The organism is Bacillus sp. P4_D3, from assembly GCF_056401855.1.
On record NZ_JBFUIN010000004.1, the window covers coordinates 1 to 57671 of the forward strand.

Consider the following 57671-nt stretch of genomic DNA (forward strand, 5'->3'; position numbering starts at 1 on the left):
ATCGCGTACAGTGCAGGCGCTTGGTTTATTCGGAACGGCGCTTCCATTTGGAATTGCTATCGTCCTTGCTTGTACATACGCTTCAGGAAAGAGTTTATCGATATTTGATGAAAAAGTGAAATGGATTAAATTTGGGGATTTCACAGCAGTGGACAAAAGGTGGTTTTCAATTTATTACGAGCTTGGTATTGATGGTTTATCGCTTGTAATGATGGTGCTCACAGCCCTTCTAGCGATGCTTGCAGCTATTGCGGCATTTTCTATTAAAAGAAATTTGAAAGCATTCTACATGCTGTTACTCATGTTAGAAATAGGGATGCTCGGTGTCTTCGCTGCTCAAAATTTAATGCTGTTCTTCATCTTCTTTGAAATTACGTTGCCGCCAATGTTTTTATTAATTGGCAAGTGGGGGAAATTGTCGAGTGAAAAGGCTGCATATAGTTATTTAATATATAACGGTATTGGATCAGCTATTTTACTTATCGTTTTCTCGGTTTTATTTGCGAAAACAGGTACGACAAATATTGCGGAGCTTAAAGAAATATTAACGAGTGTAGGTGCTGGGGGAGGAATGGCTGTCTCAAGTAGCTTACAGTTCGGCTTGTTTCTTGCCATAATGATTGCTTTTGCGATTAAACTCCCTGTTTTCCCTTTGCATCGCTGGATGGTCAATGTACATATAGAAGCGCATCCTGCTGTAGTTATGCTTCATGCGGGGGTTTTGCTGAAGATTGGCGCGTACGGTATTGTTCGCTTCGGGAAAGGATTATTCCCAGAATATTTTCGTGATTTTGCAACGCTAATCGCGATTTTAGGGGTAATTAATTTATTGTATGGGGCCTTTCTAGCACTCATCCAAACGGACTTTAGAAAGGTACTTGCTTACTCTAGTATTTCGCATATGGGCATTGTATTAATGGGTCTTGCGGCGTTAAATGCACCAGGTACACAAGGGGCGCTGTTCCAAGTTGTGTCTCACGGCTTAATTGCGGCCTTGCTCTTCTTCTTGCTTGGCATTATTGAAGAGCGTTTCGGGACTTCGGATATTACAGCACTTGGTGGACTTGCAAAAAGTGTTCCAGTACTTAGCGGTTTCTTCCTAGCGGGCGGTATGGCATCGCTTGGAATGCCAGGGATGTCTGGATTTATTAGCGAATTCCTTGCCTTTCTCGGTTTATTCCAAGGAAAACCGGTTATCGCTGCCGCAGGTGTACTTGGAATTATTTTGACCGCTGTATACGTATTAAGAGCGACACTTCAAGTGACATTTGGTAAGAAAGAATGGGAAGTGAAATCTGATATACACGGATGGGAGTATGTTCCTGTTATAGTGCTTATCGTTTGTATTATTGCAATTGGGGTAATGCCAGAACTACTAGGGGATCCACTTCAAACTACATTGAAAACATTGGGGGTGAAGTAGGATGGATATGAACACATTACTTAGCTTATCATGGCATCTCATGGTACCAGAATTCATTATTCTCGGGGCGGCCATCCTTCTTTCCATATGTGATTTGTTTTTTAAGCTGAACCATAGGTACGTAGCGATTAGTGCAATTGCCGCTGTCTTGTTAGCGATAGTGTCATTAATTTCGCTATACAGCGAACCGGCAGGAGATATTTTAAACGGATCGTTTGTGCTAGATGGATTTTCAAAAGGGTTTAAAACGTTGTTGTTAGGCGGAGCAGCTCTCGTTTTATGTATGGCAATGAGCGATGACAAGAAGGAGCCTATTCAAGATAAAGGAGAATATTATTACTTGTTTTTAATGGCGCTCCTAGGAGCGATGTTCATGGCTTCTAGCGTTGATTTCATCACATTGTTCGTTGGTTTAGAACTGCTCTCGCTTTCTTCGTATATTCTAGTAGGAATCCGAAAGAGAAACCGCGCATCAAATGAGGCAGCGATGAAATACGTCATTAACGGAGGAATTGGAACAGCAATTACGCTCTTTGGAATGAGCTACTTATACGGTATTACAGGGTCGACCAACATAGTGGAAATGCAAAAGGTATTTACGCAAGAGCTGGCTGGTGGCATTCAATTATTGTTAGCTCTTGCATTTCTACTACTGCTCGTTGGACTCTCGTTCAAAATTGCAACAGTGCCATTTCATATGTGGGCACCAGATGTGTATGAGGGAGCGGCTACACCTGTCACTGCTTTCCTCGGAACGATTTCTAAAATTGCTGGATTTCTACTCATTACGCGTTTGTTTCTTATGGTGTTTGCAGGCGTGGCAGTCCAAGGAGACGCACAATCTTTGTACGGGCGTATGAGCATATACATTGCGGTGCTAGCGAGTATTACGATGATTGTTGGGAATGTAGTAGCATTAAAGCAATACAACGTAAAACGTCTATTTGCCTATTCAGGTATCGCGCATGCTGGGTATTTGCTAGTTCCCCTTGTAGCGCTATCACAGTTTACGATGGATAGTATGTGGTTTTATATGCTTGCATATATGCTTATGAATATAGGAGCATTTGCAATCATCCACGGATTAATCTTACAAAATGATAAGGAAAATATGACGATTTTTACAGGGTTATATAAGCGATCTCCCTTTACAGCTATAGTGATGACGATCTTTATTTTATCGTTAGCTGGAATACCGGGGACAGCAGGTTTCATCGGGAAAATTAACATCTTTTTAGGGGCACTTCATGTTGAACCTGCTCATTACGTATTAGTTTCTATTATGATGGGGACAACAGTTATTTCATTCGTATATTACTTCCGGATATTACAGMAAATGTTTTTCCGCACGGGAGAGACAGAAGAAAAGCTTCGGTTACCGTTAAATATAAAGATTGTCATGAGTCTTTGYGCAATTTCRATTGTAATACTGGGGATTATGCCGATGATTGGTTACAATTTCTTCTATGAATATTTTCCATTAATGAAAGATTTCTTCTTCTTAGGGAACGTGGTACAATAGTAAAAATAAAAGGTGTAGAGTCCGTACTCTACGCTTTTTATTGTGGAGTAACAGCAAATGAAAACACCTATAGGTATATGTTTTTTAACAGAAAATTACGATGTAAAATGTAAGATGCTTATTTGCGTGTGAAAAAGTGTGGTTCCTACTTATTTATGGTATCGTTTTTTACATTTTGCGTAAGTAGTAGCCAAGCAAAAAAAGGGGTCGATTTTTTGGCACATCTTTTAGGGCAACAAGCACTGATTGCCATTGTTTCACATTTATTATTTATTACCATTACGTGGTGGGCCTTACAAGGTATTCACATTGAGCGCTTAATGAAATCTGGGAAAGTGATGCAGACGAGAGTATTACTCATCCTAATTACAATTACAATTGGGACATCTGTAAGTAACTTTTTCCTTGATTATTTAGGCTATTCAAAGAGTTTAACGTATTTAGTAAAGTAAGTGTATAGAACCTCATATCTCCGTTAACAATGGGGATAGGAGGGGATGAAATTGAAGTTTAAAGCCATTCTTATCGTTATCGTAAGTGTTGTTTTATTTTTGGTTGGATATAAAGAGATGAAACCTATAAGCGATGAACAGAAAATGGAGAGCATGATTGCAGCTTTAGAGAAGAACGATGCAAAAGTAGAGCGGTGGTCATGGTTAGCGCGAGAAACGAAAACAATTTCTAATATACATACGTTTCAAAAACTGTTAAACGATGTGAAGGAAGAGGCAAACATCGAAAGTTGGGAATTAGAACAATCTCCAGATGGATATAAGGCTACATCCTATAAAAAATATTCTTCACATGAAGAACGAATAGTAGTAACTTGGAGTAAGGAAAATACTAAAGAAAACACTTTTATTATTTTTGAAGTGAGCGGGGCGAAATGGGACCCAAAGTATGTTCAGAGAATGAATGGGATTTTTAGCGAAAAACCTATAATTTACACTTGTGTTCAAGGTGTATTGAATGATAAGATTGAAGGTGTTTTGCAAAATAAAACCAATCAGGTTTTGAAAGATCTTTCAGCAAGAGCGATCGAGCAGATAGAAGAAAGAGCATTTGTATCAGTCTCCGCATATAATAAAAAGTGGAATGACGCTCTTTCAACAAATAGAGAGAAAATAAATGTGCAAATAGCAATACGTTCTACAAACAACAAAGATACAATTGTGGTTGGCACACCGATCATAACTTCTGAGTATTGAGTGAATAGATACTGAAAAAAGGACACGGAGGGGAATAATTTGGAAAAGATCATCGTCCGTGGCGGAAAGCGGTTAAGCGGCACAGTGCGTGTTGAGGGCGCAAAAAATGCTGTATTACCTATAATCGCTGCAGCCCTATTAGCGAGTGACGGAAAGAATGTACTATCTGAAGTACCAGTATTATCTGATGTATACACAATTAACGAGGTATTACGTCATTTAAATGCTGAAGTCGTATTTGAAAATAACCAAGTAACAATCGATTCTTCTAAAGAATTAAACATTGAAGCACCATTTGAGTATGTACGTAAGATGCGTGCATCTGTTCAAGTAATGGGACCATTATTAGCACGTAACGGTCGTGCTCGTATTGCACTTCCTGGTGGATGTGCAATTGGTTCACGTCCAATTGACCAACATTTAAAAGGCTTCGAAGCAATGGGAGCGAAAGTAAAAGTTGGTAACGGATTTGTTGAAGCACACGTAGAGGGAGAACTAAAAGGAGCTAAAATTTATTTAGACTTCCCAAGCGTAGGCGCAACAGAAAACATTATGTCTGCAGCTACATTAGCAAAAGGGACAACAGTCCTTGAAAACGCAGCGAAAGAGCCAGAAATCGTTGACTTAGCTAACTTCTTAAATGCAATGGGAGCGAAAGTACGCGGTGCTGGAACTGGAACGATTCGTATTGAAGGCGTTGAGAAATTATATGGTGCAAACCACCCTATTATTCCTGACCGTATTGAAGCAGGAACATTCATGGTTGCAGCGGCAATTACAGGTGGAGACATCTTAATTGAAAATGCTGTGCCTGAACATTTACGCTCAATTACAGCGAAAATGGAAGAAATGGGTGTTAAAATTATTGAGGAAAATGAAGGTGTGCGTGTTATCGGCCCAGATAAGTTAAAAGCGGTTGATATTAAAACTATGCCTCATCCAGGTTTCCCAACAGACATGCAATCACAAATGATGGCATTATTACTACATGCTGATGGAACAAGTATGATTACAGAAACGGTATTCGAAAACCGCTTTATGCACGTTGAAGAATTCCGTCGTATGAATGCTGATATTAAAATCGAAGGTCGTTCTGTAATTATGAACGGTCCAAGTAGCTTACAAGGTGCTGAAGTAGGCGCAACTGATTTACGTGCTGCAGCAGCATTAATCTTAGCTGGTTTAGTATCAGAAGGTTATACTCGTGTAACAGAGTTAAAACATCTTGACCGTGGTTATGTAGATTTCCATAAGAAATTAGCTGCATTAGGTGCAACTATTGAACGTGTAAACGAAAAAGTAGAAGAAGTGAAAGAACAAGAAGTTTCTGATCTTCACGCTTAATTGAAGTAGTCTCTATGTCTTTTGACGTAGAGGCTATTTTTTTTGGGTTATTACTGTTATAGTCAATAAATTCTATACTTATGCACGTCTCAGTGAAAATATTTAGAAAATTTTCTTTTTATCCCGCTATTTGTGTTCATTAAGACTCCCACCTCAAAACTCCACCTTATTAAAGTTTCACTTTATATCGATAGCCCCAAGTATGTTCTAAAAAATCCCGGAGTTCCATAAGAATGAAAGGAATCCAACTTTATATTGGGGGAATAGGATGAAATTTTCAAAGCCACTTTTCATTACAGTAGCGCTCCTAATAGCGCTCGTTATCATTGTACCTGCTGCTCTTGTTATTCCGTTTGCGAAAGCAAAAGTAGGGGAAGAAGCAGCTTCTAAAACTCCTCCAGCGATAGAAAGTATACCAGCTCCAGGGAAAGTGGATACAGCGGTTCAAGTTGCTGTATACCGTGATCAGCAAAAGAAGGTAGAAACATTACCTATGGAGGAGTATGTGGCCGGTGTAGTAGCTTCTGAGATGAATGCCAGCTTTGAAATAGAGGCGCTAAAGGCGCAGGCATTAGCAGCAAGAACATTTGTAGTGCAGCGTATGCTAAGCGGTGGTAAGAAAAACAATGCGGACGTGACAGATACGGTGAAAGATCAAGTGTACAAAAGTAAAGAGGAATTGAAGAAACAATGGGGTAATAACTACGAAAGTAATTTAAAGAAAATTGAGGAAGCCGTTTCGAAAACCGCAGGACAAGTTTTAACGTATGAGGGAAAACCAATTTCAGCATCTTTCTTCTCAACGAGTAACGGCCGAACAGAAAATGCAGCTGATTATTGGGGGAATGATTATCCGTATTTGAAAAGCGTAGATAGTCCGTGGGATCAAGCCTCTCCGAAATTTACGAGTGAACAAACATTCACAGTAGCTGACTTTCAAAAACGCCTCGGTGTGAAGGTGCTGGCAGACGGAAAGGTTGGAAACATTAAGGACCTTACGGAAGGAAAGCGTGTAAAGGATGTAGCATTTCAAGGGAAAACATTAACGGGAAAGCAAGTTCGTGAAAAGTTAGATTTACGCTCCTCAGACTTTACGTGGAAACAAGAAGGAGATAACATCATCGTTAAGACGAAAGGTTTCGGTCACGGCGTTGGTATGAGCCAGTATGGTGCGAATGGTATGGCACAAGAAGGTAAGAAATATACAGATATCGTCGCTCATTATTATAAAGGAATCGAAATTAAAACGATGAACGATTATGAAGGGAAATTGATGGTGAAAAAATAGAGATGATGGTGCACATACACCTTTATTATATAGGTTGCTACTATTGTAAAACTTTGTCGGTAAATCGATATTCCTCGTCGAATCGTTGATATATTGTGAGTAACGATAGATATATTTAAAAAATCGTTGATATATTGTAAGTTATGATAGATATATTCGAAAAATCGTTAATATAATTTCAGTTGCTATGGTATTGTTCAGCAAGGAGAAAATATAAAGGGTTGTCGCCTAGTCGGAAAGTTCGACTTATGGGGCACCCCTTTTGTCATTATTTGTAGAAAAAAATGGAAGGTACTCTTTATGTCAGATGATATTTTATTCGTAAATGAAATTCCGAAAACATCTGTAGGGAAATTCTTAAAAAGAGCACTTCGTGATCAGTTGAAAACTTATATGGTGGAGCAGAAATAGAGAAGAAGGCTATCCTTTAACATGGATGGCCTTCTTTGTTGACGTATTTTAAGTGGCGTTGTATAAAATATCATAATTTTCCATTAACTGTTTGGTATAATAAGATAAAAAACATTTGGGGGAGACAGAATGGCGTTATTGGAGTTGAAACAGTTAGGGAAGACGAGCCAGTTACCAGCAATTGAACTGGAGGTTGAAAAAGGACAATGTGTTGTTTTGCAATGCAATAATCATACAGCTAAAGTGTTGCACCGTATTATTATCGGGGAAGAAGAGGCTTCTTCGGGCAGTGTGTTGTTCGAAGGGGAGCCAATTGGGAAGAAAGTATATTCACGCATCGGTTTTTGTTTTTTGAAAGATGAAGCATACGACCGTTTGAAGGTGAAGGAGTACTTCAAGTTTTTGTTAGGTCTGTATGAATTCAATATGAGTATGGAAGAGGTAGTACAATATGTCGGTCTCCTAGATAAGTTAAACGTTAAAATAGAAAAATTGTCATTTTCAGAGAAAAGGCGCCTTCATATTGGGCGAGTTATGATTCATAATCCGGATTTAGTTATTTTGGAAGAGCCAGAGCAAAATGTAGATACAGAGAGTACGATTATTATTCGAAAAGCGATTATGAAAATGAAAGAGCAAGGAAAGGCAATCTTTATTACGTCCTCCTTTTTATCGGATGCCCTTTCGTTGACAGAAGATGTATACATATTAAACAATGATGGTGTGAAAAAGATAGAAATAGAGCAAGAAGAAGCTGAAGAGATCGATCGAGAAAAAGTAGTTCAAATGATTCCGCAAATGAAGTTAGAAAGAATTCCAGCGAAAGTGAATGATAAAATCATTTTACTTGATCCGATGGAGATTCATTTCATTGAAACGCAAAATGGAGTGACACATATTCATGTTCGGGAAGGCGATTTCGTATGCGCATTAACATTAAGTGAATTAGAAGCGAGATTAACAGGATTCGGATTCTTCAGATGTCATCGCTCGTACCTCGTTAATTTACAAAGAGTACGAGAAGTTATTACTTGGACACGAAATAGTTTTAGTTTAATTTTGGATGATGAACGGAAAAGCTCCATTCCGCTTTCGAAAGGACGAATGGATGAATTAAAAGGTGTAATTGGGCTATGAAAAACGCTTCAATAAGCTCAAAATAGGATTCATTCACCGGTAAAAATACTCCTTTTACCGGTATTTTACTGCGTAACCCCTTTGTTTTTCATATGATTGAGTCAAGAAAAGCGAAACAAACAAACGAAAAGAGCTAAAGCGACTTTCATCTATAAAAAGAAAAACAAAGGGGATGACGAAATGACATTGGCAATTGAAATGAAAGATGTAATGAAAAGTTTCGATGGAAAAACAGCACTTCGAAATGTAAATATTGAGGTGAAGCAAGGAGAAATTTTCGGATTCCTCGGACCGAGTGGATCTGGGAAAACGACAACAGTAAAAATATTAACTTCTCAATTGCTTCATAGCGTTGGAACTGTAAGAGTATTAGGTAAAGACATTAAAGGACCAAGTAGCATTGATTACAAACGAATCGGTATTTTAACAGACAATAGCGGCTTATATGAAAGACTTAGCATTTATGATAACTTACTATTATTTTGTGACTTATACGATTGCAAAAAAGAACGAATTGATGAAGTGCTAGCACAAGTGAACTTATTGGATGATAAAAAAACACAAGTGAAAAAATTATCAAAAGGAATGAAGCAGCGCGTCACATTAGCAAGAGCAATTCTTCATAAACCAGATATCCTCTTCTTAGATGAACCAACATCTGCACTTGATCCGGTAAACGTACAAAACATTCATAAAATCTTAAAAGACTTAAATAAAGAAGGAACAACGATTTTCTTAACAACGCACAACATGGACGAAGCAGAGACGCTTTGTAACCGCATTGCCTTCCTTTGTGGGGGCGAAATAGTAGCGCTTGATACACCTGAAAACCTTCGCTTGCAATACGCGAAAGATCAAATACAGGTTGTGTTAAAAGATAAACAAAAAGAAACGGTACAAAAAGATGAATTAGGGGCAAAACGCATTTCAGAATGGATGAAAAAAGGCGAATTACTATCTATTCATTCACACGAACCAACGCTAGGCGATATCTTTATTGAAGTTACTGGGAGGGGATTATAATGACATTTTCAATGAGACGATTTTCAGCGATTTTTCGGAAAGAGGTACAGGATTTTAAAACGAACTCACAAACTTTAATTATGTTGGTAATGCCACTTGTCTTTTCGGTATTATTTAGTCGCTCAGATAATATGAGAGAAGTTGGAGCAAGTACGTTAACTGCGATGGCGTTAGTTATGGTCGGAGGCTTTGTACAGGCAATGCTCATCGCTGAAGAAAAGGAAAAAAATACGCTTCGTGTTCTTATGTTATCACCAGCATCATCTATTGAAGTATTAATTGGTAAAAGTTCATTAACAGGTATGATTACAGTTGCAATCTGTTTTATTAATCTACTTATTTTAGGTAAATTAGAAGGTAATTTTGCATTATTATTACTCATCTTTGTTCTTGGAATGCTAATATTTAACCTCATTGGTACTTGTATTGGATTATTAGCTCAAAATGTGCCGCAAACATCAACAATTGGATTACCAATATTAATGACATTTCTTTTCGGTGATTTAATTGGAATGTTTGTAAAGAATGAAGTCGTTACAAAAATAATCGATTATTTACCAACTCGTCATATCGGTCTTGCAGTTAGTAGTGTAATAAAAGGAGAAGGTTTTAGTGCAATTACTAGTAATTTATTGAACATAACTATTTGGTTAGTTGCAGTACTTGTTATTACGCTCTTCGTGTATAAAAAGAAACAAATGGACTAAAAACTGAGCTCAAACGCTCAGTTTTTTCTTTTTTCATCATTTCCTCGGAAATTCTGCAATTCTTATACATATTTTTACAGATTTTGTCGAAAAGTAATTAGTTATAGGTTGTATAGGATGAGTGAATATTGTTCAAAATGATTGCTGAGGTGATGATGGAATGCGAGGAAGAAATAGTAAAAAGTCACAAAAGGTAGTACATTTATTTCAAAAAAGATGGGTGTTTCCGGCACTATACATTGCTTGTGCGGCGGTAATCTTAATGGTTGCGCTATGGTTCCAGGGGGCTAATCCAAAGAAAGCTCCGAACCAAGATCAAGCAACACCGTATACACAATCGGAAGATCCAGCAATACCGGTAACAAAATCTTCAGAAGTAGTGAAAATGCCAGCTGCAGTAAATGCAGAAGTAGTAGTACAGAAGAAATTCTATGAAGATGCAGCATCAGAGGCGGAACAAGAAAAAGCACTTGTCTTTTATAACAACACATATTCCCCGAATAAAGGAATTGACATTGCTGCGAAAAACGGAAAAGAATTTGATGTTACAGCTGCTTTAAGTGGTACAGTAACGAAGGCTGAAAAAGATTCACTTCTTGGTTATGTTGTAACAGTAGATAGTGGAAATGGTATAGCAGCATCTTATCAAAGCTTAGGCAATGTGAAAGTAGAAAAAGGTGCAAGAGTTGCGCAAGGTGAAGTGTTAGGAAAATCAGGTCTAAATGCAATGAATAAAGAGGCTGGTTCTTACGTTCACTTTGAAGTACGTAAAGACAATGTGGCTGTGAACCCTGAGCGTTATTTAAATAAATCAGTAGCAGAAATTAAAGCTGATGCAGGTGCTGCAAAGGCGACAAATGCTTCTGGTAAAAAAGCTGATGACAAATCTCAAAAAGAAGAAAAGTCAACAAGCACGAAACCAGAAAATAAAACAGAAGATAAGTCTCAAAAAGAAGAGAAATCAACAAGCGGTTCGACTAGTGATAAAGAGACGAACGGCAAACAAGATGAGAAATCTCAAAAAGAAGAAAAATCAACGAATGGTTCTACAGAATCATCTAACGGTTCTTCTTCACAAGAATAATAAAGTGAAAAAATCAGTTCTCATTAGGAGAGCTGATTTTTTTATTTTCACCCCGCATTAACGGGCAGTAAGACCCCCACCTCAAAATTCAGCGAAAGCAAAGAAGTTAGGTGGRGATCAACTGTCCGTAAAAGCCCGATTGGTTCAACTAATAATCAGTGGGGGTGAAGAGAACCCCCACTGATTAAAGTTTCACTTTATATAAAAATAATCAATTTCGAGAAAAAAGTTGCAATAACAAGGAAAAATGACGAGATTCTCGAATATATATTACAAAAGGGAGGGGATACTGTGTCATTTTTATCTGTTCTGTCGATTGCTATCATTTTATTGTTTGTTTTATTCGCTTTATATTATTATATTGCCGGTAAGAAAGAAGTCCCCCACCATCAGTTGTTAGAAGAAGAGTATGAAAGAGAAGAGTGACACCTTTTATAAAGAGGTGTCACTTTTTTTCGCCATAATTGTCATTGTTAACGTATTTCTCACAAAAAAACGTAATTTTTCTTAACTTAGTCCGCAAAAATAGTGAACATGTAGCATATATCAGTAGTGCGGGCAATACAATGGTATAAACCAATGCAAAGAGAGTGTTTGAGGTGAGAAATCGTGAATCATTTCATTATAAATCCAAGAATGTTTAACGCTTACAAACAGCACTCACATTTACTTCATAGTCGTATGCAGCGAGTCTCATTTCACACTTCTCACATCCAATTTAGGGAGGCGAGTGGTGTGCACGATTACATCAAAGAGAGAACTATCAAGATTGGCAAGTATATCGTGGAGACAAGAAAGACAGTGCGCGTAATCGCAAAGGAGTTTGGGGTATCAAAGAGTACAGTCCATAAAGACTTAACAGAACGTTTGCCAGAAATTAATCCAGAGCTCGCAAATGAAGTGAAGGAAATTCTTGATTATCATAAGTCTATTCGTCATTTAAGAGGAGGAGAAGCAACAAAGCAGAAGTATCGAAAAGAAGATACAGAAAACCCTGTGCGCCAATAAATCTAAAATAGCAAACATTCCTTGCGAATTCGGTAATAATTTTCAGAAGAATTCTTTTTGCGAATATTACGTTTCTGTTAAATTTATGATAAAATCAGAAATTAGGTGTAAAAGAATTCGGGTGTAACCTGATTTTGAATATCGAGGAGGAAATGACGGGAATGTTTGCACGAGATATCGGAATTGACCTAGGTACGGCTAACGTATTAATTCATGTTAAAGGTAAGGGTATTGTATTAAATGAGCCATCTGTTGTGGCAATTGATCGTAATAGTGGAAAAGTATTAGCAGTAGGTGAAGAAGCAAGAAGTATGGTGGGACGTACACCTGGTAATATTGTGGCAATTCGTCCACTTAAAGATGGTGTAATCGCAGATTTCGACATTACAGAAGCAATGCTAAAGTATTTCATTAACAAATTGGACGTGAAGAGCTTCTTTTCAAAACCTCGTATTTTAATTTGCTGTCCAACAAATATCACATCTGTAGAGCAAAAAGCAATTCGTGAGGCTGCAGAACGTTCAGGTGGTAAAACAGTATTTTTAGAAGAAGAACCAAAAGTAGCCGCAGTTGGTGCTGGTATGGAAATCTTCCAACCAAGCGGAAACATGGTTGTTGATATTGGTGGAGGTACAACAGATATTGCCGTACTTTCTATGGGTGATATTGTTACCTCTTCCTCTATCAAAATGGCTGGCGATAAGTTTGATATGGAAATCTTAAACTACGTTAAACGTAAGTATAAGTTATTAATTGGAGAACGTACTTCAGAAAATATTAAAATTAAAGTTGGTACAGTATTCCCAGGTGCACGTAGTGAAGAGCTTGAAATTCGCGGACGTGACATGGTAACAGGTTTACCACGTACAATTACAGTATGCTCTGAAGAAATTACAGAAGCACTAAAAGAAGACGCAGCTATCATTGTACAAGCTGCAAAAGGCGTACTAGAGCGTACACCACCAGAACTATCTGCGGACATTATCGATCGCGGTGTTATTCTAACAGGCGGTGGAGCTTTATTACACGGTATCGACATGCTTCTAGCAGAAGAATTAAAGGTACCAGTATTAATCGCTGAAAACCCAATGCAATGTGTTGCTATTGGTACAGGTATTATGTTAGAGAATATCGATAAATTACCACGTCGTGCATTGAAATAAAGTGAAACTTTAATCAGTGGGAGGTTCATCCCCCGCTGATTATTAGCCTTCACCAATCGGGATAAAGTGAGAAGGACTAAGGTATCAAACCTTGGTCCTTTTTATTTTTTTATATCTTTATATTTTTTTAATTTATTAAGAAAATAGAAGAAAAATAGAGAAAAATAGAGAAAACAGGTAAAATATTCATATATATGGTTAAATTTAATATTTCCATATTTGAAAACGTTTGTAATATAATGAGTCGAATACGACATTAAGGCAAAAAATGTTCGAATACATATTGCCTTTCCCTAATTTGGGCATACACTCTTTTCTACCTCCGTGTCAGTTGCTGGGAAGTGCAACTATTTTAATGGAATAGAGTGTGTGCATTTTTTTATAATAGGAAGTAAAGTAGTACTTTATAATGACAAATAATAAACAAAATGGGATAATAACAATATGTCCAAGTGGTAAGACCAATATTGCAAAAGGGGCGATTGTTATATGCTAAATATAGAACAAATTAAAGAAATCATTCCTCACCGCTATCCATTTTTACTTGTTGATAAAATATTAGAAGTGGATGAGGGGAAAAGAGCAGTTGGAATTAAAAATGTATCTGCAAACGAGGAGTTCTTTAATGGACACTTCCCAGATTATGCGGTTATGCCTGGTGTACTTATTGTAGAAGCATTAGCGCAAGTTGGTGCAGTTGCTGTATTAAAGAAAGAAGAAAACCGCGGCAGACTTGCTTTCTTCGCAGGCATCGACAACTGTCGTTTCAAAAAACAAGTGCGCCCAGGTGATCAACTTCGTTTAGAAGTAGAAATGACGCGCGTACGTGGCCCAATTGGAAAAGGAAAAGCAATCGCAACGGTGGATGGTGAAGTTGCCTGCGAGGCTGAAATTACATTTGCGATTGGCGACAAAAAAGAATAGATAGAATAAAAAAATCTTCTTGTAAAAATACAGGAGGATTTTTTATTTACTGTATATATCGATATAAATATAAAAATACAAACTAGTCAGAAAATTAGTTTGCAACTAATTTGAATTACCATATAATTACTTTATCATTTATCTCGCTTTTGAGATAAATGATAAAGGTATAAAAGAAATGAAGCTATTGTCATATTGTTACGATCTTTATATAGGACAAAATAGAATGGCATGGAGTATGGTGGGATATGGGAGAGAATGGACGGATTTACCAGTGGAAATAAGTAGATAAAAAGCGTAATATATCGATCATGAATGAAATGGGCGTGTGCATCGAGCATATAAAGGGTCGCATTTAAAAAAGGAGACTAGGACATGTTCGGGAGAAAAAAAAGAAAGCCATTAAAACAATTAATTACACATAAAGAGCCTAAATCGCGTATTGCAGAACAATACCGTAACATTCGTACAAATATTGAATTTACATCTGTAGATCATAATATGCGTTCTCTTATTGTCACTTCAGCAAATCCAGGTGACGGAAAAACGACGACAGTTGCAAACTTAGCAGTTGTTTTCGGTCAACAAGGAAAAAAAGTTTTAGTAATCGGAGCTGACTTACGTAAGCCGACGATACAAAACTTATTTGCAAGTCATCATTCAAATGGATTAACGAACGTATTATTAGGACAAGCAAAATTAATGCAATGCATTCAAAAGACAGATATAGAGAATGTATACTTAATGGCGTCAGGTCCAATACCACCAAACCCAGCGGAACTGTTAGGCAATCGAGTAATGGACGAGGTATTACTAGAAGCATATAACATGTTTGATATGATTTTAATAGACACACCGCCAGTTCTTGCGGTTACCGATGCACAAATACTTGCGAACAAATGTGATGGAGTCATACTTGTCGTGCGCAGTGAACAAACAGAAAAAGATAAAATGGTAAAAGCAAAACAAATTTTAGACAAGGCGTCTGGTAAACTGCTTGGTGTTGTACTAAATGACAAGAATGAAGAAAAGGAACAATATGGATATTATTAGAAAATAATGTATGATATAATAATTTTTAAAGCCAATAAGTATTTTTATTGGCTTTTTTTGAGTTATTCAATAGCTTTTTATTGCATTATGCAAAAAAAATGATACAATGGAAATTTTGGAAATTCTATGGAATGTGTTGTCATATTTAAGATTATTTTGTAAGATTATATATGTTTTTAAATAACAATCATACATAGATATTACTAAAATAAAAAAATATAAGATTATATGTTATACTTTTTCTTATGTGCAAATTTTAGAAAGTTGGAGGAACTTATGGAAGAAACAATTAGTTTAAAAGAGTTATTTCATATTTTAAAAAAACGTTTAGCAATGATCCTCGTAATTGCCTTTGGTGCGGCTATAGTAAGTGCTATTATTAGCTTCTTCTTCATGACACCAATCTATCAATCTTCAACGCAAATTCTTGTGAATCAGAAGAAGCAAGAAGGGACAATGATTCAAGCAGGTGAAATACAAACAAATATTCAATTAACGAATACATATAAGGTTATTATTAAAAGTCCAGTAATCTTAGATCAAGTGAATGAAAAATTAAATTTAAATATGACAGCGCAAGCTTTAACAGGAAAAATTAATGTTGCAAATGAAAAAGATTCACAGGTCATTTCGGTAACAGCTGAGGATAAAGATCCGAAAGTAGCTCGTGATATCGCAAATGCAACTGCAGATGTATTTAAAGGTGAAGTTGCAAAAATTATGAATGTCGATAACGTAACGGTATTATCGAAAGCAGAAGTTGGAGAAAATCAATCTCCAATTAAACCACGCCCGATGTTAAATGTAGCAATTGCTTTTGTTGTTGGTTTAATGGCTGCAGTTGGTCTTGCATTCTTACTAGAATACTTAGATAACACAGTGAAAAAAGAAGAAGATGTAGAAAACTTACTTGGACTACCGGTGTTAGGTATTGTAGCTCGTATGGATGAAGAAACAACGAACGTGAAATCACATGCTCCATCATCAAGAAAAGTGAGGGGACAAACAATTGGCTCTTAATAGTTTATTTAAAAAGAAAAAAAATCAACGTCAACGTCGTCAATTAATTGCTCATCAACAACCGAAATCACCAATTTCAGAACAATATCGTAATATTCGAACAAACATTGAATTTGCGTCTGTGGATACAAATTTACATTCATTGATAGTAACGTCTGCGAACCCAAGTGAAGGGAAAACGACAACGACAGCGAATATGGCAGTTGTTTTCGCTCAACAAGGAAAGAAAGTATTATTAATTGATGCAGATATGCGTAAACCGGCGATGCATCAAATGTTCCAAGTTGATAATATTTTCGGATTAACGAATGTACTAACACATAGTGAACGTTTAGAGAAGTGTGTACAAACGACATCAGTTGATAGTTTACACTTTTTAGCGTGTGGTCCAATCCCGCCCAATCCCGCGGAGTTGTTAGGTTCGAAATCAATGCAAGAACTTCTTGCTCAAGCGTATAGTATGTACGATTTAGTTATTTTTGATTTACCGCCAATTTTAGCTGTAACAGACGCGCAAATTATGGCGAATGTATGCGATGCTTCTATTCTTGTCGTTCGTAGTGAATCGACAGAAAAGGAAACAGCGGTAAAAGCAAAAGGATTATTAGAATCTGCAAAAGGTAAATTGTTAGGCGTTGTTCTGAACGATCGTGAAAGCGAACAAGGCTCATATTATTACTACGGTGCAAACTAACTAATAGAGTGAGATATGGTAAGAACATATCTCCTTTTTTCCCTTGAATATGAGATTTATCTCATATTCAAGGGAAAAAAGATTTGTATACGAGAGGGAGGATGAGAAGAATGATTGATTTACATTGTCACATTTTACCTGGCATCGATGACGGTGCACAAACAGTAACAGATAGTTTAGCGATGGCGCAAAAAGCTGTTCAAGAAGGAATTCATACAATTGTCGCAACACCACACCATCAAAATGGAAAATATATAAATGAACGTACTTCTATTATTCATCAAGTGAAACAATTAAATGATGAACTACAACAACATGATATTCCGCTAAAGATTTTGCCTGGACAAGAGGTCAGGTTATATGGTGATTTATTAGAAGACTATGAAGCTGATAAAATTGTTACTTTAAACGAAACAGATAAATACATATTAATTGAGTTCCCATCTAATCATGTACCTCGTTATGCAGAACAACTATTATATGAACTGCGTGTTAAAGGAATGATCCCAATTATCGTTCATCCGGAACGGAATGCTGAACTAATTGAGCGACCAGATAAGTTATATAACCTTGTAAATAAAGGTGCATTAACACAAGTGACAGCAGGAAGTCTCTTAGGAAAGTTCGGTAAAAAAATAAAAAAATTCTCACTACAACTCGTTGAACATAATTTAACGCATATGGTTGCTTCAGATGCACATAACACAACTTCAAGAGGATTTCATTTAGCGGAAAGCTACGAATTAATTGAGAAAGAATTCGGAATGAGTGTTATGAGTGATTTGAAAGAAAATCCGTACTTATTAATTAGTGGGAAAGCAATTTATAAAGAAGACCCAGAACAAATTCGTCGCAAAAAATTGTTTGGTATTTTTTAATTGAAGAGTTTGGGTGATGTCTCCTAACCATTATCAATGGGGGCACTCGGTTGTGCTGTGGGTAGAAATTTAATTTCGAACCTACCTTAGACGCTTGTCGTCGGGAGCATGGCGTGAGGATGGGTTAGATGCCCATAATTTATTTCTAATAGAAACTCTACCTATGGAGTTATAAATATGACTCTATAGGTAGGGTTTTTGTTATTGCTACATATAGATAAAATAATGTTTATGGGGGTACTAGATTTGAAAAAAGTAAGAAAAGCGATTATACCCGCTGCTGGACTTGGGACAAGGTTTTTACCAGCAACGAAAGCGATGCCGAAAGAAATGTTACCGATTGTTGATAAGCCAACGATTCAATACATAGTAGAAGAAGCGATAGAATCAGGAATTGAAGATATTATTATTGTTACTGGAAAAGGGAAGCGTGCAATTGAAGATCATTTTGATCATTCCTTTGAGTTAGAACAAAACCTTTTAGAAAAAGGGAAGCATGAAATGCTTGAGAAAGTACAAGCTTCTTCAAGAATTAATATTCATTATATAAGACAAAAAGAGCCAAAAGGTTTAGGACATGCAGTGTGGTGCGCGCGTAAATTTATTGGAAATGAGCCATTTGCGGTATTACTTGGTGATGATATTGTACAAGCAGAAACACCATGTTTACGTCAATTGATGGATCAATATGAAGGAACACAATCATCTGTAATTGGTGTACAAACGGTGCCAGAAAATGAGACACATCGTTACGGTATCATTGATCCAGTTGAACAAAATGATCGTCGTTATCAAGTACGTCAATTTGTAGAGAAGCCTGCAGAAGGCACAGCGCCATCGAATTTAGCGATTATGGGACGTTACGTATTAACACCAGAAATTTTTATGTTCCTTGAGAATCAACAAACAGGTGCAGGCGGGGAAATTCAGTTGACAGATGCGATTCAACGATTAAATGAAATTCAACGAGTGTTTGCTTATGATTTTGAAGGAGTTCGTTATGATGTTGGAGAGAAGTTTGGGTTTATTAAGACGACAATTGAGATGKCACTTCAACATGAAAATTTAAATAAAGAATTAATAAATTACATGAATGAGGTTATAAAAAGAGAAAAGGTAAATGTATAAAGGAAAAGGTGATATATTTGGACAATCGTGAAATAGCAAGTGAGCCATTAGAACAAAGTACGTTGGAAATAAAAAACCCTAATATTATTTATTTATGTGCAAAAAGGATTATGGATCTACTTGGAGCAATGGTTGGATTGATAATCTTTTCTCCAATATTTCTTGTAATTTCAATTTTATATATGACAGGGGATAATAAAGGGCCTATCTTTTTTAAACAGATTCGCATGGGGAAAGATGGAAAAAGATTTTATATTTATAAATTCAGATCAATGATTGTGAACGCGGAAGAAAAACTAAAGGGCAATGAAATATTATATAAAAAATATATAGATAATAATTATAAATTAGAACCAATTGAAGATCCACGCATAACAAAAGTAGGACAGTTTTTAAGAAAGACTAGTTTAGATGAACTTCCACAGTTTTTAAATGTTTTAAAAGGTGATATGAGCCTTGTTGGTCCAAGACCAGTGGTACAAGAAGAGTTGATAGAGTATGGTAAAAGAAAAGATGAATTTTTATCTGTAAAGCCAGGTCTTACAGGCTATTGGCAAGTGAGTGGAAGAAGTGATGTAGGATATCCAGAGAGGGTAGATTTAGAGTTGTATTATGCTTATAATGCATCATTATGGTTCGATATTAAGATTTTGCTATTAACTGTTAAGAATGTTGTAGTCGGCAGAGGCGCATATTAAATTTTTTGATTTATTTGTTTAGAAAGTAGGAGGAATATATGGGGATAAATGTTGAATTGCACACCCATACTTGTCATTCACATGATAGCACTTTAGGCAAGTGGTTCTATTTGTTTATGTTAAAACTAAGAAGAATAAATGTAGTAGCGATTACGGATCATGATGAAATTGAGGGTGCGTTAAAATTTAAACCTTTTCTTGAGAAACATTCAATTAGAGTAATTATTGGAGAAGAAATATTTTCTAGTAAGGGTGAAATAATAGGATTATTTATAAATGAAAAGATAAGCCCGGGAAAATCTCCAAGGGATACAATGCTAGAGATAAAAAAACAAGGAGGAATAGTATATATTCCTCATCCATATGATGAAAAAAGATATAAAACAGTTTTGGTGGAAGAAGAGATTCGAAAAAACCTAGATTTAATTGATATCATCGAAGTTCACAATGGTAGAAATATAAAGGGATATTTTTCAGAAATTCAATTAGAAATTGCGAACAGATATAATGCAACTAAGGCTATAGGTAGTGATGCGCATACATTTATAGAATTAGGTAGAAACTACAACGTTATGGAAGAGTTTAATGATGATCCACAGAAATTCAAAGAAAATTTAAAAAGGGCAAAATATGTAAAAAAGGAATGCCTACAGATGGCCCATCATATAACTAAGTTCGCTAGAGTTTTTAAATTAATAAAAAGAGGTAAATACAGTGAATTGTGTAGAATTATCAATAAGAAATTTAGAAATAGAAAGCAAAAAATTAGCAACTAAAATTGAAAAAGATTTTCAGCCAGATGTAGTTATATTTATAGCTAAGGGTTCATTTTTAATAGGAGAAACAATAAGTGAGTACTTAAGGGTGCCATTATTAGAAATCCAAGCAGTACGTAAGGGAAATAAATTAAAAGAATTTATAAAACCTGTAATAAAAATTATTCCTAAATCCCTTAAAGAATATTTAAGACGTAAAGAAATTCAATCCGGAGTTCATAATCAGAATGTAGATAGAGAAATCTACTTTGATATGAATAAACATGAGATGAAAAATATAAATAAAATTTTGGTTGTAGATGATTCAGTAGACACGGGGCACACAGCTAATCAAGTAGTAAAATATTTAGGGAATATGTATACTGAAACAGAAATTAAATTTGCTAGTTTAAATTATYTTAAAGATAGTGTGAATGTTTTTAGAGTTGATTACTCTTTATATGAAAATCATATTTTAATGGGACCTTGGTCCAATGATTCCAAATATAATAAAGAATTTATTGGATTATATAATCGATGGAAGGAGGTAAACTATGGAGAGGCCTAAAATTAGTATAGTTGTAGCAGCATATAATGTTGAGGATTATATTGAAAAGTGTTTGGAAAGTCTTATTGCGCAGAGTATTAAGGAAGTTGAAATATTAGTTATAAATGATGGTTCACGTGACAATACAGTAAATATCGCTAATGAGTTTACAAAGCGTGATAAACGTGTACGAGTAATTTCTCAAGAAAATGGTGGCTTAAGTGTCGCAAGAAATACGGGGATTAATCATGCTAGTGGAGAATTTATAGCATTTGTAGATGGTGATGATTATTTAGATAAATCTATGTATGAGACTTTGTATAAAAAAATCATTGCAGATAATCTTGATTTGGTAATTTGTGGTTTTAAAAAGGTTTGGTTAGCTGAGGATGCAAGTAAGCTTCGTGAGAAAGAATATTATTTTAATAAAGATTTATTGAATGGTAATATTCTAGAGAATTTCTTGTGTAAACATGATGAGCCTTTTGTTGTAGCTTGGAACAAGTTGTATAGAACAGAAATAATTAAACAAAATGGGCTATACTTTGAAAATCGTGCTTTCTTTGAAGATGTAGGTTTTATGCCACGATATTTATATTTTTGCAATAGTGTAGAAGTAATAAATAAAGCTTTGTATTATTATATCCAGAGAGAAGGATCAATAACTCGAAGTTATAATCCGATCATTGAGGAATCTTTAATAAATACCATGAATGTATTAAAAACATTTTTTAAAGAAAGTCCCTATGAGAAATATTGTGGAGTGGTTGAAGCAAGATTGTGGATATACTTAATAAATTACTCATTAGAAAATAAGAAATCTGTAAAAGAGAAAAAGAGGCAACTGAATAGTCTTTCAGATTCTTACAACTTATTACCTTTTAAGCATAGAATAGGTGTTGTTTTATTAAAGATAGGCTTGTATGAAGTTTTATTTAAACGTTTAAGGAGTTCATAAAATGTTTGCATATATTTTTATGCTAATACTATCGTTATTAACCTTATTGAAGGGGAAATATGCTCAAGTGTTCTATTGGTTGGCTAGTACGTACGTTCTTCTATTAGCCGGATTTAGATATGGAGTAGGGACAGATTATTATTCTTATGAAAGAATGTATACTGAGGGGAGAGTTTGGTTTTCAGAACCTGGGCTAGTATATATAATGGATTTTATGAAGTTTTTAGGCATACCAGTCCAAATCTTTTTCTTAGTTATAGCGTTTCTTATACAGTATTTAATTTATAAAGCAATAAAAAGTTACAGCGACACAAGAGAAGTATATTACATGGCTGTATTCTTTTATATTAGTTTATATTATTTTAATACCTCTTTAAATACAATAAGGCAATTTATGGCCATGGGACTGTTTTTGATTAATATAAATAATATAATCAATAAAAGGTTCATTAAATATAATTTAATGTTTGTTGTAACAATTATGTTTCATACCAGTGCAATATTCTTCTATCCAATGTATTTTTTGCATAATTTAGTAACGAGATATATTAATACCAATACTAAAAGAGTTACTTTACTAGTTATTTCTTTTTCTTTGATGTTTGTTAGATTTGACGAATTAATTATTAAAATAATATCTAAATTTTTTGGTAATCAATATGCTTATTATACAGAATGGGCATCAAGTCAATATTTAGAATACTCATTATCATGGAAAATGGCAATGCTATTAATTGTTAAATTGTTATTAAGTATATGGTTAGTAAGAAATAAAGAGAAGTTCATTCATTTAAAGAAGCATGAGGTTATATTTGGGATATATTATATAAGTTTAATATTAACATTTCCTTTGTATCCAATGCTAATATTTAGACGTTTACTTTTCTATATTAGTATTACAGAAATTATTATCTTTGCGTTATTTATACAAAAAAATCAAAAAGCAAAGCTTGTATTTATTCTTTTTGCACTAAGTTATTATTTTGCCAACCTATTATTGGGATATAGTACGCCGCTTCCCTATGAAATCAGGTTGTGGTAGTGTTTTTATAAGTTAATATATTAAAAATAGACATAATGAATTTAAATTCATTATGTCTATTTTTAAATAAAGATACAATTTATTAAATTATTTTATAGAATGGGGCATAATGAAATGAATAAAATTCCTAAGGTAATTCATTACTGTTGGTTTGGAAAAAATAAAAAATCGGAATTTATAGAAAAATGTTTAGAGTCATGGGAGAAACATTTACCAGATTATGAATTTGTGGAATGGAATGAGGAGAATTTCGACATTAATTGTAATCAATTTGTAAAAGAGGCTTATGAGGAGAAAAAGTGGGCATTTGTTTCTGATTATGTACGGCTATGGGCACTTTATCATTATGGTGGTATTTATCTTGATACGGATGTGGAAGTTTTAAAGGGATTTGATGCATTTTTAGGGCATGACAGCTTTAGTGGGTTTGAAGATGATATTACTATTCCAACAGGAATTATAGGAGCTATGAAAAATAGTCAGGCAATCAATATGTTTTTGAAATACTATGATAATAGAAGTTTTTATTTAGAAAACGGGGATCTTGATACAACTACGAATGTAGAAATTATCACTGAAATTTGCTCTGATCAAGGATTTGAGGCTAATGGAAGTTATCAAATATTAAATAATGGGATGCATATTTATCCTAAAGAGTATTTTTGTCCTAAAGAATATAAAACAGGGATTTTAAAAGTAACTAAAAATACGTATTGTATTCATCATTTTAATGGGTCTTGGATTACCAAGGATAAAAAGTTTAAAAAGGAAATCAGATTATTTATGTTTAGGATTCTGGGGGAAAGAACGACTAATTTTCTTTTGAATATCGTGAAAAGATAAATAAGGAAGAAATTTTTATTGCTGTTACATTGAAAAATAGTAAGCCAGGAGAGAAAATATGAGGAATAGAATTATATTTTTAATTGCTAGAATTATTTTCTGTTTTTTAAGAATAAACCCCCGGAAATTAATTTTTATAGATTATGCACCAGGTTCAGGATCTAATGTAAAAGTGTTATATGATTTTATGATTAAAGAATATGATGATTTAGATTTAATATATATAAATTTTCAAAAAGTACTAGAAAACCCAATAAAAAATGCTATGCATTTAGGGACGGGATATATTGTTATCACATCGCATGGCCCTATAAAAAAAATGAAAAAGAAACAAAAATTCATTGAATTATGGCATGGAATACCATTGAAAAAAATGGGGCTATTAGAAAATGAAACTACCATGAATAAAAAGAAGGTCGATACATTAGATCGAGTAATATCTAGCTCAGAAACATACACTACGTTATTGAATGCTTGTATAGGAATAAATAATAAATATGTTATCACTGGATTCCCTCGAAATGATCTTTTAAATTTGAGGGGGGGAGAAAAGAGAGACATTATATTGAAGTACTTTTCTGTTAGTGAAAATGATAAATTAATGGTATTTATGCCGACATTCAGAAAAGGGTATATTAGGGAAGAATCAGACTTGAATAGAGAATGTAATATATTCGGTTTAACAGATATGGATATTAATGAATTTAATACTTATTTACTAAAAAATAGAACTACAGTTATTGTGAAATTACACCCTAAAGAGGAGGAGTATTATAAAAAAACATTAGGGGACTTTTCTAATATCAAGTTATGTACGTTGGAATTTTTAGCAAAATATAATTTAGATATATACCAAATATTGTCTGAAACAGATTTATTAATAACAGATTACTCGAGTGTTTATTTTGATTATCTTTTAGTAGATAAGCCGATATTGTTCTTGAATACAGATTTAGCTCAATATCGCAATAATAGGGGATTCCTATTAAATCCATTTGAATTTTGGACACCTGGCCCAAAAGTGAACATGTACAATGATTTTATCTGTGAATTAGAGAAATTGCTTACTGATGAAAAATATTATAAAACTGAAAGGGAAAATATAAAAAAGATAGTTCATGAGTATACTGATTTTAAGTATTCAGAAAGGGTGGCTAAATATATATATAGTGATTATTTAAATATGAATAATTACAAATAAATTAGCTAAAATTACAATATGAAAAAAGTATTACGTGACTTTTTATATAATGCTTTATATCAATTATTTATTATAATAACTCCAATTCTTACTATGCCATTTCTCTCTAGGGTCTTAGGAGTAAAGGCACTAGGAATAAATAGTTATACTTTTTCAGTTGTTCAAATTTTAAGTGTATTAGCTTTTTTAGGGATTGGTCAACTGGGGATTAGAAATATAGCAAAAAATAGAGAGTCTCAAAATAAAGTAAATGAAACATTTTGGGGACTATGGTTAATTCAATTTTTAGCGGGGATTATAGTTATAGGGTTATATATATTCTATATTATGAATGTAAATCAAGAATATAGAATGTATTTTTTGTTGCAACTACCAATTCTTTTGGGAGTTATTTTTGATATTTCATGGTTTTATATTGGAATTGAAAGAATTAAACAAGTAGTTTTAAGAAATATGCTAATTAAATCTGTATCAATTATATTGATCTTTATTTTGATTCGCAGTGAAAATGACTTGTGGAAATATATGCTTATAATGTCCTTAGGGGCCTTGCTAGGAAATATAGTATTTTGGATTGGGCTATCTAAATATGTAACAAAGATTTCATTTAATAGACAGTACCTGAAGGATAACTTTAGGGCTGCCTTACTACTACTAATTCCACAATTATCTATTCAAGTATATATTACATTTGATAAAACAATTTTAGGAATGATAGCTGGCCCTGTTGAATTATCCTATTATGATCAATCACAAAAAATATCTAGAATTATTTTGGCTGTCATTACCTCGCTAAGTATGGTTTTATTACCTAGACTCGCAAATATGGTTGTTAATGACCAAAATGAAATTCTTCATAAATACTTGAAGAAGTCTTTAGATTATACGATAGTGCTCTCACTATTATTCTGTAATATCGTAATGCTTAATTCCTATGAATTTGTTCCTTGGTTCTTTGGAGAAAGCTTTATTCCTATGTCACCTCTAATGTTTTGGGTAAGTTTAATCATTATTTTTATTCCGATAGGTGGTGTCTTTGCAAATCAATATGCGCTCGCTTTTGAGAAGGATAAACAATACGTATTACCATTAGTGCTAGGTGCAATAATCAGCCTGACACTTAATATAATATTTATACCACGATATGGTGCAATAGGTGCAACAATTGTTATAGTAGCTGTTGAATTTATGGTGTGCTTTTTTAGGATATATCTAATTCGAAAATATCTGGATTTAAAGTTTATGTTCCAAGGAGTATATACTTATTTTTTGGCAGCATTGATAACTTTTATTTTCGTATATTTCATCCCAAAAATGTTTGTAAATGATTTTATAAATATGACGGTTAAATCTTTAGTCATTGGCACGATATATATAATAATTATTTTTGTTTTACCTAATAGTATTTCTCAGGATTTAAAAAGATTAATCTTAAAAAATAAATAAGAAGATTTTAGGAGTGTATTTTAAAATATGAAGCGAATTTTAACTTATGGAACATTTGACTTACTACATTATGGTCATATAAATTTAGTAAGACGAGCAAAAGATCTAGGTGATTATCTAATAGTTGGATTATCAACAGATGAATTTAATGCATTAAAAGGAAAAGAATCTTATTTTAAATTTGAAGAGAGAAAAATGTTATTGGAGAGTATTAGATATGTTGATTTAGTAATATCGGAAAATACTTGGGAACAAAAGATTGAAGATATTATAAAGTATGAAATTGATGTATTTGTTATGGGGAATGATTGGGAAGGGAAATTTGATTTTTTAAAAGAATATTGTGAAGTGGTTTATTTGCCAAGAACTGAAGATATATCAACTACTCAAATAAAAAGCGAACTTTCATTACAATCATAAGGAATAAAAAAGCTTTTATTTATAAATGTACTTGTTGTAATATGGTGAATAGCAATAATGCATAATTAGTTATAAATAAAAATTAAAGAAGGTATAAGTTATGAAAAAGAAAATTTTATTTTGGATTTTAGGTATAATAGGTTTTCTAGTGATTGCAGGAGGAGCATATGCATATTATGTCTATTCTAATGTATCGAACACATTGGATGCAGTACATAAGCCGTTAGATCGTGATAAGTCTGAAAAACGTGATAAGAAAGTAGATGTAGCTGATAATAAGCCGATATCTATTTTGTTAATGGGTGTGGATCAAAGAGCGGATGAGACAGGGCGTTCAGATTCGATGATGTTATTCACATTAAACCCACAAAAAAAATCTATGAAAATTACTAGTATTCCACGTGATTCTTATACAGAAATTGTAGGTAAAGGTAAAAAGGATAAGATTAATCATGCATACGCTTTTGGTGGAATCGATATGGCTGTAAAAACGGTGGAAAATTTCCTTGATGTACCAGTTGATCATTATATTGAAGTAAATATGGCTGGCTTTAAAGATGTTGTGGATGCAGTTGGTGGAGTAGATGTTAATAATGATTTAGAATTTAAATATGAAGGATCGCAATTTGCTAAAGGGAATATACATCTTAATGGTACAGAAGCATTAAGATACTCTCGTATGCGTTACGAAGATCCACGCGGTGACTTCGGCCGTCAAATGCGTCAACGTCAAGTCATCCAAGCGGTAATTAAAAAAGGTGCTAGTGTTTCTTCTCTAGCAAGTTACGGTGATGTATTAAAAGCAATTGAGAAAAACGTAAAAACAAGTTTAACTCAAGATCAAATGTTTGATATTCAAAAGAATTATAAAGATTGCTTGCAGAACAGTGAGGAAATTCAAATCCCAGGTGACGGTCACAAGGCCGCTGACGGTATTTGGTACTACTATGTTCCAGATGCAGCAAAACAAGATTTAACGAACAAGTTAAGAGCACATCTTGAATTAACGAAGTAATGTGTATTGAACCCAACTCCTTTGGAAGGAGTTGGGTTTATTTTTGCTTAGATTTATATTAGTATTATATGTTGTGAGATTAATAGATGAGGTGAATCGATGAATAAGAAAGCAGTACTTGTCCTATTTATTTTTGTATTGTTTATTGCTTCGGTTGTGAGCGGTAAACTATATTGGAATAAGAAAATTGCGAATGCAACAGGACAAACGAGTGAAGTAACGAAAACAAAGGCTGAAGTGAAAGATAGCGGAGCGAAGAAAGAAGAGAAAAAGGAAGATGCAAAGGCATCTTTTAATGAAGCGTACGCAAAGAACTTGCCAGATGCAGTGAAAGAGAAGTTAAAGAAAGCTGCTGCGGATAAAAAGGCTGTAAATCTTGTTATTGTTGGTGATGAAGCTTCTTCATCTGAAAAAGATGCTTGGGTAGCTAAGTTCACTGCTAATTTAGAGGCTTCTTACGGTAAAGGTTTATGGAATGTGACGGTAAAGGAATATAAGGGTGAAAGTACAGAGGAATTAATCACGAATAAACGCGATAAAGAGATTGCGAAAGAAAATCCAGATGTAATTTTATTTGAGCCACCATTTATTACTGATAACGGAAAAAACGGTAATGGAAATTCTGTTGTGAATACACAGAAGTTTGTTCAAGCACTGTCTACTAGTGCAAAAGGCGCTACAATTATGATTCAACCATCAAACCCAGTGTATGGTGCGAAGAATTATCCGAAATCGATTGAAGCGTTAAAACAATTTGCGACGCAAAATGGTTATACATATGTTGATCATTGGGRAGCGTGGCCTGATGCAACAACGAAAGCAATTTTACCGTACTTACAAGAGGAGTTCGGTTTCCCAAGTGCTAAAGGGCATGAAGTTTGGGCACAATATGTAACGGATTATTTTGTGGCTAAGTAATGAAAGGTACACAAAAGGTATACGAGCAATCGTATACCTTTTATAATAAGAAAGTGAGTAAGTAAGAAATCCTAATATATGTAGGAGGAAGACAATGAATTCAATCTTAATCTGTGGCGGAGCTGGTTATATCGGTTCTCACGCTGTGAAAAAATTAGTAGACGAAGGTTTATCTGTAGTAGTAGTAGATAACTTACAAACTGGTCATGAAGATGCGATTACGGAAGGTGCGAAGTTTTATAACGGTGACCTTCGTGATAAAGCATTTTTAAGAGATGTTTTTAAACAAGAAAATATTGAGGCGGTTATGCATTTTGCAGCTGATTCTTTAGTTGGAGTTAGTATGGAGAAGCCTCTTCAATATTATAATAATAATGTGTATGGTGCACTTTGCTTGCTAGAAGTAATGGATGAGTTTAAGGTAGATAAGTTTATTTTCTCTTCTACTGCGGCAACGTATGGTGAGGTAGATGTAGACCTTATTACTGAGGAAACGATGACAAATCCGACGAATACGTACGGAGAGACGAAGTTAGCGATTGAGAAGATGCTTCATTGGTATAGCCAAGCTTCAAATTTAAGATATAAGATTTTCAGATACTTTAATGTGGCTGGTGCTACTCCAAGTGGTATTATTGGGGAAGATCATCGCCCAGAGACACATTTAATTCCTCTTGTTTTACAAGTGGCGTTAGGTCAACGTGAGAAGATTATGATGTTTGGTGATGATTATAATACACCAGATGGTACTTGTATCCGTGATTATATTCATGTTGAAGATTTAGTGGCAGCTCATTTCTTAGGGCTTAAGGACCTGCAAAATGGTGGAGAAAGTGATTTCTACAACTTAGGAAATGGTAATGGATTCAGTGTGAAAGAAATTGTTGATGCAGTTCGTGAAGTTACGGATCATGAGATTCCAGCTGAGGTAGCACCACGTCGTGCAGGAGATCCAGCGCGCTTAGTAGCTTCTTCTCAAAAGGCGAAAGAGAAGTTAGGATGGAATCCTGAGTACGTAAATGTGAAGACAATTATTGAGCATGCGTGGGATTGGCATCAAAAGAAACCTCATGGGTATGAAAAATAAGTTTAATAAATGAGAGAGGGTACTGTCGTTCAATACATGTTCGACAATACCCTCTCTTTTTTTGTATGATTTTTGCTATACTAAACTGTACTATAATACAGGATGGAAGGAGGAGAATGATGAAAATACTTGTAGTAGATGATGAATCGAGTATTCGTAATTTGATTCGGATGCAGTTAGAGATGGAAGGGTATGAAGTATTGACGGCGGCTGATGGGAGAGAAGCTTTAGAGAGATGGAATGAGCAGCCGGATGTACTTATTTTAGATGTGATGCTTCCTGATACGGATGGGTATGAGTTGTTACGTTTATTCAGAGAGAAGGAGCGTGATATTCCGGTGCTTATGCTGACAGCGAAGAGTCAGATGAATGATAAGTTACTTGGTCTTCAGCTTGGAGCTGATGATTATGTGACGAAGCCTTTTAATTATGCGGAGCTTATTCTTCGAGTGAAGAATATGGCGCGGCGCGTGAAGAAGAAGGAGGTTCCTTTAAATCATGAGGTGATTCGGGCTGGTGATTTACTTATTTGTCCAAAGGAACGAAAGCTTCATGTGAATGGGCAGGAGGTTCAGTTAACGTACCGAGAGTTTAATTTATGTCAGTTGTTTGTTTCGAATCCGCAGCGTGTGTTCATGAGAGATGAGTTGCTTGAGAAGGTATGGGGGTTTGAGTATATCGGAAATACGAGAGCGGTTGATATTATGGTGCAGAGACTGCGAAAGAAGCTCGGTGCGAGCGGAGAGTATATTAAGACAATTTATGGCGTTGGCTATAAGATAGATTGTTAAGTGGTGATGATATGTCTTTAAAACGAAATATGGTGTTTGGAATAGTTGGGTTGTTGATTCCAATTCTTGTTCTTTTGTATGCCGTTGTTTATATTGCACTGGAGAAGAATGTGTATCATAATGCGGCAGATTCCTTAGAAAAGTTAAGTGTGGAAGCGCAAATTTATACGATGAATTATTTAGAGAAGGAAGCAGAAGTGGAGACGTTAGGGCCTAATTCACTTTTAATTGCTTCGTATTTAGCGAAGCGAATGGATGTCCGGGTGCAGATGATTGGGAAGAATGGAGATGTTGTTGCAGATACACAAAAGGGAGCGTTACTTCATCGGAATATTGACATTGAGAGTTCTTTGAAGGGAAAGAAATCGTATGTTTTCGAGGAGGGAGATCCAGCTCCAATTCTTTTGTTTTCAAGTCCGGTTTATTATGGAAACGATGTCATTGGTAGTATTCGTTTTATAAATGAGTTAACGGATGAGAAGGAAGTTTTAACAAATGTGAGTTGGACATTTTTAATGACGTCTCTTTGTTTAGTAGCTGCTGGTATTTTCTTTGCGATTCGTTTGGCGAAGTCTCTCCATAAACCGATTGATCAGTTAAGGCAAATGGCACATCGGCTTGCGAATGGAGATTATGAAAGTAAGATTGAGTTAAATGAGTATGTGGAAATTGCGCAGCTTTCAGCGTCCTTTAATGCGATGGCTGATGGGATTGAGCTGCATATTAAGCAGCTGAAGGAAGAGAAAGAGAAACAGAAAGATTTCTTGGACCGCATTACGCATGAGCTGAAAACACCGCTTACGGCAATTATCGGTTATGTAGATTTAATTCCAAAGTTACAGTCGAAGGAAGATGTGCAGGAGAGCCTCCGTTATGTGTCTGTAGAAAGTGAGCGTCTATTATCACTTGTAGAGGAATTACTTAAGTCTTCAAAGTACGGGACGAGTACGTTTGAAGTGTCACCTACGGTCGTGAATATAAAAGAATTGGCAGAAGAAGCGGTTTCGATTGTGAAACTCAGGTTGCAGCAGTTTGAAATTGAAGTTATGAATGAGTTAACGGAAGTACACGTCGTTGCGGATTTTGATAAGACGAAGCAAATTTTCTTGAATGTGCTTGATAATGCGATTAAATATAGTGATGCTACGCAAGTTCGTATGAATGTAATTATAAATGAGCAGGAAGCAAAGGTTTTTGTTCATGATGATGGTATTGGTATGGATGAAGGTGTGCTTGCAGAATGGAATGAGTCTCCGGAAGGTAAGGTGCTTCCTTCAAGTTACGGGAATGGCTATGGCTTATACATTTGTCAGGAGATTATGAAGAAGCAAGGCGGAAGTATGCGAATTGAGAGTAGTGAAGAAATGGGAACTACAATATGTATGACATTTTTACTTCCAAGACGGATGGAAGACATAAAAAACTTGAAAGCGGTTAAATGATACATTTATGAAACAATTATGCGGTATTTTCGAAACAACGTTTTTTTATCTTGGAGGTAGGCAGAAATGAAAAGGCTATCATTTCAAATTCTTATGTTTGTCTTTTGTATGATCGTTTCTCTTATTTTGTTTTATGTTATTGAGAAGCAAATATATAATCGAATCACAATTGTGGATGACAAACAAGCCGTTTTACAAAGAGTGAATGAATCCCTTCCTACTGAAGTGAAAGTAAGGCATGAGAAGTGGGGAGAAATTGTTGTAACGGATGAAGTTCGGTTGCATACGATTGTTTCATTCTTTGACCGAATTCGAATAGAGCCGAGAGAAGCTAAGAATCAAGAACAAGTATTTACTGGAGAAGTAACGTACTTGAATGGACATAAACGTACTTTTGCAGTAGGTGACTTGTTCCAGTATGAGGCTAATGTATACGGAAAAAATGGTACGGATCCGATGATCTCAGCATTTCAAACGTATTTGTTAAGTCTGTATTATACACCAGAGCGCATTAGTAATTTCTTTGCGGAGGCAAAGGAAGTTGTAGTGAGGCAAGGGGATGTAATACGTACTATAGATCTTACGCCAATATTTGATTCTATTCGATACGCAAAGCAAATTACAGATTACGGAGAAATTCAGAAATTATTACAATCACAGAATGAGCCGATTGCTTATATTACTGCCTATAAAACAGGCAAACGTGTAAAGAATGAGCGGGAGGATATTCTAACTATTTCTGTGTATCCATCGTACTTTGTTGTGCAATATCTCGGTGATAATAACGGGAATGTCATGTATATGAAGGGCTCCCTAGCAGAGTTATTTGTAAAGGAGAGTGTGTCATGAGAAAGATAGCCTTTTTCTTCTTTTTGCTAATAATCGGAGGAGCGATGTCTAGTTGCTCTCGAGATACAACCTCTATTAAATATAATAAAAGTGGTCTCCCTATTTTGGATGATCGTCATCTCGTTGCGTATGTAGCTGCCCGTGAGGAAGTTGGTGAGGCTTTGCTTTCATCATTTTGTAAACAGCGCGGGTGTACATATGAATTTATTCGTCTATCGACAGAAGAACTTCTTCGGAGAGTGGAAGAGGAAGCCGGAAATCCGAAGGCGGATATTATTATTGGCGGCACAGTGGATGCGCATCAAATGATGAAGCAAAAGAACCTTTCTATTTCTGTTACGAGCCAGCATGCGAATCGTATTTCAAAGACTGTTAAAGATAAAGACGGTTATTGGTACGGTTATGAGGTGGAGAAACTGGCAATTGCGATTAATAAAGAGCGGTGGAATGAAGAAATAGCGCCGCTCGGTCTTCCATATCCATCAAGGTGGCAAGATTTATTAGATCCGGTATATACGGGTAAGATTGCAATGCCTGATCCAAATGTTTCCGGCACAGCATATACTTTGTTTCAATCACTTATTGATACTTTAGGTGAAAGAGAAGCGAAAGAGTATGTTAAGAATCTTGCAAGGCAAGTTGGTGAAGTAACGGTGAATGGTTATATGCCCGCAGAACTGGTTGCGAGCGGTGAATATATGATAGGCATCAATTTTGCGGGAGATCAGAGAATGCTTCAGAAACAAGGCTTTCCTATTGTAAGTAATGAGCCTGAGCAAACAGGGTTATCTGTTAATGCGATTTCGAAACTGAAGCGTGCACCGAGTGGTTTTATTGCGGACTTATTTATTGATTATTGTTTATCAGAAGAAGCGGGGCACATTTTAGAAAAAGTTTCGTTTGGCGTACCAACGATGTTTGCGAAGAATCAGAAAGAGATAGAAGGTCAGCCGGTTAGAAGGACGAACAAAAATATATCAAATAGTGGAATAATCGAGATATGGAATAGACAACGTCTCTCTCAGCAGTGAGAAAAGGAGACGAAAGAATATGTTTAAATGGCTTAAGCCAGCACCTGCAATTGAGAGATTGCAGGCGGATATGATTGACAGGGTATACAAATTATTACGTATTCGTGTGCTAATGGGAATTTCAGTTGGGTATGCTGCTTATTATTTAGTTCGTAGTAACTTTAATTTATCTACTACGTATTTAGTAGACGAGTACGGATTTAGCACTACACAAATCGGGTTATTAGGTGCAGTAATGGCTGTTGTTTATGGACTTAGTAAATTCTTTATGGGGAATTTATCGGATAAGGCTTTTGCTCAACGATTTATTGCAGTAGGTTTATTTTTATCTGGGCTTGTTAATATTTGTTTCGGTTTTGCATCTTCCTTTGGGATGATTTTAACATTACTTGTTCTAAACGGTATTGTACAAGGTATGGGAGCACCACCGTGTAGTATTGTTATGACGAAATGGTTTTCAAAGAAAGAACGTGGTACGAAAACAGGTCTTTGGAATATTTCACATAACGTTGGTGGATTACTTGTTCCGCCATTCATTGGAATTGGTGTAGGTATTTTTGGTGAAAGTCATTGGCAAGGTGGCGTATTTATTTTCCCAGCGATTATCGTTATGGTAATTGCAGTTCTAGTATGGATTAATGCGAAGGATACACCAGAATCTGAAGGTCTTCCGCCAATTGATGAGTATCGTAATGACTATGAAGATCTTGAAAAAGCAGATAATGCTAACAAGATGTCACCAAAAGAAATTTTAATGAAATATGTAGTGACAAATAAGTTCGTTTGGTATTTATGTATTGCCAATGCATTTGTTTACTTAATTCGCTTCGGTGTTATTAACTGGGTACCAATTTACTTAACAACAGTTAAAGGTTTTACAAAAACAGAAGCGCATGCAGCGTATTCAATATTTGAGGCAGCAGCGATTCCAAGTTCTTTAATTGTCGGCTTTTTAAGTGATAAATTATTCAAAGGGAAACGTATGCCATTATGTGTTATTAGTATGGCTGGGGTTGTTGTTGGTACGGTTGTATATTGGCAAGCAACTAGCATACTTGTTGTGAGTATTGCAGTTTCTGTTATCGGTTGTTTAATTTATGTACCACAGTTTTTAATTGGTTTAAGTGCAATGGAATTAGTACCGAAATTTGCAGTAGGTACAACAGTTGGTATGTGTGGTCTGTTTGGTTATGTTGGAGGAAGCTTCGTAGCAAACGCAGCAATTGGTGTTATTGTTGATCGTTCTGGCTGGGACGGCTGTTTCATCTTACTATTAGCAGGCGGTATTTTATCAACAGTATTCTTATTTATCGTGCAACGTGGACATGAGAGAAAAGGTCCCAAAGTAGCGTAATATTTTATTAAGAAAAGCGATCCAATTATTATTTTGGATCGCTTTTTTAATAATCGAAAGGACGACCATATGTAAAATTAAAGTTTTATGTGTAAATCGCTTATATAATAAATAGCACTTTCAGTTACTGAGGGGCTAGTTATTTAATATAATTTTTTTAGATTTAATAAAGCGATTATATACATGGATAGACCGAAAAAAGCCCCAGCACAGCCCCAAAGTACAACATCAAATAAAGAGACAGAGATTTCTTCTGAACCTAAATAAGGAAGGATATAAGTCATAAATACAAACATTTGGAATCCCCAAAGTGCACCTGCTTTTAAGCCAGCTTTTTTTAATGTCTTTTTATGTTTTAAATACTCTTCTTCTGTTGCACACTCAGTATCATTTAGGCCCTTCTTTTTCAATTTAAAGATTAAATAATTAGTATAAATCATATTAATTAGAAAAATAAATATAGTGCCTATAGATATTGTATGGTTCATAGTATCGACGAGTAACATAATAAGCATTACCAACATATTTAACCACCATAAACCAATTCCAGCTATAGCTAATTCTTTATTGATTTCTTGTTTTTGATACTCATCTCTTTCACTAATTGTTCCAATAAAATTATTATAAACTTTTTCTTTCCATTCAATTTTCATCATTTAATCTCCCTCCCAAAATAGGCTGTTTAAATCTGTTTTTAACGCTTTTGCTAATTCGATACATAAAGCTAAAGAAGGATTATATTTATTGTTTTCAATTAAGTTTATTGTCTGTCTAGCCACATTAACTTTTTTAGCTAATTCTAGCTGAGATAGGCCTTCAGATTTTCGATAGTTTTTAACGTTATTCAAATATAAACCTCCTATTAATAGTTGTAGGCTTTGTGTACCGAAGTGTCACATATATATGACACTCTACACTTGGAAAAATAAAATGTCAAATATATATGACAAAAATGAGGGAGCATGAAATTGATGTTGTGTAAGATGAAAATCTATCATCTAAATACAAAAAAACTAATTTAAATTGGATTTTTCTTTTCCTTAAAACTATCTTAAAAGATAGGATGTCATATTTCTAATCATTGGTATTTTTGTTACAATATAAATGATTGTGTAAAACTTTGTAAAATGAGTGTAACAATGTAAGTGCGGTTATAATTTTCAGAAAGTTTTATACAATTGAACATCTATTAAACTATTAAGATATAAAAGGAGAGAGAATATGTTACCTAATACGGTTCGTACTCCAAACAAGAAGAAGAAATGGATTATTATCGGGGTTATTGCACTAATTGTTATTGTGGCAGCAGTTAATATTTTTGTAATGCAAGGTAAGAAGAAAGGTACGGCGAAGACAGATGCTGTAAGTTTTGAGAAAGTGACAGAGCGTAAGCTTAATAATACGAAATTAATTTCTGGTCAAGTGAAGCCAGGAAATATTGAAAGTTTCTATGCGGATCCGACTAAAGGAAAAGTGAAAGATATTGCAGTGAAAGAAGGACAAGAAGTAGAAAAAGGAACGAAATTATTCTCTTATGATAATGAAGAAATTAATCTTCAAATGAAGCAAGCTGATCTTGATCAGAAGATGGCTGATATGCGTTATGATCAAGGGAAAAAGAAGATTGATTCATTGAAGAAAGAAATTAAGAAGGTAAAAGATAGTGGGGCTGGAAAAGAAGTAACAGACCCAATGGAAGAGCAAGTAAGTGAGTTAGAAATGGCACAAAAGACAACTGATCTTGAGAAAGAGAAAGGGAAGTTGCAAAAAGAAGAGTTAAATAAAAAGCAGAAGGAACTTACGATTTATAGTAACTTTACGGGTGTTGTACAAAAGTTAGACAAAGATGCGGCACAAAGTTCATCTCAGGCATTAGGTGGTCAAGGGAAAGCATTCTTGCAAGTTGCTTCTAAAGATCCGTTCCAAGTTCAAGGGACTTTAACAGAGCTTCAAAAGTCACAAATTCAAAAAGATCAAACGTTCACTGTAACTGCGAAAGCAAATAATAAGAAGAAGTGGACAGGTAAGATTACGGAAGTAAGTGAATTCCCAACGAGTGCAGAGATGGCTCAAGCTGCTGGTGAGGGAACTCAAAATATGTCTCAATATACATATAAAGCAAGTCTTGATAGCCAAGATGGTTTATCTCCAGGTTATCACGTTTCTCTGCAAGTAAGCTTAGAGAACAAAACGATGATTGCTGTTCCAACTAAGAGCATTGTAGAAAAAGGCGAAGATGCATTTGTTTATATCGAAGAGAAAGGAAAGCTTCGTAAACAAAATGTGAAAAAAGGTGCTACTGATGGAGACTGGACAGAGATTGTAGAAGGCACAACAGTGGGGCAAAAGGTGGTTAAAAATCCTTCCGACAACGTGTATGACGGAATGGAAGTGAAAGAGAAATGATTACGTTAAATAATATTTCTAAAACGTATTATCAAGGGAAGCTAGCGGTACCGATCTTACATGGTATTAGTTTAACGATTCAGAGCGGTGAGTTCATTTCGATTATGGGACCATCTGGTTCAGGTAAATCAACGCTTATGAATATTATCGGTTGTTTAGATCGTCCAACAGAAGGCGAATATATGCTGAATGATGTGAATATCTTAACAGCAGACGAGTCAAAACTAGCTTTAATTCGTAATGAATATATCGGCTTTGTGTTCCAGCATTTTAATTTACTTCCGCGTCTTTCCGCAGTGGAAAACGTTGAACTTCCGCTCATCTACGGTGGGGTGAAGAAAGCAGAGCGTCGTCAGAGAGCTCTTGAAGCGCTTGGAAAAGTTGGATTATCAGATAGAGTACACCATTTACCTAGTGAGTTATCAGGTGGACAGAAGCAACGTGTAGCGATTGCGAGATCGATTGCAAATAATCCGACGTTCATTATGGCCGATGAGCCGACAGGTGCACTTGATACGAAGTCTGGTGCACAAGTTATGGATATTTTCACGAAGCTCAATGCAGAAGGTACGACGATTGTTATGGTTACGCATGAAGAGGAAGTAGCTGCTTATTCTTCTCGTCGCATTGTACTAAGGGATGGGAAAATTACAGAAGATAGAAGGTGTGCGGTATGAGCTTACTAGATAGTATGAAAATTGCCTTATCTTCTATTTTAGCTCATAAACTACGCTCAGCTCTGACGATGCTCGGTATTATTATCGGTGTTGGTTCTATTATTACTGTCGTTGCGATTGGGCAGGGCGGGGAAGCGGCACTGAAATCACAATTTGTTGGGTCAGGTAATCAAACGGTTCCGATTCATTATAGTGCAGATATGAATGATCCATTCGGTATGGAAATGGTAGAGGCACCGAAGATAACTGAGGAAGATATTTTTGAAATTAAAAAAATTCCAGAGATCGCACATGTTGTAACAACAAATTCAAGTATGGAACCAATTGATATTGAAGATAAAATAGAAATGGTGAATATTACTGGATTAGACAGTGAGTACTTTGCAGTAAATAAAGTAAAGTTGTTAAAAGGACGTTCTTTACAGGAATCAGATGTGGATCAAGGTAATAACGTTGTCATGATTAGTAAGCAAATGGAAGAAAAGATGTTTAAGGATGCCAATCCAGTCGGTAAAATTATTGAAATGAAGGGTCAACCGATGCAAATTATTGGTGTCTATAAATCAGATAATGAGTTTATGGGAATGGGACCATCAGAAGCACTAGTTCCAATTTCATTATGGCCGACACTGTATGGAAAAGATGAAATTCAAAATATTTCTGTTCAAGCAAAAAATGTAGATAATTTAGAGCAAGCAGGTAAAAAAGCTGCCGATGTGTTAAATAGTCGTAAACCAAGTGATACAACTGGTAAATACGAGGTTATGAATTTAAAAGAAATTCAAGAAGGTATTTCAAAAATGACAGGTATTATGACGATGATCATCGGTGGTATCGCTGGTATTTCACTAGTCGTTGGTGGTATCGGCGTTATGAACATCATGCTTGTATCTGTAACGGAGCGTACGCGTGAAATTGGAGTACGTAAAGCACTTGGAGCAACACGTAGTAAAATTTTATTACAGTTTTTAATTGAAGCCGTTWTGTTAACGCTTCTAGGTGGTTTAATCGGAATTGGTCTTGGGTATGGCGGGGCATATATCGTTTCCACATTTGCGAAGTGGCCACCGCTCGTTTCATGGGAAGTTGTCGTTGGGGGCGTATTGTTCTCTATGACACTAGGTATTATCTTCGGATTAATTCCAGCGAACAAAGCTGCGAAATTAGATCCAATTGAAGCACTTCGTTATGAGTAAATTATTAGTGTAGTAGAGAAGGGTTCTCTACTAAACATTACCGTTCTAGTGGGCGGTTCGTAGCCTCAAAATGAGGATGTGAACCGCCCGTTAGAACGGGTTATATAAATAGAAGGAGGCGTTATGATGGAAGCGAATTTGAATACGCAAAAAGTTGGCGGAGAGAAGCCGTCATTATTTGGAATGATTACATCTCCAGGTTTGCAGTTTGAGAGAATGAAAACGAGTGAGAAAGTTTGGGGTATGTTCTTCCTAGTTGCATTGTTACAAGGACTTGTAGGTGGTTTGACGACATATGTTGTGAACACATCACCTGAAATGATTAAAATGCAGAAAGAATTAGGTGAACTTGCTGGCCAGAGTTCAATTACATCAGAAGTTATTTATGGGATTGGATCTGGTTTTGTTGGAGCAATGATTGGTGCATTATTTGTCGCAGCTATTTATAAAATATTTATGATGTTCTTTGGAAATGATACGTCTTATAAAAAAATATTAACGATTGTTATATATGCGAATATTGTTCTTATTCTTGGTGGACTTATTAATGGCGTTATAGCTTTAATTTTAGATGGTGGAGCAACGCAATATACAAGCTTGGGGCCATTATTTGAACAAGGTTCAATGGCATATGGAATCGGTAATACGATTGAATTGTTCTATTTATGGAATTTAGTATTAATTTGGTTGGGATTACAAGTTACAGCTGGATTAAGTAAAGTGAAAGCAGCTGTTCCGATTATCGTTTTATTCATTATTAAGGCAGTATTCTTAGCGGCAATTGTTATGTTAATTGCGGCGTTTTTACCAGGTATGCCTGTATAATATGATTGGATTAAAAAGATGGCTCATCCTAGAGCCATCTTTTTTATTTTTACCCCTATTTCAAATACCCCAAGCAGAATTTCAAATACTGCCTAGTGTAATTTCAAATTCCGGCAGTATTATTTGAAATTACCCACAATGAAATTTCCTTTCTCATTTTATATTGTAGAGGTACCGCGGAATACTAAAGAGGTATACCTTTTAGAAACGGGCACTGTGTGAAGCCAGCGACTTTTGCAGATACGGTTGTTTTGTATGAAGGTATGATTGTAAATCAAATAAAGAGGTTACATATTTACCAAGATTATGAAGAGTATTATCAATGTGGTTTAATTGGTCTTTGGCATGCGTATGAAAGGTATGAGGAGGAGAAAGGTAGTTTTCCTGCTTATGCGGTTGTAACGGTACGTGGTTATATATTGGAAAGGTTGAAGAAAGAATGCGTAGTGCAAGAGAGGTATGTATGCACGGATGAGTATGAGGAACGATTTGAGTGTGAAGATACGGGAACGAGAGCGAAGGACTTTATGAGTGTGTTAGATGAGAGGGAGAGATACATCATTTCAGAGCGGTTTTTTACAGGAAAAAATATGGGGGAAATAGCGTCTGAAATGGGGATGACGTACTATCAAGTGAGATGGGTATATCGACAAGCACTTGAGAAAATGAGAGATAGTGTAAGGGGATAAGAATAATAAGTAGAATGGAAGGCAAAGGAAATATTGCGTTCCATTCTATTTACATTAAGGCAGTAAATGTGGCAAGGGGTTTTTTAAGTGTAGTGAATCTTTTATGTTCATTCGGGATAATATATGTCCAGCTTTCAAAAATTGTTGCTGTAACTTATGAGAACCTATTTGTATTGTTATGGTAGTTCCGTTAAAAAAATGAATGTTAGCCTTGTTAGTTTTTTTGGAAAACTCTATCTCCTCTATATGGTTATAGAACAGCCAAATGCAGTTTGGAGAAGAAGGAGATTCTGTTGGGAAAGCACAAATATATTCTTTATGATTAATCGGAATTGGAACATTTTGTTTGAGCTTAAAGTTTATTTGGACTGCACGACGTCTACCTTGATAAGTAGAATGAACATGTGTTAGACAAGATTTCTTTATGAGTTGGATAGCTGTTTGGCAAGAGTGCAGGGGGTTGCCGCTACTGTCGATCATTTTTGTCCGGTAATAAGGGTGTTTGCAAGGCTCGAGCATCATTGTAGAACTAGAAATAAAAATATCATTTTCATTATTCATGATTCTAAAATCCTCCCTTATAAAATTAGTATTCTGAATATAATTATATACGAATAATGTAAAATCATTGTTAATCTTTTGTTTCGTATTGTAAATTTTTACGGTTCGTTTACAATCAATAGATGATAGTCTTTCTAATTTGCATCGCTTGTACATATATATGAAAATAGAAAAGAGTAGGCGGTGATATAGTATGAAAAAAAAGTATATTATTATGGCTCTAGCTGTTGTTCTCTTAGTTTATTTAGCAAACAGTAATCCGGGTAAGGGAGAATATACGGATTGGGCAGCAAAACAATTTATGAAGCGTAATGATGTGAGTAAGAAGTTAGAAGAGGTTGAGAAAGAAAACAAAGAGGGTATACTTGGCGACTTAGCATCAGCGGGAAAGAAATTGGCAAATAAGTATGTTGAACCACAAGTTGGATTATTAATCGAACATTATACAAAGCGAAATGATTATATTTTCTTCTCAACATATACGACAGAGTTTGATTTAGGCGGAGAGAATTATAAGTATGTTTGTGTTGGTTTTTCAAACATCTTTATTCCAATTGAAATGCCGAAGAAAAAAGACGAATCTGCAAAATAATGCAGATTCGTCTTTTTGATTTACGGAGTGATCTGAACCTCAGATACATTTTTTTCTATGAGGCGAGCTCCTTTTTTACGAGTATTTTCACCAATTGATGAAAATACAGATGAAGAAAGAATGGTATCCATTACTTGATTTACGACTAGTTCATTTACTGGTGTAATGGGATTATCGATAGAAAAGACAACTGTTTTTCCATCTTCTTTTACGAAAACTAACTCTAGTACCTGMATGCTTTATTCCCTCCTTTTTAATTACAGGTTAGAAAGATCTGACGTGCTTACAAGTTGTACAGCGTGAAGTGATGATTGTTGTAGTGAAGCAAGAGCACGTGCTACTTCATGCAATTTTCCTAAATCTGCATTTGTTTTCACACGTTTGAACTGCTTGTTCTTAAAAACTGCTTTACCGTTTTTGTCTAATCCTCCGTTTAATACAAGGCGTAAAGTTAAATCCATTACGATTGTTTCAATTGCCATGTTTATCACCCCCTTTCACTTTATAAATAGGTGGTAAATGTCATGTTTTGGCGTGAAATTTTTTCTTTTTTTTGGTACTCTTAAAAGACTAAGAGAGGAGTTTCGGGAGAATGAATCGTAAATGGTTATTTTGGATTCCTGTATTACTATGGATGGGGATTATTTTCTATTCTTCAGCACAGCCATATAAAAAACAGGATATGCGCTCGGATATTGAGCAATATATAAATGTTGAGTTTGTGAAAGAGCATTTTTCATGGGTATCTATCGATTATGGCGGAGGTACACCTGTTAGTATCGCAAATAAAGGTGTAGGTGGATTTGTTGAGTTTTTCCTTCGTAAAGGTGCTCATTTTATGGTGTTCTTTATGCTCGGTTCATTGACGTATTATGCTTTTTATCGATCGGGTTATTCGAGAAAAAGGTGCTTTGCATACGCCCTCCTTTTCGTTGCGGGGTATGCAACATTTGATGAAATTCATCAATGGTTTACGGGAGACCGTACACCGATGTGGCAAGATTCATTGCTTGATACGTGCGGCGGGTTAACAGGAATTATAATAAGCAATTGGTTTTGGCATAGAAAAAGGAGCTAATCTCAGTTAGAGATTTGCTCCTTTTTTATTTATCCCGCTATTTGTGGGAATAGAAACATCCACTTTATCCCGCTATTCGCCGGGCAGTAAAACTCCCACCTCAAAATTCAGCTGGAGCAAAGAAGTTAGGTGGGAGATTAACAGCCCGTAAACGCCCGATTGGTGGAGGCTAATAATCAGTGGGGGATGAACAAAACCCCCACTGATTAAAGTTTCACTTTATACGCCAAGTAATTCTTTTAGTTCGTCTGTTGATAGCTCGGTCATCCAACTATCGCTTGTAATGACGGCGTTGTTTAATGATTGTTTTCGTTCTAACATTTCATCAATTTTCTCTTCGAGTGTTCCCGTTGTAATAAGCTTATGAACGTGAACGAAGCGTTTTTGACCGATGCGATAAGCACGGTCTGTTGCTTGGTTTTCTACAGCTGGATTCCACCAACGGTCATAGTGAATGACATGGTTGGCAGCAGTTAAGTTTAATCCTGTTCCACCAGCCTTTAACGATAAGATGAAGATGTCATACGTTCCGTTTTGGAACTGCTCAATCATCTTGTCACGCTCTTTCTTCGGTACGCTCCCGTTTAAGAAGAGGACGCGCTGACCGAATGTTTCTTCTAACATACTTTTTAGCATGTTCCCCATGCCAATGTACTGAGTGAAGATTAAGCAACTTTCATTTTGGTCTTTTATATTTTCGATGAGCTCCATTACCGTTTTTGTTTTCATAGAGCGCTCGACGATATTTTGTGGTTCTTCTTCTTTCAAATAAAGGGCTGGATGGTTACAAATTTGTTTTAGCTTGTTCAGCATAAGTAATATAAATCCGCGTCTTTCAATTCCGCTTAATCCTTCTACATTTTGCAATGTATCTTGAACAAGTTGTTCGTATAAGGAAGCCTGTTCACCAGTTAGTGAACAATAAGCTTTCTGTTCTTGTTTATCTGGTAAGTTTAATGCGACTGTTTGATCTTTCTTCGTACGACGCAGTAAAAACGGCGAGATAAACCGCTGAACTTGCTGGATTTTTCCTTCATCGCGGTCCTTTTCAATCGGTGTGACGAAGCGGCGCTGGAATTGTCCTAAGCTTCCGAGATACCCATGATTGATAAAGTCGAAAATAGACCAAAGCTCAGCAAGTCGGTTTTCCATCGGTGTACCGGTCAAAGCAATTTTATGATTTGCTTGTAAGTTTCTTACTGCTTTCGACTGTTTCGTATGTGGGTTTTTTATATTTTGTGCTTCGTCTAAAATAACAGCGTCCCAGCATAACGTACTAAGTTCTTCTTCATCAAGCTGAGCTAATGCATAAGAAGTTAATATAACATCTGCTGATTGAAGAAAATCTTTAAATGACTCATCCTTAGCTCGGTTACTACCATAGTGTAACTGAACACGTAAACTTGGTGCGAAACGCTCGAATTCTTTTTGCCAATTTCCAAGGACTGATGTTGGTGCCACAATTAATGCAGGACCTGTTTGGAGATTGTTTTCTTTAGCGTATAGTAAGTAAGTTATCGTTTGAATACTTTTTCCAAGTCCCATATCATCGGCTAATAATGCCCCAAATCCAAGCTTTCGTAAGTATAGCAACCATTCAATCCCGTGTTGTTGATACGGGCGGAGTGTTGCTTGTAGCGAAGATGGTGTATCTACTTTTGGAATATCTCCAATGTGCAGAAGCTTTTGGAAAAGTTCTTCATAATATCCATCTAGTTCGATTTCAATATCGCTAAACGGACTATCGTCTTCTACAATTTCTGTTTCCGCCGTGCTAGATAAATGTTGCTGCAACACGTCTTTCATTTCTAGTCCATATTTATCGGCACGGTGCATTAGTTTTCTTACTTCTTCAATAAAGGCAGGATCAAGTCTCATCCATTGACCATTTAAATTGAAAAGACGCTTGTTCTGCTCAACGAGTTCGAAAAATTCGCTTTCTGATAAATCAATTCCGTCCGTTGAAATGCGCCAGTCGAAATTAACGAGCGTATTCATACCGAAGAAAGACTGTGTTTGTGCTGTACTTTGCTTCAGCTGTACACGTAACCTTGGTTTTGTTGCTTTTAAATTTTGCCACCATGATGGTAGTAAAATTGTAATACCTGCTGCTAGTAATTCATTGCTTGCTTCGGTTAAGAAGTTCCAAGCTTCCGTTTCAAAGAGTTCTTCTCGGAACTTGTCGTCCTCTTTTAGCCACGGTACGAGTTTACTGAATCCTTCTTGTGTTTCAAGAATCCGTTCTTCGTAATCGTGCCATCGTTTTGGCAAGGAATCGATACTTTCATATACATATATGCGATGCGCACCACGTTTTGGTGTAACGATTGTTTCAAGCTTCCACATTTCAAGTTCTTCTTGCGGTTCTTGTAGTCTTAAGCCGACTGTAAATGGAAGGTCATCTTCAATGTAACCAATTTTTCGAAGCCAATCTTCTTCATGTAGTGCTGCTTCCAATTGCCTTTTCGTAAAGTCGTAATGTTCATATAGTCTCTTTGCATCTTCCCATCCGTCATTTGAGCGAGCATCTTGCAAAATACTTTCGTTCACAGCGGCAGAGAAAAGCGATGCTAACATGTCATCTTCAATTGAGGTATTCTGAACTTTCCAAGATGGCTGCTGAGACCAATGCTTCATGTCAGGTGCGAAGCTGCCGCTGACGAAAGCGTCCCATAATTCACTTGCGTCCTTTGTAAGTGCCGTAATAGGACCGTTCATTTGCATATTTGCAAATGAATTCATCGGTTTATTTGCGATGTATTCAAATGCCTGTGCATTCGTTAACATAACGCCTTGTTTTCCCTCATACGTTGCTTCTTTTAAAAACGTTCCGTAGAAGGAAGTAGAGTGCCATGCGAATGCATTTTTTTTCCAAGTTGCTACGGATAAGAGCGTACCGCTATCATCTTCTCCCCAAAGGAACCAACCTTGACTAACGTGCTGGAGCCTAATTGTTACTTCAGTTTGTATGATCATCGATTAATTTTCCTCTCCGTAATTCCTCTTGTAGTGCACGCAGACGTGAATGTAAGTTAGCGATATGAATAATGAAAGAATCCCATTCATCAGTTCGCTTCAGTCGTTTATAAAGCATCCGTAATTTCTTTAAGTAACGAACGGCACGTTTATATGATTTGCGATTTCGCTCTTCAATTGCTTCCATTGCGGCATGGTGATAAAGAGGAAGTGCTGCTTCGGGCGCTTCTTTTTCAATATCTTTCAATGGTTCTTTCAAAAGTTCGATTACTTCGAATCCATACAAGAGCTGAAGTTCCGTCCATGCATGGTATTGTTTCTTCGCTAGTACGTATTGTTCATAATTTGTGAAACTATACGGTAATAGTTCTTGTAAAATCATTTCTAATCCCGCTTGTTCATTCGTATGCGTTGCATATGTCTCATACATCATCACAAATAATCGAACGATATCTTGTATGAAGACGGTATTCTCTTGTTCCGTTATCGTTTCTTTTACTTGTTTATAAGTAAAGGAAAGCCAGCTTTTAGCACGGTCCCACTGCATCGCACTTAATAACTCTTCTAACCAATAGAAGTAAAGGCTCACAACAGAAGCAGGCTGTTTTTTGAGTAATTCCATTGCCGATAAGTCTTCATTATTTAAAAAGAGCAGATGAGAAGATGCTAATGCTTTGGAAAGTGGATTGATTTTAGCATCGATTCGTTTTTCTTCTTCTTGTAGCTGCTCTTCTGTTCTTAACAGTTCACCCCATACGTGACGATAAATGAAGAATCGCTCTTGTGTATAGGCATCGGTAGAGAAGAATGCTTCATGTATGAGCCGAGCTGTTTCTTGTAAAATCGGTTTGGATTCTTCTGGAATCTCCTCTGTTTTTAGGTCCCTAACGGTAGATTCAACTTTATCAACGAATAGGCGAACGACGTTAACTGGTTGGTGATAAGAATATAGTTTGTTTGCTTCAAATTCTTGAATTTCTTCTAATAATTTTTGAAAGCAATAAAGTGCCGCGTGCAACTTAAATAATTCATGAATAGCAACGATGCGCGGAGCTTTCCGCTCTAATTTTGTATAGAAGTCTGTAAAAAGACTCATAAGAAAATACATTTGTTTATAAGTGAGCCGCGCTTGTTCTTTTTTAAATGATTCATATTCATTTTCAAAGTATGTTTGCCAACTTTTATAATCCATTTCTTCAAAAGCTGATGATTGCAATACTTGTCGTGCAGTTCGAATAGGAGGAAGAGAAGGTTTTGTATTATTTTTGAATAAAGTTAATACATCTCCTACCTGCCCAAAACTAGAAGCTGCAGATAGTAACACAGCAAGCATATGCTGACATTGCGTTGGCGCGAAGCAATCGCAATAGCTTTCAGTGACATTACGAATCGGGATGTGAACGCTATATACACTGCCTTCAGCATTTACAGTTCCGGATAGTGTATAGCCATCAAAGTCAACGTTATAGACAACACCACTACGATATAGGTGCCGAGCTGTAGCGACATGCTCCTGATCAGCAACTTGCTGTGGATCAAGCCCTTGAACGAATTCATTCGCAATCATCATAATTTCATCTTTCGTAATTGAGTCTTGCAGCATAATATTCCTCCGTACACAGATTTCTTTCCTTTACCATTATAAACAAAAAATGCTCAAAACAGAAAAAATGAAATTCTGATTACAAAAAAGGATGTTGCCTAGTTGAACTTTCCTACTAGGAACATCCTTTTTGGGAATTAAGAGCGTGATTCTTGTAATACCGCTTTTACATATGGATCATGTAATATTTGTTTTATAATTGGTAACATGTTTTGCTCGAATGGAATATCAATAGGGAATGGCTTTTGAGAGCCTGGTTTTATTCCGTATTGTACGAGTTTGTAATGTGTATTTTCTTCAGACTTGAGCACAATTAATTTATAGCGATTGTCATCGTTTGTTAGCGAGAAGTCAATTGCGATTGCATCATATGTTACATCATCTTTATATATGTACGGTTTTGGTGTACCGACCCAGTCTACTTTTGCTTGTATATTCATGGACATAACCCCCTTATAGCTATTATAAAAAAATAAAAGCCAGCTCTCAATAAAGAGAACCGGCTGTAATTTAGCAGTCATTGGTTATTTTAAAATTTTCACTTTAACAGTTTTGCGTCCCCATTTTTGAGAAGCGCTATCTGATCCAAGTAGAACGTCGATACGGTTACCTTTAATTGCACCGCCAGTATCACCAGCGATTGCTTCTCCATAACCTTCAACCCATACTTTAGATCCTAATGGGATTACTTTCGGGTCAACAGCGATCATTTTCATGTTTGGGTTCGCTGTTAGGTCATGACCCATTGCAGTTAATACACGGCCGCCGTATGTGCCACCGTTTTCGCTCGGATGAGCTGTATATGCTGTAGCTACAACTGTTAACTCACGACCATTAGAAGGTTCGCTAGTTTCAGCAGCTTTCACAGCAGGCTTAGCAGCTGTTTTTACTGGTGCAGGTGCTTGAGCCTTAGCTGGCGCTTGAGCTTTAGCAGGAGCAGGAGCAGGCGTTTCTTGTTTCTCGATAACAGGTGCTGTACCTGTTAAGAAAGGAACATGAACATAAGCCGTTTTCCCGTTATATTCAAATTGTAACCACTCATTTTGTACTTGGTTCGTTGTTTCGATCATATCGTCTTTCTTAAGCGTTCCAAGAATTTCTGAGTTTGTGTTCGCTTCAGCACGTACATTTAATACGTTAGCTGTTACATAGTAAGAGTTCTTTGTAAACTCTGTACTTACGAATGCGTCTTTACCATCTAATTTGATTTGTGACCATCCGTTTTCTGTATTTAGAACATCTAATTTATGACCATTCTGTAATTTACCGACAACTTTTGATTCAGTAGTAGGGTTTTCTCGTACATTTAGTACGTCTGTTTTTACAACAGTTTCTGCGTTAGCAGATGCGGTGAAAATCCCAAGACCAAAAACTGCTGCTGTTGCTATTCCAATTAATTTTTTCATGATAGCCTCCATTGCGTTTGTTTTCGTGTCCTCATTATAGCAACAGATTTTTTCGGATTTTGGGAAAACACACAATTACAAACCATTCGTAATAAGTCGTTAACAATTTGTAATATAGCTAGAATTAGAGGGAAGCGTTTTTCACTCCGTACTTTTAGTAGGTTTATAGTTATAGTCAAAATTTTTACTACAACATTTTTTTCAGTGGAGATAAAAGTATTACTAACGTGTTACAAAATGATTACTATACAGTTACATTCCTTGAGTATTTTACCGTTTTATGGGTAATATAGTTATATAAACATAAACATCTCGTTTGTGAAGTTATAAACACGCGCTATATACTAGCAAAAAAACCGCATAATTGTTACAAGAAGAAAGGGTTATAAAGAATAAATCTGCCCTTTTTTAAAACTGTAACACATCCTTTTTTGGGAAAATCTCTTCCCATCCGCATTTTTCTCACACAATTTGACAGTAGTATTCCAATCTTGTAGCTCTTGCAGAGTGAAAAGGTTGTACGGAAGGTAAGGCTGTCCATAAGAACTCTAATTGGTGAAGGCAAACTTGAGAGAGCCGAAAGAAAATCACCACAAAAAACTATGGTTTTCTATCCGATTTAACACATCGGAATTTATGATATTCACAAGAAATGAAACATAAGAAGGGGGATTTGATGAGGAAACTGACGAAAACATTTATTGTCTCATTAACATTATGTATTACATTTACACTTTGGGGGATTATTCCCGAATCTATTATTGGAAAAGGTAGCTTAGGAAATGTAACGACTGCAATTCAAGCTGCGTTAGTTAGTAAGTTTGGATGGTTCTATATTATTTCCGTTTCTATTTTCTTAGGAATTGCTATTTTCTTAATTGTTTCTAAGTACGGTTCGATTCGTTTAGGTAAAGATGATGATGAACCTGATTATAGTTATATGACATGGTTTGCTATGTTATTTAGTGCCGGTATGGGAATCGGTTTGGTTTTCTGGGGCGTTGCAGAACCATTGAATCATTTATACACACCTCCGTTTGGAGAGGGTGCGACTGAAGAGAGTGCACGTCTTGCACTTCGTTTCTCATTTTTCCATTGGGGATTACATCCGTGGGGATTATATGCACTTGTAGCATTATGTATTGCGTATTTTACATTTAGAAAAGGAAGAGCAAGTACAATTAGTGCGACAGTGGGTCCACTATTTAAAGGCGGTGAACATGGCCGTATTGCACATATGTTTGATGTTCTAGCTGTATTTGCGACAGTATTTGGTGTGGCAACATCATTAGGACTTGGGGCGAAGCAAATTGCGGGTGGTGTTAGTTATTTAACATCCATTCCAAACTCATTACCGACACAGCTAGTAATCATTGGAATTGTAACTGTTCTTTATATGCTATCTGCGCAAACGGGACTCGATAAAGGAATTAAATATTTAAGTAATGCGAATATTATTTTAGCGTTTGCACTTATGATAATTGTATTATTTGCAGGTCCAACAAACTTTATTATGAATTATTTCACTTCAACAATCGGATCATACATTCAAGAATTACCAAGTATGAGTTTCCGTTTAAGTCCATTAAATGAAGGCGGAAATCAATGGATTCAGTCATGGACAATTTTCTACTGGGCATGGTGGATTGCATGGTCACCATTCGTAGGTACGTTTATTGCTCGTGTGTCACGCGGGCGTACAATTCGTGAATTTGTTATTGGTGTGTTACTCGTACCAACAGTAATTGGTGCGCTTTGGTTCTCTGTTTTCGGAGGAACAGGTATTCATATGGAATTGTTCGACGGGGCGAATATATATGGTCAAATTAAAGAAATGGGCACAGAAGTAGGATTGTTTGCTATGTTAGACCAGATGGGTAGTATGGGCCCGGCTTTATGTGTGTTAGCTATTTTACTTATTTCAACATTCTTTATTACATCGGCAGACTCTGCTACGTTTGTTCTAGCGATGTTAACGACACATGGTAGCTTAAACCCACCAAATCGCATCAAAATGGTTTGGGGTATTGTTCTAGCGGCGATAGCTTCGACCTTATTGTATGTCGGTGGATTAGAGGCGCTGCAAACTGCGTCGATTATTGCGGCATTCCCATTTGTATTTGTTATTTTCTTTATGATTGCAGCACTATTTAAAGAGTTGCAAAAAGAAGGGCGTATGAAATAAAATTAATAATAGAAGAAAAAAATTCTGTATATATAAATAGTATTAGGACTGTCGAATGTCGGCAGTCCTTTTTCACTGTTCTATCCTATTGTAGGAAAAGCATTACTTTGTTGCGGAATACTATAGATATCGGTAATTTAAAAAGAAAAATCGATATGGTTCGACAATATCCGATATTTTACACATTATATTCATATTTGTGACAAAAATATGTCGGAAATGTGTTGTCACTTTTATGTATATGTGCTATATTATTTCCTGTAAGCGATTTCAAATAGTTTTAAATCGCATTCAAGGGGGACAACTAGAATAATGAAACGTTACGAAAGAAAGTGGAAGCATATTTGCTTGAAACGTGTGGCACATCGAAATGCCCAAGAAAGCACGGAACCGAAGACTGAAACTCGTAAAGAGCATCAAGAGAAGCAATTGGTTCTACAAAAATAGCAATCACTTTTTCGTATATAAATGAAGGTCGATCGTTCGTTGGGGGATGGACGTGAAATAACTTTCTGCTAAGGGGTATTGTCTGATATATAGTATTACGGTAAAAAATAAGCACAGAGCATACGGCGCTCTGTGCTTATTTTTTAATGAAATCTATTTTTCTTTTTTAAATCGTACTGTTTTATCCCAACCAATTACTTGTTTCTTGCTCTTTGCACGTAAGTAAAGAATGAGACTGCGAATAAACAAATACGTAAAGAGCTGTGCGTACGTAAAGTACATAATGACGCTTATGAAAATATTGGTCGGTGTAAAGGTTCGTTCGACGCTCTGGGCACTAAATAATTGAGAAACATATGTAATATATGCGACATACCACATAAATAGTAATGGAATGCTATATTGAATTTGGAATATGCCGAGCAGTCCAATTACAAACCAAACGTTTGAAATGATTAGGAATAGCCAAAATACGACATACACTAAAACTTGTTGTAAGGAATGGACGAGAAGTTTTCCTTTAAAGAAGCTTAACGAAGAAAACATTTTTTCTAAAATGTATAAGTTTCCTTGAAGCCAACGTGTACGCTGTTTAATAAGAATGTTTAAATGCTCAGGTTCTTGTTCCCATGTAATCGATTCCGGGACGATTGGTAAGAGATAGCCCTTTTGGGTAATTCTTAATGTTAATTCGGCATCCTCTGCGATTGCATAAGGGTCATAGCCGCCAAGTTCTTCTAATGCGGAACGACGAAGAAGCATATTTGTTCCGGTTAGTGAACCTGTTTGGAATAATAGCCAGCGTCCAGATTGCATAAGGAGCTGGAAAATCTGAAATTCTAATGAAATCATTCGTGTAAGCCAATTTCTTTTTTCATTTACTGTACGAACGTGTCCAACTGCTCCAACGGCATCCTTTGTTGTTTCAGCATGTTCTACGAGCATTCGCAGTGCATGTGGTTCAGGTTGATTATCTGCATCGTAAACACAGAAATATTCACCATCCGAAATGCTAAGGCCGTAGTTTAATACACGCGATTTTCCTTTCGGTTCGCCAGGTGGTACACGAATGTGATGAATATGAGCATAAGCTCTGTCGAAATCATCGCCAATTTCAGGTGTTTCATCTTGAGAGTTATCGTTTAATAAATAAACGTTTAGTTTGCCTGGGTATTCAATCTTTGCCATCGCTTCCAATGTATCTTTAATAACAACCCCTTCATTATGGGCAGGTATTAAAATATCTACACTTGGATAATGTTCTAGCGTACGATCTTTTCGTTTACTATTTCGATGAATTAAGCCCGCAATTGTTAAGAAAGAGTAATACACGAGTAAAGTAGAGAATAGAAAGGCGGTAAAAATCAATACATATTTAATTGAAAATGTGATGCTGATCCAGAAAACAAGTACGCAGAACAGAATAAATAAAAGGAGTATAACGAGTGTCATCATAGTGGGGTATGTCCTTTTGTATTGATTTGTTCTCGTTTTATTTTAATATCTTGAATTGCTTCAGCAGCAAGCCATTGCTTCATTTTTGGATGTAGACGGTTCATTACAATGTCAGCACCGGCTTTATTTGTGTTTTGTAATAAAATGACTAATGTGTTGCTGTCATATTCAGCAGCAAGGTCAAAGTCAGTTCTGACTGTATCAACTAATAATGAAGCTACACGATCCATGACGCTTTCCTTCGTATATTTACTAAAGGAAGTGAAATCGAAGAAAATGATAATGCCTGTTTCATTCCGACGATTCATCGCAGTTGTTAATAATGCTTGTCGTCTTTCGAATTCTTGTCTTGTTAATAATTTTGATTCTCCAATGTATTGCTCAAGCACTCTCACTCGTTCAGTTAACTCTTTATTTTTAAGGATAACCTTTTTTAATAGATGGGTTGAAATATAAACAATGAAGAAGTTAGCTGCCATCAGGAAGTGGGTAATAATATATTCCCATTGATCTGATGTACTCCATAAGTGAAGCCATGCTTCATAAAATAAATAGAATACTGAAATAATGGTTCCCAGTATGAAGAAAATAAATGCTGTTTTATCAGCTAAAAATAGGAATAGTACATTTATGATGACATATATAATTGTAAAAATGAGCGCGTGCTCATATTTCGTCACATGTACAGTAGTAAAATAAAATAAAATTTGTAAAATCCACATAGAGAGGACTTTATAGGACTTATCTTTCACGAAACGTTCCTCCTTAAAGATAATTCGTGCTGGATATTTGTAGTATGCACAATTATTAAGAAATGGACCATGTAGCTGGAAGTCCTTTTTTAGCGAGCGACATCAAGTAGTATCCCTCTTGTACAAGAAAAAATAAACAGACATACTAATTATTGTAACATATTGTCTATACATCTAGACATAAAGGATTTAATATATATAAAAATTATGTTTATACTATATAAAAAAGCCTCCTTTTTAAAAAGGAGGCTTTCATGAATTTATAGGAACATCATACCTGCAACTGCTGCGTTTAAGAAGTTCGCTAGTGTACCAGCGATAACTGCTTTAATCCCTAATTGTGCAATTTGTTTACGGCGAGTAGGAGCTAATGTTCCTGTTACACCTAATTGAATTGCGATAGAAGAGAAGTTTGCAAAACCACAGATTGCGAATGTTAAAATCATATTTGTTTTTGCAGAGAACTCTGCCATGTGTGGTCCTAAGTTTGCATATGCAACGAATTCGTTGATTGCAAGTTTTTGACCGATGAAACTTGCTGCTTGCACGGCTTCACCTGGTGAAACCCCGATTAAGATTGCAAATGGTGATAGTAAGTAACCGAAGATTAAATCAAGGCTAAGTTTAATATCGAACCAAGAACCAACCAATCCTAATAGGCCATTTAATAAAGCGATTAATGCGATGAAAGCCATTAACATTGCTGCTACGTTAATAACAAGTTGCATACCTTCAGATGCACCGCGTGCAGCTGCGTCAATAACGTTCGCATCTTCACGTTCTGTAGAAAGTTCAACGTTATTATCTACTTTTTCTGTTTCTGGCATAATTAATTTTGCAATTAATAAACTTGATGGAGCTGCCATAATTGCTGCTGCTAATAAATGCTCTAACGGAATGCCCATCGCTGCATAGCCGACAAGAACCGATCCGGCAACAGCTGTCATACCACTTACCATAATAGTGAAGAACTCACTGTTAGTTAAACGTGCTAAGTAAGGTTTAATTAAAATTGGTGCTTCTGTTTGTCCTAAAAATACAGTCGTTACTGCATTTAAGCTTTCTGCCTTAGAAGTTCCAAGAAGTTTACTTAATGCACCACCAATGAAACTAACTAATTTCTGCATAATACCTAAGTAATATAAGATTGCAACTAATGAACTAATAAATACAATTGGAAGTAGTGCTTGAATAACGAAGATAAATCCCCAAGGTCCTTTTGCGTTGACTAAATCCCCAGCAACGAACTTAATTCCCTCGTAAGAAAAATTGATTAATCCTTGAACACCGTCAGCAGCAATTTTTAAGCCTGCTTTTCCAGCATCCCATCGTAATACAATAAATGAAAATGTCATTTGTAATGCTAGCGCGATTAAAATTGTGCGCCAATTAATAGCTTTGCGGTTGGAAGATAATAAGAAAGCGATTGCTAATACTCCAATCACGCCGCCAATTCCCCATAAAATATTCATGCAGTGTATGCTCCTTCCTCATAGTAAAAAAGTGTATAAACCAGTTGTCTATACTTTTGCGAATATAACATCTTAAGTAACTTATCATAATGGACATCGGAGGTCAAACGTCTAACGAAAAGTTTAAATAAAAAGAAAATTCTTTGAAAAAACACATATGAAATGAATTGACATGAAATAGGTTATGTTTTTTGTGGAAATATATTCATTATGATAACGTTTTGGACAATTTTTATGGAATATAGTGTACGAAATAGGAAAATGGATACATTATTTTTTCATGGATAGAGAGTAAAAGGAGGGGGATATAGGGAACACATAATAAAAAGAGCCCTCTAGTAAACTAGAAGGCTCTGAAACTATAACTTAAGGTGCTTTCGTATACCCTAAGAAATGGCTTTTCCAATAAGAATTGTTTAATGAAGCGATTGCTACACCTTTATCTCCAGATTGGATAAATGATCCGCCCCCAAGGTAGATACCCATGTGAGAAGGACCTGCTTTATAAGTGTCTTTGAAATAAATTAAGTCTCCAGGTTGTGGACTTGAAGTTTGTGGTAAGCTGCTCCAATATCCAGCAACACTTTGACGGCTAATGTTATGACCAAATTTCTTAAATACGTGGTAGATGTAACCACTGCAGTCAACACCGTTAGCAGAAGTACCGCCCCAAACGTATGGTACGCCTTGCATAGATTTCGCGTATGCAAGTAGAGAAGAACTGTCACCGCTATTATTAGTGTTATTGTTATTATTTTGATTGTTATTTTGATTGTCGTTAGGCTTATTATCTACTGCGCCACCAACTGGTGTTTTAGATAGGAAACGTGTTCCGATGTAACCAGTTTGACCGTTGTAGTTAATTTTGCTCCATCCAGAGTTTTCAGAGATTACTTGAACCTTCTGTCCTTGTGGAAGTGCGCCTATGATTCTATAATTTGTACCTTCGCCGCTACGTACATTTAGTGCAGAAGCATTAATGTAGTAGTCGCCAATTGTACCTTGATCAGGTTGTTTCGGTTGTTCAGGAGTAGCAGTGCCACCTTTAACGAATTTTACAAATTCGCTACTAACATAGCCTGTTTTTCCTTGGTAGTTTACTTTAAACCAGCCGTTTTCAGATCCAACTACGTTTAATGTTGTACCATTTAACACGCCGCCAATTACACTATGGTAAGCAGCAGGGCCTGTACGAACACGTAGAGATGTTGCGTTAACGACGTAAGTACCACCAGTTTGAACAGTTACATCCTTGTTTTGTTCTGGCTTATTATTTTGCTCTTGGTTGTTACCTTGAGTGACGTTTTCGTTAGAACCGCCTTTTGTTACGTAGTCTTTGCTTAAGTAAGCTGTTTGTCCTGCGTAATTGATTTTGAACCAATCTTGAACTTCGCCTACAACTTGTACTACTTGTCCTTGTTTAACAGAACCTACAGTTGGATGAGAAGTGCTAGGACCTGTACGAACGCGAAGGGAAGATACATTTACTGTATAGTTTCCGCTTGCTGGTTGAACAGTTGCTTCATTGTTACTATTGTTGTTATTGCTTGTAGAGCCAGTATTTGAAGAAGCGCCTGATACAAATTGGCTACTAACATAACCAGTTTGTCCGTTATGGTTGATTTTCACCCAACCATTTTCTTCTCCAATTACGTTTAAAGTTTGTCCTTTATATACACGTCCTGAAACAGAACTAGAAGTGTTAGGAGCTGTACGTACACGTAATACATCAGCAGTAACTTTATTGTTGCCACCTGTACTTAAATTGTTATTTGTTTTTGCACCATTTTTTGATACAAATTCGCCACTAACATAGCCTGTTTGTCCATTATGGTTAATTTTGAACCAACCATTTTCTTCTCCAATTACGTTTAATGATTGACCATTATAAACGCGAGAGATGACGTCGTGAGAAGTACTTGATCCTGCGCGAACATGT

At 35.8% G+C, this 57671-nt stretch carries 58 protein-coding genes (1 of these 58 running past the window's edge); 45 read left to right on the plus strand and 13 right to left on the minus strand.

What is annotated here, in order from left to right:
- The 36 genes from AC1DTM_RS01320 to pgtP form a co-directional block, all read left to right on the plus strand.
- A partial coding sequence (locus AC1DTM_RS01320; RefSeq protein ID WP_476999979.1) for an NADH-quinone oxidoreductase subunit M occupies nt 1-1423 on the plus strand: 1423 nt, incomplete at its 5' end.
- Nucleotides 1424-1430: 7 nt separating this feature from the next.
- Nucleotides 1431-2945 (plus strand): NADH-quinone oxidoreductase subunit NuoN, encoded by a 1515-nt coding sequence (gene nuoN / locus AC1DTM_RS01325; protein WP_477000013.1) that lies wholly within the window; start codon nt 1431-1433, stop codon nt 2943-2945.
- Nucleotides 2946-3160: 215 nt separating this feature from the next.
- Nucleotides 3161-3397, plus strand: a complete 237-nt coding sequence (locus tag AC1DTM_RS01330) for a DUF1146 family protein (protein ID WP_002113021.1) — start codon at nt 3161-3163, stop codon at nt 3395-3397.
- A 51-nt stretch (nt 3398-3448) separates the two neighbouring features.
- Nucleotides 3449-4153 (plus strand): YwmB family TATA-box binding protein, encoded by a 705-nt coding sequence (locus tag AC1DTM_RS01335; RefSeq protein ID WP_207634202.1) that lies wholly within the window; start codon nt 3449-3451, stop codon nt 4151-4153.
- Between the two features lie 39 nt (nt 4154-4192).
- Nucleotides 4193-5497: a UDP-N-acetylglucosamine 1-carboxyvinyltransferase gene (murA, locus tag AC1DTM_RS01340; RefSeq protein WP_002068497.1), complete on the plus strand. Its 1305-nt coding sequence runs from the start codon at nt 4193-4195 to the stop codon at nt 5495-5497.
- 268 nt (nt 5498-5765) lie between these two features.
- Nucleotides 5766-6785: a stage II sporulation protein D gene (spoIID, locus tag AC1DTM_RS01345; protein WP_070147041.1), complete on the plus strand. Its 1020-nt coding sequence runs from the start codon at nt 5766-5768 to the stop codon at nt 6783-6785.
- A gap of 540 nt (nt 6786-7325) precedes the next feature.
- Nucleotides 7326-8333 (plus strand): LytTR family transcriptional regulator DNA-binding domain-containing protein, encoded by a 1008-nt coding sequence (locus AC1DTM_RS01350; protein WP_088099716.1) that lies wholly within the window; start codon nt 7326-7328, stop codon nt 8331-8333.
- Between the two features lie 180 nt (nt 8334-8513).
- Complete coding sequence (locus tag AC1DTM_RS01355) at nt 8514-9356, plus strand: ABC transporter ATP-binding protein (protein WP_088099715.1); 843 nt, start codon at nt 8514-8516, stop codon at nt 9354-9356.
- Nucleotides 9356-10063, plus strand: a complete 708-nt coding sequence (locus AC1DTM_RS01360; protein WP_016106698.1) for an ABC transporter permease — start codon at nt 9356-9358, stop codon at nt 10061-10063. Before AC1DTM_RS01355 ends, AC1DTM_RS01360 begins: the two co-directional genes overlap by 1 nt.
- A 160-nt stretch (nt 10064-10223) precedes the next feature.
- Entirely contained in the window at nt 10224-11147 is a 924-nt protein-coding gene (locus AC1DTM_RS01365) for a peptidoglycan DD-metalloendopeptidase family protein (protein ID WP_476999980.1), read from the plus strand.
- Nucleotides 11148-11438: 291 nt separating this feature from the next.
- The gene (locus AC1DTM_RS01370) at nt 11439-11573 is read left to right on the plus strand and encodes a hypothetical protein (protein ID WP_002016211.1); all 135 of its coding nucleotides are present in this window, start codon (nt 11439-11441) and stop codon (nt 11571-11573) included.
- 309 nt (nt 11574-11882) lie between these two features.
- Entirely contained in the window at nt 11883-12155 is a 273-nt protein-coding gene (spoIIID, locus tag AC1DTM_RS01375; RefSeq protein WP_002089714.1) for a sporulation transcriptional regulator SpoIIID, read from the plus strand.
- A gap of 161 nt (nt 12156-12316) precedes the next feature.
- On the plus strand, nt 12317-13318 hold the full coding sequence (gene mreB / locus AC1DTM_RS01380) for a rod shape-determining protein (RefSeq protein WP_016106696.1): 1002 nt from the start codon (nt 12317-12319) through the stop codon (nt 13316-13318).
- Nucleotides 13319-13807: 489 nt separating this feature from the next.
- Nucleotides 13808-14242: a 3-hydroxyacyl-ACP dehydratase FabZ gene (fabZ, locus tag AC1DTM_RS01385; RefSeq protein WP_000931959.1), complete on the plus strand. Its 435-nt coding sequence runs from the start codon at nt 13808-13810 to the stop codon at nt 14240-14242.
- A 375-nt stretch (nt 14243-14617) separates the two neighbouring features.
- Complete coding sequence (locus tag AC1DTM_RS01390; protein ID WP_016106695.1) at nt 14618-15295, plus strand: CpsD/CapB family tyrosine-protein kinase; 678 nt, start codon at nt 14618-14620, stop codon at nt 15293-15295.
- A gap of 276 nt (nt 15296-15571) precedes the next feature.
- On the plus strand, nt 15572-16315 hold the full coding sequence (locus AC1DTM_RS01395) for a YveK family protein (protein WP_016106694.1): 744 nt from the start codon (nt 15572-15574) through the stop codon (nt 16313-16315).
- A complete protein-coding gene (locus tag AC1DTM_RS01400) occupies nt 16305-17009 on the plus strand; it encodes a CpsD/CapB family tyrosine-protein kinase (RefSeq protein WP_476999981.1) in 705 nt (234 codons plus the stop codon). Before AC1DTM_RS01395 ends, AC1DTM_RS01400 begins: the two co-directional genes overlap by 11 nt.
- Before the next feature lie 110 nt (nt 17010-17119).
- A complete protein-coding gene (locus AC1DTM_RS01405; RefSeq protein WP_476999982.1) occupies nt 17120-17887 on the plus strand; it encodes a tyrosine-protein phosphatase in 768 nt (255 codons plus the stop codon).
- A 246-nt stretch (nt 17888-18133) separates the two neighbouring features.
- Entirely contained in the window at nt 18134-19015 is an 882-nt protein-coding gene (gene bpsC, locus AC1DTM_RS01410) for a UTP--glucose-1-phosphate uridylyltransferase BpsC (protein WP_476999983.1), read from the plus strand.
- 17 nt (nt 19016-19032) lie between these two features.
- Entirely contained in the window at nt 19033-19713 is a 681-nt protein-coding gene (locus AC1DTM_RS01415) for a sugar transferase (RefSeq protein ID WP_476999984.1), read from the plus strand.
- 38 nt (nt 19714-19751) lie between these two features.
- Nucleotides 19752-20489 carry a PHP domain-containing protein gene (locus AC1DTM_RS01420; protein ID WP_476999985.1) on the plus strand — a complete coding sequence of 246 codons (738 nt, stop codon included), beginning with the start codon at nt 19752-19754 and terminating at the stop codon, nt 20487-20489.
- Entirely contained in the window at nt 20428-21036 is a 609-nt protein-coding gene (locus AC1DTM_RS01425) for a phosphoribosyltransferase (RefSeq protein WP_476999986.1), read from the plus strand. The genes AC1DTM_RS01420 and AC1DTM_RS01425 overlap by 62 nt, the downstream gene beginning before the upstream one ends.
- A complete protein-coding gene (locus tag AC1DTM_RS01430) occupies nt 21023-21973 on the plus strand; it encodes a glycosyltransferase family 2 protein (RefSeq protein WP_476999987.1) in 951 nt (316 codons plus the stop codon). The genes AC1DTM_RS01425 and AC1DTM_RS01430 overlap by 14 nt, the downstream gene beginning before the upstream one ends.
- Before the next feature lies 1 nt (nt 21974).
- Nucleotides 21975-23015 (plus strand): EpsG family protein, encoded by a 1041-nt coding sequence (locus AC1DTM_RS01435; RefSeq protein WP_476999988.1) that lies wholly within the window; start codon nt 21975-21977, stop codon nt 23013-23015.
- 99 nt (nt 23016-23114) lie between these two features.
- Nucleotides 23115-23858 (plus strand): glycosyltransferase family 32 protein, encoded by a 744-nt coding sequence (locus AC1DTM_RS01440; protein WP_476999989.1) that lies wholly within the window; start codon nt 23115-23117, stop codon nt 23856-23858.
- A 58-nt stretch (nt 23859-23916) separates the two neighbouring features.
- Entirely contained in the window at nt 23917-25059 is a 1143-nt protein-coding gene (locus AC1DTM_RS01445) for a CDP-glycerol glycerophosphotransferase family protein (RefSeq protein WP_476999990.1), read from the plus strand.
- Between the two features lie 18 nt (nt 25060-25077).
- Nucleotides 25078-26505, plus strand: a complete 1428-nt coding sequence (locus AC1DTM_RS01450) for an oligosaccharide flippase family protein (RefSeq protein ID WP_476999991.1) — start codon at nt 25078-25080, stop codon at nt 26503-26505.
- Between the two features lie 27 nt (nt 26506-26532).
- Nucleotides 26533-26925 carry a glycerol-3-phosphate cytidylyltransferase gene (gene tagD / locus AC1DTM_RS01455; protein WP_476999992.1) on the plus strand — a complete coding sequence of 131 codons (393 nt, stop codon included), beginning with the start codon at nt 26533-26535 and terminating at the stop codon, nt 26923-26925.
- A 100-nt stretch (nt 26926-27025) separates the two neighbouring features.
- Nucleotides 27026-27940, plus strand: coding sequence for a polyisoprenyl-teichoic acid--peptidoglycan teichoic acid transferase TagU (gene tagU, locus AC1DTM_RS01460; RefSeq protein WP_476999993.1), 915 nt, complete (start codon nt 27026-27028; stop codon nt 27938-27940).
- Between the two features lie 99 nt (nt 27941-28039).
- Nucleotides 28040-28858, plus strand: a complete 819-nt coding sequence (locus AC1DTM_RS01465; protein WP_476999994.1) for an SGNH/GDSL hydrolase family protein — start codon at nt 28040-28042, stop codon at nt 28856-28858.
- A 94-nt stretch (nt 28859-28952) separates the two neighbouring features.
- Nucleotides 28953-29945, plus strand: a complete 993-nt coding sequence (gene galE, locus AC1DTM_RS01470) for a UDP-glucose 4-epimerase GalE (RefSeq protein ID WP_476999995.1) — start codon at nt 28953-28955, stop codon at nt 29943-29945.
- Nucleotides 29946-30064: 119 nt separating this feature from the next.
- A complete protein-coding gene (locus AC1DTM_RS01475) occupies nt 30065-30736 on the plus strand; it encodes a response regulator transcription factor (protein ID WP_016106671.1) in 672 nt (223 codons plus the stop codon).
- A gap of 11 nt (nt 30737-30747) precedes the next feature.
- Nucleotides 30748-32178 (plus strand): HAMP domain-containing sensor histidine kinase, encoded by a 1431-nt coding sequence (locus AC1DTM_RS01480; protein ID WP_476999996.1) that lies wholly within the window; start codon nt 30748-30750, stop codon nt 32176-32178.
- 66 nt (nt 32179-32244) lie between these two features.
- A complete protein-coding gene (locus AC1DTM_RS01485; protein WP_476999997.1) occupies nt 32245-33027 on the plus strand; it encodes a DUF3919 family protein in 783 nt (260 codons plus the stop codon).
- A complete protein-coding gene (locus tag AC1DTM_RS01490; RefSeq protein WP_476999998.1) occupies nt 33024-34058 on the plus strand; it encodes an ABC transporter substrate-binding protein in 1035 nt (344 codons plus the stop codon). The genes AC1DTM_RS01485 and AC1DTM_RS01490 overlap by 4 nt, the downstream gene beginning before the upstream one ends.
- Nucleotides 34059-34077: 19 nt before the next feature.
- Complete coding sequence (gene pgtP / locus AC1DTM_RS01495) at nt 34078-35412, plus strand: phosphoglycerate transporter protein PgtP (RefSeq protein ID WP_476999999.1); 1335 nt, start codon at nt 34078-34080, stop codon at nt 35410-35412.
- 143 nt (nt 35413-35555) lie between these two features.
- On the opposite strand, the gene AC1DTM_RS01500 is transcribed toward pgtP, so the two are convergent.
- Both AC1DTM_RS01500 and AC1DTM_RS01505 read right to left on the minus strand, forming a co-directional pair.
- Nucleotides 35556-36068: a DUF3278 domain-containing protein gene (locus AC1DTM_RS01500; RefSeq protein WP_016106667.1), complete on the minus strand. Its 513-nt coding sequence runs from the start codon at nt 36066-36068 to the stop codon at nt 35556-35558.
- The gene (locus AC1DTM_RS01505; RefSeq protein ID WP_002089683.1) at nt 36069-36260 is read right to left on the minus strand and encodes a helix-turn-helix transcriptional regulator; all 192 of its coding nucleotides are present in this window, start codon (nt 36258-36260) and stop codon (nt 36069-36071) included.
- 373 nt (nt 36261-36633) lie between these two features.
- On the opposite strand from AC1DTM_RS01505, the gene AC1DTM_RS01510 reads away from it, so the two are divergent.
- The 5 genes from AC1DTM_RS01510 to AC1DTM_RS01530 all read left to right on the plus strand — a co-directional run bounded on the left by AC1DTM_RS01510 (nt 36634) and on the right by AC1DTM_RS01530 (nt 41205).
- Nucleotides 36634-37818: an efflux RND transporter periplasmic adaptor subunit gene (locus AC1DTM_RS01510; RefSeq protein WP_016093602.1), complete on the plus strand. Its 1185-nt coding sequence runs from the start codon at nt 36634-36636 to the stop codon at nt 37816-37818.
- Nucleotides 37815-38495 (plus strand): ABC transporter ATP-binding protein, encoded by a 681-nt coding sequence (locus AC1DTM_RS01515; protein WP_002144795.1) that lies wholly within the window; start codon nt 37815-37817, stop codon nt 38493-38495. Before AC1DTM_RS01510 ends, AC1DTM_RS01515 begins: the two co-directional genes overlap by 4 nt.
- Nucleotides 38492-39691 carry an ABC transporter permease gene (locus tag AC1DTM_RS01520; protein WP_477000000.1) on the plus strand — a complete coding sequence of 400 codons (1200 nt, stop codon included), beginning with the start codon at nt 38492-38494 and terminating at the stop codon, nt 39689-39691. The genes AC1DTM_RS01515 and AC1DTM_RS01520 overlap by 4 nt, the downstream gene beginning before the upstream one ends.
- Before the next feature lie 126 nt (nt 39692-39817).
- A complete protein-coding gene (gene yknW / locus AC1DTM_RS01525) occupies nt 39818-40516 on the plus strand; it encodes a YknW family membrane protein (RefSeq protein WP_016106666.1) in 699 nt (232 codons plus the stop codon).
- 218 nt (nt 40517-40734) lie between these two features.
- A complete protein-coding gene (locus tag AC1DTM_RS01530; RefSeq protein WP_477000001.1) occupies nt 40735-41205 on the plus strand; it encodes a sigma-70 family RNA polymerase sigma factor in 471 nt (156 codons plus the stop codon).
- 54 nt (nt 41206-41259) lie between these two features.
- Here the strand turns inward: AC1DTM_RS01530 and AC1DTM_RS01535 are convergent, their stop codons facing one another.
- On the minus strand, nt 41260-41766 hold the full coding sequence (locus AC1DTM_RS01535) for a competence protein ComK (protein WP_477000002.1): 507 nt from the start codon (nt 41764-41766) through the stop codon (nt 41260-41262).
- A 193-nt stretch (nt 41767-41959) separates the two neighbouring features.
- On the opposite strand from AC1DTM_RS01535, the gene AC1DTM_RS01540 reads away from it, so the two are divergent.
- The gene (locus AC1DTM_RS01540) at nt 41960-42358 is read left to right on the plus strand and encodes a DUF4359 domain-containing protein (protein WP_002034805.1); all 399 of its coding nucleotides are present in this window, start codon (nt 41960-41962) and stop codon (nt 42356-42358) included.
- Nucleotides 42359-42378: 20 nt separating this feature from the next.
- Here the strand turns inward: AC1DTM_RS01540 and AC1DTM_RS01545 are convergent, their stop codons facing one another.
- Complete coding sequence (locus AC1DTM_RS01545; RefSeq protein ID WP_002159825.1) at nt 42379-42594, minus strand: DUF2922 domain-containing protein; 216 nt, start codon at nt 42592-42594, stop codon at nt 42379-42381.
- A 21-nt stretch (nt 42595-42615) separates the two neighbouring features.
- Nucleotides 42616-42840, minus strand: coding sequence for a DUF1659 domain-containing protein (locus tag AC1DTM_RS01550; protein ID WP_477000003.1), 225 nt, complete (start codon nt 42838-42840; stop codon nt 42616-42618).
- Nucleotides 42841-42950: 110 nt separating this feature from the next.
- Here AC1DTM_RS01550 and AC1DTM_RS01555 point away from each other — a divergent pair, with 110 nt between their 5' ends.
- Nucleotides 42951-43436 (plus strand): VanZ family protein, encoded by a 486-nt coding sequence (locus tag AC1DTM_RS01555; protein ID WP_002089671.1) that lies wholly within the window; start codon nt 42951-42953, stop codon nt 43434-43436.
- Nucleotides 43437-43655: 219 nt separating this feature from the next.
- On the opposite strand, the gene AC1DTM_RS01560 is transcribed toward AC1DTM_RS01555, so the two are convergent.
- The 4 genes from AC1DTM_RS01560 to AC1DTM_RS01575 form a co-directional block, all read right to left on the minus strand.
- Nucleotides 43656-46412, minus strand: a complete 2757-nt coding sequence (locus AC1DTM_RS01560) for a DEAD/DEAH box helicase (RefSeq protein ID WP_016106660.1) — start codon at nt 46410-46412, stop codon at nt 43656-43658.
- Nucleotides 46396-48015, minus strand: a complete 1620-nt coding sequence (locus AC1DTM_RS01565) for an SWIM zinc finger family protein (protein ID WP_016106659.1) — start codon at nt 48013-48015, stop codon at nt 46396-46398. Before AC1DTM_RS01565 ends, AC1DTM_RS01560 begins: the two co-directional genes overlap by 17 nt.
- A gap of 137 nt (nt 48016-48152) precedes the next feature.
- Complete coding sequence (locus tag AC1DTM_RS01570) at nt 48153-48455, minus strand: DUF3910 family protein (RefSeq protein WP_199715268.1); 303 nt, start codon at nt 48453-48455, stop codon at nt 48153-48155.
- An 84-nt stretch (nt 48456-48539) separates the two neighbouring features.
- Nucleotides 48540-49421, minus strand: coding sequence for a cell wall-binding protein EntA (locus tag AC1DTM_RS01575; RefSeq protein ID WP_477000004.1), 882 nt, complete (start codon nt 49419-49421; stop codon nt 48540-48542).
- 676 nt (nt 49422-50097) lie between these two features.
- On the opposite strand from AC1DTM_RS01575, the gene opuD reads away from it, so the two are divergent.
- Nucleotides 50098-51606 carry a glycine betaine transporter OpuD gene (gene opuD / locus AC1DTM_RS01580; RefSeq protein ID WP_477000005.1) on the plus strand — a complete coding sequence of 503 codons (1509 nt, stop codon included), beginning with the start codon at nt 50098-50100 and terminating at the stop codon, nt 51604-51606.
- A gap of 312 nt (nt 51607-51918) precedes the next feature.
- Nucleotides 51919-52053: a hypothetical protein gene (locus tag AC1DTM_RS01585; protein ID WP_002068447.1), complete on the plus strand. Its 135-nt coding sequence runs from the start codon at nt 51919-51921 to the stop codon at nt 52051-52053.
- 153 nt (nt 52054-52206) lie between these two features.
- Here the strand turns inward: AC1DTM_RS01585 and AC1DTM_RS01590 are convergent, their stop codons facing one another.
- The 4 genes from AC1DTM_RS01590 to AC1DTM_RS01605 all read right to left on the minus strand — a co-directional run.
- A complete protein-coding gene (locus tag AC1DTM_RS01590; protein ID WP_477000006.1) occupies nt 52207-53508 on the minus strand; it encodes a glycosyltransferase family 2 protein in 1302 nt (433 codons plus the stop codon).
- Nucleotides 53505-54260: a diguanylate cyclase domain-containing protein gene (locus AC1DTM_RS01595; protein ID WP_088099690.1), complete on the minus strand. Its 756-nt coding sequence runs from the start codon at nt 54258-54260 to the stop codon at nt 53505-53507. Before AC1DTM_RS01595 ends, AC1DTM_RS01590 begins: the two co-directional genes overlap by 4 nt.
- Before the next feature lie 260 nt (nt 54261-54520).
- Nucleotides 54521-55732: a NupC/NupG family nucleoside CNT transporter gene (locus AC1DTM_RS01600; RefSeq protein WP_070170689.1), complete on the minus strand. Its 1212-nt coding sequence runs from the start codon at nt 55730-55732 to the stop codon at nt 54521-54523.
- Between the two features lie 366 nt (nt 55733-56098).
- Nucleotides 56099-57671, minus strand: the 3' portion of a protein-coding gene (locus tag AC1DTM_RS01605; RefSeq protein ID WP_477000007.1) for a C40 family peptidase. The gene runs 170 nt beyond the window's last position; 1573 of the gene's 1743 nt are visible here — the last part of the coding sequence; its start codon lies off the right edge, out of view; the stop codon is at nt 56099-56101.

Coding starts and splice junctions, on each gene's coding strand:
- AC1DTM_RS01560 (WP_016106660.1), bottom strand. CDS start 46,412: ATGATCATACAAACTGAAGTAACAATTAGGCTCCAGCACGTTAGTCAA.
- spoIID (WP_070147041.1), top strand. CDS start 5,766: ATGAAATTTTCAAAGCCACTTTTCATTACAGTAGCGCTCCTAATAGCG.
- AC1DTM_RS01575 (WP_477000004.1), bottom strand. CDS start 49,421: ATGAAAAAATTAATTGGAATAGCAACAGCAGCAGTTTTTGGTCTTGGG.
- AC1DTM_RS01435 (WP_476999988.1), top strand. CDS start 21,975: ATGTTTGCATATATTTTTATGCTAATACTATCGTTATTAACCTTATTG.
- AC1DTM_RS01590 (WP_477000006.1), bottom strand. CDS start 53,508: ATGATGACACTCGTTATACTCCTTTTATTTATTCTGTTCTGCGTACTT.
- AC1DTM_RS01405 (WP_476999982.1), top strand. CDS start 17,120: ATGATTGATTTACATTGTCACATTTTACCTGGCATCGATGACGGTGCA.
- AC1DTM_RS01395 (WP_016106694.1), top strand. CDS start 15,572: ATGGAAGAAACAATTAGTTTAAAAGAGTTATTTCATATTTTAAAAAAA.
- AC1DTM_RS01360 (WP_016106698.1), top strand. CDS start 9,356: ATGACATTTTCAATGAGACGATTTTCAGCGATTTTTCGGAAAGAGGTA.
- AC1DTM_RS01390 (WP_016106695.1), top strand. CDS start 14,618: ATGTTCGGGAGAAAAAAAAGAAAGCCATTAAAACAATTAATTACACAT.
- AC1DTM_RS01555 (WP_002089671.1), top strand. CDS start 42,951: ATGAATCGTAAATGGTTATTTTGGATTCCTGTATTACTATGGATGGGG.
- tagD (WP_476999992.1), top strand. CDS start 26,533: ATGAAGCGAATTTTAACTTATGGAACATTTGACTTACTACATTATGGT.
- AC1DTM_RS01600 (WP_070170689.1), bottom strand. CDS start 55,732: ATGAATATTTTATGGGGAATTGGCGGCGTGATTGGAGTATTAGCAATC.
- AC1DTM_RS01500 (WP_016106667.1), bottom strand. CDS start 36,068: ATGATGAAAATTGAATGGAAAGAAAAAGTTTATAATAATTTTATTGGA.
- AC1DTM_RS01585 (WP_002068447.1), top strand. CDS start 51,919: ATGAAACGTTACGAAAGAAAGTGGAAGCATATTTGCTTGAAACGTGTG.
- AC1DTM_RS01420 (WP_476999985.1), top strand. CDS start 19,752: ATGGGGATAAATGTTGAATTGCACACCCATACTTGTCATTCACATGAT.
- opuD (WP_477000005.1), top strand. CDS start 50,098: ATGAGGAAACTGACGAAAACATTTATTGTCTCATTAACATTATGTATT.
- AC1DTM_RS01440 (WP_476999989.1), top strand. CDS start 23,115: ATGGGGCATAATGAAATGAATAAAATTCCTAAGGTAATTCATTACTGT.
- AC1DTM_RS01535 (WP_477000002.1), bottom strand. CDS start 41,766: ATGAATAATGAAAATGATATTTTTATTTCTAGTTCTACAATGATGCTC.
- AC1DTM_RS01450 (WP_476999991.1), top strand. CDS start 25,078: ATGAAAAAAGTATTACGTGACTTTTTATATAATGCTTTATATCAATTA.
- AC1DTM_RS01365 (WP_476999980.1), top strand. CDS start 10,224: ATGCGAGGAAGAAATAGTAAAAAGTCACAAAAGGTAGTACATTTATTT.
- AC1DTM_RS01475 (WP_016106671.1), top strand. CDS start 30,065: ATGAAAATACTTGTAGTAGATGATGAATCGAGTATTCGTAATTTGATT.
- AC1DTM_RS01540 (WP_002034805.1), top strand. CDS start 41,960: ATGAAAAAAAAGTATATTATTATGGCTCTAGCTGTTGTTCTCTTAGTT.
- AC1DTM_RS01510 (WP_016093602.1), top strand. CDS start 36,634: ATGTTACCTAATACGGTTCGTACTCCAAACAAGAAGAAGAAATGGATT.
- AC1DTM_RS01515 (WP_002144795.1), top strand. CDS start 37,815: ATGATTACGTTAAATAATATTTCTAAAACGTATTATCAAGGGAAGCTA.
- AC1DTM_RS01565 (WP_016106659.1), bottom strand. CDS start 48,015: ATGCTGCAAGACTCAATTACGAAAGATGAAATTATGATGATTGCGAAT.
- AC1DTM_RS01350 (WP_088099716.1), top strand. CDS start 7,326: ATGGCGTTATTGGAGTTGAAACAGTTAGGGAAGACGAGCCAGTTACCA.
- AC1DTM_RS01550 (WP_477000003.1), bottom strand. CDS start 42,840: ATGGCAATTGAAACAATCGTAATGGATTTAACTTTACGCCTTGTATTA.
- AC1DTM_RS01355 (WP_088099715.1), top strand. CDS start 8,514: ATGACATTGGCAATTGAAATGAAAGATGTAATGAAAAGTTTCGATGGA.
- tagU (WP_476999993.1), top strand. CDS start 27,026: ATGAAAAAGAAAATTTTATTTTGGATTTTAGGTATAATAGGTTTTCTA.
- AC1DTM_RS01430 (WP_476999987.1), top strand. CDS start 21,023: ATGGAGAGGCCTAAAATTAGTATAGTTGTAGCAGCATATAATGTTGAG.
- fabZ (WP_000931959.1), top strand. CDS start 13,808: ATGCTAAATATAGAACAAATTAAAGAAATCATTCCTCACCGCTATCCA.
- AC1DTM_RS01480 (WP_476999996.1), top strand. CDS start 30,748: ATGTCTTTAAAACGAAATATGGTGTTTGGAATAGTTGGGTTGTTGATT.
- AC1DTM_RS01490 (WP_476999998.1), top strand. CDS start 33,024: ATGAGAAAGATAGCCTTTTTCTTCTTTTTGCTAATAATCGGAGGAGCG.
- AC1DTM_RS01485 (WP_476999997.1), top strand. CDS start 32,245: ATGAAAAGGCTATCATTTCAAATTCTTATGTTTGTCTTTTGTATGATC.
- mreB (WP_016106696.1), top strand. CDS start 12,317: ATGTTTGCACGAGATATCGGAATTGACCTAGGTACGGCTAACGTATTA.
- yknW (WP_016106666.1), top strand. CDS start 39,818: ATGGAAGCGAATTTGAATACGCAAAAAGTTGGCGGAGAGAAGCCGTCA.
- pgtP (WP_476999999.1), top strand. CDS start 34,078: ATGTTTAAATGGCTTAAGCCAGCACCTGCAATTGAGAGATTGCAGGCG.
- AC1DTM_RS01570 (WP_199715268.1), bottom strand. CDS start 48,455: ATGAATATACAAGCAAAAGTAGACTGGGTCGGTACACCAAAACCGTAC.
- AC1DTM_RS01445 (WP_476999990.1), top strand. CDS start 23,917: ATGAGGAATAGAATTATATTTTTAATTGCTAGAATTATTTTCTGTTTT.
- galE (WP_476999995.1), top strand. CDS start 28,953: ATGAATTCAATCTTAATCTGTGGCGGAGCTGGTTATATCGGTTCTCAC.